57 protein-coding genes and 2 tRNA genes (2 of these 59 only partly in view) are annotated in these 55,630 nt (G+C 63.2%); 30 read left to right on the top strand and 29 right to left on the bottom strand.

Annotation, left to right across the window (positions count from 1 at the left end):
• Positions 1-471 carry the 5' portion of a RidA family protein gene (locus tag J4G32_RS08430; protein WP_210485747.1) on the bottom strand. The gene continues 78 nt to the left of window position 1, outside the view, so 471 of the gene's 549 nt are visible here — the first part of the coding sequence; it begins with the start codon at positions 469-471; its stop codon lies off the left edge, out of view.
• Positions 472-799: 328 nt separating this feature from the next.
• On the opposite strand from J4G32_RS08430, the gene J4G32_RS08425 reads away from it, so the two are divergent.
• The gene (locus tag J4G32_RS08425; RefSeq protein ID WP_210485746.1) at positions 800-1,252 is read left to right on the top strand and encodes a baeRF12 domain-containing protein; all 453 of its coding nucleotides are present in this window, start codon (positions 800-802) and stop codon (positions 1,250-1,252) included.
• A 90-nt stretch (positions 1,253-1,342) separates the two neighbouring features.
• Here the strand turns inward: J4G32_RS08425 and J4G32_RS08420 are convergent, their stop codons facing one another.
• Positions 1,343-1,801: a YeeE/YedE family protein gene (locus J4G32_RS08420; RefSeq protein WP_210485745.1), complete on the bottom strand. Its 459-nt coding sequence runs from the start codon at positions 1,799-1,801 to the stop codon at positions 1,343-1,345.
• 3 nt (positions 1,802-1,804) lie between these two features.
• On the bottom strand, positions 1,805-2,230 hold the full coding sequence (locus J4G32_RS08415) for a YeeE/YedE family protein (protein WP_210485744.1): 426 nt from the start codon (positions 2,228-2,230) through the stop codon (positions 1,805-1,807).
• A 290-nt stretch (positions 2,231-2,520) separates the two neighbouring features.
• Between J4G32_RS08415 and J4G32_RS08410 the strand changes: the two genes are divergently transcribed.
• From J4G32_RS08410 to J4G32_RS08325, 18 genes are all read left to right on the top strand, one after another.
• Positions 2,521-3,408, top strand: coding sequence for a PhzF family phenazine biosynthesis protein (locus J4G32_RS08410; RefSeq protein ID WP_210485743.1), 888 nt, complete (start codon positions 2,521-2,523; stop codon positions 3,406-3,408).
• Positions 3,409-3,526: 118 nt separating this feature from the next.
• Positions 3,527-3,724, top strand: a complete 198-nt coding sequence (locus tag J4G32_RS08405; protein WP_210485742.1) for a hypothetical protein — start codon at positions 3,527-3,529, stop codon at positions 3,722-3,724.
• A gap of 319 nt (positions 3,725-4,043) precedes the next feature.
• Positions 4,044-5,219, top strand: coding sequence for a CaiB/BaiF CoA transferase family protein (locus J4G32_RS08400; RefSeq protein WP_210485741.1), 1,176 nt, complete (start codon positions 4,044-4,046; stop codon positions 5,217-5,219).
• Between the two features lie 91 nt (positions 5,220-5,310).
• Positions 5,311-5,613: a DUF4387 domain-containing protein gene (locus J4G32_RS08395; RefSeq protein ID WP_210485740.1), complete on the top strand. Its 303-nt coding sequence runs from the start codon at positions 5,311-5,313 to the stop codon at positions 5,611-5,613.
• Positions 5,610-7,022 (top strand): acyclic terpene utilization AtuA family protein, encoded by a 1,413-nt coding sequence (locus J4G32_RS08390; protein ID WP_210485739.1) that lies wholly within the window; start codon positions 5,610-5,612, stop codon positions 7,020-7,022. Before J4G32_RS08395 ends, J4G32_RS08390 begins: the two co-directional genes overlap by 4 nt.
• A 16-nt stretch (positions 7,023-7,038) precedes the next feature.
• On the top strand, positions 7,039-7,950 hold the full coding sequence (locus tag J4G32_RS08385; RefSeq protein WP_210485738.1) for an isocitrate lyase/PEP mutase family protein: 912 nt from the start codon (positions 7,039-7,041) through the stop codon (positions 7,948-7,950).
• Positions 7,947-8,876, top strand: a complete 930-nt coding sequence (locus J4G32_RS08380; RefSeq protein ID WP_210485737.1) for an isocitrate lyase/PEP mutase family protein — start codon at positions 7,947-7,949, stop codon at positions 8,874-8,876. The genes J4G32_RS08385 and J4G32_RS08380 overlap by 4 nt, the downstream gene beginning before the upstream one ends.
• An 86-nt stretch (positions 8,877-8,962) precedes the next feature.
• Positions 8,963-9,718, top strand: coding sequence for a GntR family transcriptional regulator (locus J4G32_RS08375; RefSeq protein ID WP_281413540.1), 756 nt, complete (start codon positions 8,963-8,965; stop codon positions 9,716-9,718).
• A 113-nt stretch (positions 9,719-9,831) separates the two neighbouring features.
• Positions 9,832-10,503 carry a cysteine hydrolase family protein gene (locus J4G32_RS08370; protein WP_210485735.1) on the top strand — a complete coding sequence of 224 codons (672 nt, stop codon included), beginning with the start codon at positions 9,832-9,834 and terminating at the stop codon, positions 10,501-10,503.
• A gap of 35 nt (positions 10,504-10,538) precedes the next feature.
• Complete coding sequence (locus J4G32_RS08365) at positions 10,539-11,678, top strand: ABC transporter substrate-binding protein (protein ID WP_210485734.1); 1,140 nt, start codon at positions 10,539-10,541, stop codon at positions 11,676-11,678.
• A gap of 33 nt (positions 11,679-11,711) precedes the next feature.
• The gene (locus tag J4G32_RS08360) at positions 11,712-12,569 is read left to right on the top strand and encodes a branched-chain amino acid ABC transporter permease (RefSeq protein WP_210485733.1); all 858 of its coding nucleotides are present in this window, start codon (positions 11,712-11,714) and stop codon (positions 12,567-12,569) included.
• Between the two features lie 8 nt (positions 12,570-12,577).
• Positions 12,578-13,558, top strand: coding sequence for a branched-chain amino acid ABC transporter permease (locus tag J4G32_RS08355; RefSeq protein ID WP_210485732.1), 981 nt, complete (start codon positions 12,578-12,580; stop codon positions 13,556-13,558).
• On the top strand, positions 13,555-14,325 hold the full coding sequence (locus J4G32_RS08350; protein WP_210485731.1) for an ABC transporter ATP-binding protein: 771 nt from the start codon (positions 13,555-13,557) through the stop codon (positions 14,323-14,325). The genes J4G32_RS08355 and J4G32_RS08350 overlap by 4 nt, the downstream gene beginning before the upstream one ends.
• On the top strand, positions 14,315-15,079 hold the full coding sequence (locus tag J4G32_RS08345) for an ABC transporter ATP-binding protein (protein ID WP_246504921.1): 765 nt from the start codon (positions 14,315-14,317) through the stop codon (positions 15,077-15,079). Before J4G32_RS08350 ends, J4G32_RS08345 begins: the two co-directional genes overlap by 11 nt.
• The gene (locus J4G32_RS08340) at positions 15,069-15,965 is read left to right on the top strand and encodes a polysaccharide deacetylase family protein (RefSeq protein WP_210485729.1); all 897 of its coding nucleotides are present in this window, start codon (positions 15,069-15,071) and stop codon (positions 15,963-15,965) included. The genes J4G32_RS08345 and J4G32_RS08340 overlap by 11 nt, the downstream gene beginning before the upstream one ends.
• 1 nt (position 15,966) lies before the next feature.
• Entirely contained in the window at positions 15,967-16,878 is a 912-nt protein-coding gene (locus tag J4G32_RS08335) for a polysaccharide deacetylase family protein (protein ID WP_210485728.1), read from the top strand.
• A gap of 17 nt (positions 16,879-16,895) precedes the next feature.
• On the top strand, positions 16,896-17,720 hold the full coding sequence (locus J4G32_RS08330; protein WP_210485727.1) for a citryl-CoA lyase: 825 nt from the start codon (positions 16,896-16,898) through the stop codon (positions 17,718-17,720).
• Between the two features lie 11 nt (positions 17,721-17,731).
• On the top strand, positions 17,732-18,742 hold the full coding sequence (locus tag J4G32_RS08325; protein ID WP_246504920.1) for a zinc-dependent alcohol dehydrogenase family protein: 1,011 nt from the start codon (positions 17,732-17,734) through the stop codon (positions 18,740-18,742).
• A gap of 119 nt (positions 18,743-18,861) precedes the next feature.
• Here J4G32_RS08325 and J4G32_RS08320 read toward each other — a convergent pair whose 3' ends face one another.
• Complete coding sequence (locus J4G32_RS08320; RefSeq protein WP_210485726.1) at positions 18,862-19,467, bottom strand: BRCT domain-containing protein; 606 nt, start codon at positions 19,465-19,467, stop codon at positions 18,862-18,864.
• 382 nt (positions 19,468-19,849) lie between these two features.
• Here J4G32_RS08320 and J4G32_RS08315 point away from each other — a divergent pair, with 382 nt between their 5' ends.
• Genes J4G32_RS08315 through J4G32_RS08305 form a run of 3 tightly spaced genes read left to right on the top strand, consistent with a single transcriptional unit; the run spans position 19,850 to position 23,712 of the window.
• Positions 19,850-20,722, top strand: a complete 873-nt coding sequence (locus J4G32_RS08315) for a peptidyl-prolyl cis-trans isomerase (protein ID WP_210485725.1) — start codon at positions 19,850-19,852, stop codon at positions 20,720-20,722.
• On the top strand, positions 20,719-21,744 hold the full coding sequence (locus tag J4G32_RS08310; RefSeq protein WP_210485724.1) for a HupE/UreJ family protein: 1,026 nt from the start codon (positions 20,719-20,721) through the stop codon (positions 21,742-21,744). The genes J4G32_RS08315 and J4G32_RS08310 overlap by 4 nt, the downstream gene beginning before the upstream one ends.
• 18 nt (positions 21,745-21,762) lie before the next feature.
• Positions 21,763-23,712: a DUF3604 domain-containing protein gene (locus J4G32_RS08305; RefSeq protein WP_210485723.1), complete on the top strand. Its 1,950-nt coding sequence runs from the start codon at positions 21,763-21,765 to the stop codon at positions 23,710-23,712.
• 680 nt (positions 23,713-24,392) lie between these two features.
• Here the strand turns inward: J4G32_RS08305 and J4G32_RS08300 are convergent.
• Positions 24,393-24,483 (bottom strand) — tRNA-Ser (locus tag J4G32_RS08300).
• 481 nt (positions 24,484-24,964) lie between these two features.
• Between J4G32_RS08300 and J4G32_RS08295 the strand changes: the two genes are divergently transcribed.
• On the top strand, positions 24,965-25,318 hold the full coding sequence (locus tag J4G32_RS08295; protein ID WP_210485722.1) for a RidA family protein: 354 nt from the start codon (positions 24,965-24,967) through the stop codon (positions 25,316-25,318).
• Positions 25,319-25,327: 9 nt separating this feature from the next.
• Here J4G32_RS08295 and J4G32_RS08290 read toward each other — a convergent pair whose 3' ends face one another.
• From J4G32_RS08290 to J4G32_RS08280, 3 genes are all read right to left on the bottom strand, one after another.
• A complete protein-coding gene (locus tag J4G32_RS08290) occupies positions 25,328-26,119 on the bottom strand; it encodes a glycosyltransferase family 2 protein (protein WP_210485721.1) in 792 nt (263 codons plus the stop codon).
• 89 nt (positions 26,120-26,208) lie between these two features.
• Positions 26,209-26,823, bottom strand: coding sequence for a glutathione transferase GstA (gene gstA / locus J4G32_RS08285; protein ID WP_210485720.1), 615 nt, complete (start codon positions 26,821-26,823; stop codon positions 26,209-26,211).
• 110 nt (positions 26,824-26,933) lie between these two features.
• Entirely contained in the window at positions 26,934-27,656 is a 723-nt protein-coding gene (locus tag J4G32_RS08280) for a GDSL-type esterase/lipase family protein (RefSeq protein WP_210485719.1), read from the bottom strand.
• 189 nt (positions 27,657-27,845) lie between these two features.
• On the opposite strand from J4G32_RS08280, the gene J4G32_RS08275 reads away from it, so the two are divergent.
• A complete protein-coding gene (locus tag J4G32_RS08275; RefSeq protein ID WP_210485718.1) occupies positions 27,846-28,931 on the top strand; it encodes an acyltransferase family protein in 1,086 nt (361 codons plus the stop codon).
• Positions 28,932-28,940: 9 nt separating this feature from the next.
• On the opposite strand, the gene J4G32_RS08270 is transcribed toward J4G32_RS08275, so the two are convergent.
• Complete coding sequence (locus J4G32_RS08270; protein ID WP_210485717.1) at positions 28,941-29,756, bottom strand: endonuclease/exonuclease/phosphatase family protein; 816 nt, start codon at positions 29,754-29,756, stop codon at positions 28,941-28,943.
• An 871-nt stretch (positions 29,757-30,627) separates the two neighbouring features.
• Here J4G32_RS08270 and J4G32_RS08265 point away from each other — a divergent pair.
• Complete coding sequence (locus tag J4G32_RS08265) at positions 30,628-31,302, top strand: L,D-transpeptidase (RefSeq protein ID WP_246504970.1); 675 nt, start codon at positions 30,628-30,630, stop codon at positions 31,300-31,302.
• Between the two features lie 54 nt (positions 31,303-31,356).
• Here the strand turns inward: J4G32_RS08265 and J4G32_RS08260 are convergent, their stop codons facing one another.
• The 9 genes from J4G32_RS08260 to J4G32_RS08225 all read right to left on the bottom strand — a co-directional run bounded on the left by J4G32_RS08260 (position 31,357) and on the right by J4G32_RS08225 (position 39,135).
• Positions 31,357-32,070, bottom strand: coding sequence for an SDR family NAD(P)-dependent oxidoreductase (locus tag J4G32_RS08260; RefSeq protein ID WP_343232614.1), 714 nt, complete (start codon positions 32,068-32,070; stop codon positions 31,357-31,359).
• Between the two features lie 116 nt (positions 32,071-32,186).
• Positions 32,187-32,312: a hypothetical protein gene (locus J4G32_RS21945; RefSeq protein WP_281413538.1), complete on the bottom strand. Its 126-nt coding sequence runs from the start codon at positions 32,310-32,312 to the stop codon at positions 32,187-32,189.
• Positions 32,313-32,991: 679 nt separating this feature from the next.
• Positions 32,992-33,067 (bottom strand) — tRNA-Phe (locus tag J4G32_RS08255).
• A 106-nt stretch (positions 33,068-33,173) separates the two neighbouring features.
• Positions 33,174-33,386: a DNA gyrase inhibitor YacG gene (gene yacG / locus J4G32_RS08250; protein WP_210485714.1), complete on the bottom strand. Its 213-nt coding sequence runs from the start codon at positions 33,384-33,386 to the stop codon at positions 33,174-33,176.
• Positions 33,387-33,403: 17 nt separating this feature from the next.
• Positions 33,404-34,036 carry a Maf-like protein gene (locus J4G32_RS08245; RefSeq protein WP_210491030.1) on the bottom strand — a complete coding sequence of 211 codons (633 nt, stop codon included), beginning with the start codon at positions 34,034-34,036 and terminating at the stop codon, positions 33,404-33,406.
• Between the two features lie 92 nt (positions 34,037-34,128).
• Positions 34,129-34,962: a CDP-diacylglycerol--serine O-phosphatidyltransferase gene (gene pssA / locus J4G32_RS08240; RefSeq protein WP_210485713.1), complete on the bottom strand. Its 834-nt coding sequence runs from the start codon at positions 34,960-34,962 to the stop codon at positions 34,129-34,131.
• Positions 34,963-35,021: 59 nt separating this feature from the next.
• A complete protein-coding gene (locus J4G32_RS08235) occupies positions 35,022-35,723 on the bottom strand; it encodes a phosphatidylserine decarboxylase (protein WP_210485712.1) in 702 nt (233 codons plus the stop codon).
• A gap of 69 nt (positions 35,724-35,792) precedes the next feature.
• Positions 35,793-37,718 (bottom strand): ABCB family ABC transporter ATP-binding protein/permease, encoded by a 1,926-nt coding sequence (locus J4G32_RS08230; protein WP_210485711.1) that lies wholly within the window; start codon positions 37,716-37,718, stop codon positions 35,793-35,795.
• A gap of 79 nt (positions 37,719-37,797) precedes the next feature.
• Positions 37,798-39,135, bottom strand: coding sequence for a LysM peptidoglycan-binding domain-containing protein (locus J4G32_RS08225; RefSeq protein ID WP_210485710.1), 1,338 nt, complete (start codon positions 39,133-39,135; stop codon positions 37,798-37,800).
• A gap of 80 nt (positions 39,136-39,215) precedes the next feature.
• Between J4G32_RS08225 and J4G32_RS08220 the strand changes: the two genes are divergently transcribed.
• Positions 39,216-39,863, top strand: coding sequence for an LOG family protein (locus J4G32_RS08220; RefSeq protein ID WP_210485709.1), 648 nt, complete (start codon positions 39,216-39,218; stop codon positions 39,861-39,863).
• Between the two features lie 28 nt (positions 39,864-39,891).
• On the opposite strand, the gene cimA is transcribed toward J4G32_RS08220, so the two are convergent.
• Genes cimA through cysS form a run of 3 tightly spaced genes read right to left on the bottom strand, consistent with a single transcriptional unit; the run spans position 39,892 to position 43,491 of the window.
• Complete coding sequence (gene cimA / locus J4G32_RS08215) at positions 39,892-41,487, bottom strand: citramalate synthase (RefSeq protein WP_210485708.1); 1,596 nt, start codon at positions 41,485-41,487, stop codon at positions 39,892-39,894.
• Entirely contained in the window at positions 41,484-41,993 is a 510-nt protein-coding gene (locus J4G32_RS08210) for a GNAT family N-acetyltransferase (protein WP_210485707.1), read from the bottom strand. The genes cimA and J4G32_RS08210 overlap by 4 nt, the downstream gene beginning before the upstream one ends.
• Positions 41,994-42,021: 28 nt before the next feature.
• Complete coding sequence (gene cysS, locus J4G32_RS08205; protein ID WP_210485706.1) at positions 42,022-43,491, bottom strand: cysteine--tRNA ligase; 1,470 nt, start codon at positions 43,489-43,491, stop codon at positions 42,022-42,024.
• Between the two features lie 289 nt (positions 43,492-43,780).
• On the opposite strand from cysS, the gene J4G32_RS08200 reads away from it, so the two are divergent.
• Positions 43,781-44,104: a hypothetical protein gene (locus J4G32_RS08200; RefSeq protein WP_210485705.1), complete on the top strand. Its 324-nt coding sequence runs from the start codon at positions 43,781-43,783 to the stop codon at positions 44,102-44,104.
• A gap of 11 nt (positions 44,105-44,115) precedes the next feature.
• Here J4G32_RS08200 and J4G32_RS08195 read toward each other — a convergent pair whose 3' ends face one another.
• Positions 44,116-44,622: a CreA family protein gene (locus J4G32_RS08195; protein WP_210485704.1), complete on the bottom strand. Its 507-nt coding sequence runs from the start codon at positions 44,620-44,622 to the stop codon at positions 44,116-44,118.
• 263 nt (positions 44,623-44,885) lie between these two features.
• Between J4G32_RS08195 and J4G32_RS08190 the strand changes: the two genes are divergently transcribed.
• Positions 44,886-46,010, top strand: a complete 1,125-nt coding sequence (locus J4G32_RS08190; RefSeq protein ID WP_246504919.1) for a DUF2865 domain-containing protein — start codon at positions 44,886-44,888, stop codon at positions 46,008-46,010.
• Between the two features lie 19 nt (positions 46,011-46,029).
• Here the strand turns inward: J4G32_RS08190 and gltX are convergent, their stop codons facing one another.
• Complete coding sequence (gltX, locus tag J4G32_RS08185) at positions 46,030-47,370, bottom strand: glutamate--tRNA ligase (protein WP_210485703.1); 1,341 nt, start codon at positions 47,368-47,370, stop codon at positions 46,030-46,032.
• Between the two features lie 57 nt (positions 47,371-47,427).
• Positions 47,428-49,161, bottom strand: coding sequence for an NAD+ synthase (locus J4G32_RS08180; RefSeq protein WP_210485702.1), 1,734 nt, complete (start codon positions 49,159-49,161; stop codon positions 47,428-47,430).
• Positions 49,162-49,349: 188 nt separating this feature from the next.
• Here J4G32_RS08180 and J4G32_RS08175 point away from each other — a divergent pair, with 188 nt between their 5' ends.
• Positions 49,350-49,838: a hypothetical protein gene (locus tag J4G32_RS08175; protein ID WP_210485701.1), complete on the top strand. Its 489-nt coding sequence runs from the start codon at positions 49,350-49,352 to the stop codon at positions 49,836-49,838.
• Between the two features lie 266 nt (positions 49,839-50,104).
• Here J4G32_RS08175 and J4G32_RS08170 read toward each other — a convergent pair whose 3' ends face one another.
• The 5 genes from J4G32_RS08170 to J4G32_RS08150 form a co-directional block, all read right to left on the bottom strand.
• Complete coding sequence (locus J4G32_RS08170; RefSeq protein ID WP_210485700.1) at positions 50,105-51,490, bottom strand: class II 3-deoxy-7-phosphoheptulonate synthase; 1,386 nt, start codon at positions 51,488-51,490, stop codon at positions 50,105-50,107.
• Between the two features lie 123 nt (positions 51,491-51,613).
• Positions 51,614-51,790 (bottom strand): hypothetical protein, encoded by a 177-nt coding sequence (locus J4G32_RS08165; RefSeq protein WP_210485699.1) that lies wholly within the window; start codon positions 51,788-51,790, stop codon positions 51,614-51,616.
• 84 nt (positions 51,791-51,874) lie between these two features.
• Positions 51,875-52,447 carry a M48 family metallopeptidase gene (locus J4G32_RS08160; protein WP_210485698.1) on the bottom strand — a complete coding sequence of 191 codons (573 nt, stop codon included), beginning with the start codon at positions 52,445-52,447 and terminating at the stop codon, positions 51,875-51,877.
• Between the two features lie 101 nt (positions 52,448-52,548).
• Positions 52,549-53,934 (bottom strand): glutathione-disulfide reductase, encoded by a 1,386-nt coding sequence (gene gor / locus J4G32_RS08155; RefSeq protein ID WP_210485697.1) that lies wholly within the window; start codon positions 53,932-53,934, stop codon positions 52,549-52,551.
• Complete coding sequence (locus tag J4G32_RS08150) at positions 53,931-55,196, bottom strand: O-antigen ligase family protein (protein WP_210485696.1); 1,266 nt, start codon at positions 55,194-55,196, stop codon at positions 53,931-53,933. Before J4G32_RS08150 ends, gor begins: the two co-directional genes overlap by 4 nt.
• A 142-nt stretch (positions 55,197-55,338) precedes the next feature.
• On the opposite strand from J4G32_RS08150, the gene J4G32_RS08145 reads away from it, so the two are divergent.
• On the top strand, positions 55,339-55,630 hold the 5' end (the start) of the coding sequence (locus tag J4G32_RS08145) for a Bug family tripartite tricarboxylate transporter substrate binding protein (RefSeq protein ID WP_210485695.1). It continues 680 nt past the right edge of the window; the window shows 292 of its 972 coding nt (coding positions 1-292); it begins with the start codon at positions 55,339-55,341; the stop codon falls past the right edge of the window.

Raw genomic sequence — 55,630 nt, 5'->3', positions numbered from 1 at the left:
GAGCGAGCCAAAGCCCACAGCAGAGCGCGCATGCCGTCCGGCATCGCCAAACACATCCACGAACAGATCCGAACATCCGTCGATGACGGCGGGATGGTCGGCGAAATCCGGCGTGGCGTTGACCATGCCGAGGACCTTCACGATCCGTTTGACCCGCGCGAGATCGCCCAGGGCATCATGCATCACGGCAATCAGATTCAGGCCCGTGAGGCGCGCATCGGCATAGGCCTGCTCGACGGATACATCCGCACCAACCTTGCCGACGTGGAGCGTCCCGTCGCTCTCCCTCGGCCCCTGCCCCGACAGGAACAGCAGATTGCCCTCCCGCACAAAGGTCGTGAAATTTCCGATCGGTTCGGGCGCTTTCATCATCGCGACGCCCATGGCGGCGAGGCGATGATAGGGACCGTCGCCGCAATCGGTTGTTCTTTGTTTCGTCAATTCTTCCACGTCGCGTCCATGTCGCGCCATGCCCTAGAAGGCTCGGCTGCTGTCCCACATCTGATAGTCATTATTCCGTAATTAAAGAATAACGTTCCCAGCAGGAGAACATTAGGCGCGCAGATGACGTAATGTCAATAAACTGACGCTGGGATTTCAGCAGAAACAGCGCAGTTGTCCTCAAGGACACTGCCACGCTGGCGCGCACCGCCCGCGAATCATGTTCACAGCTTCGGCGCGATTGACCCTGGTCAATGTGAAATCACGGCATCGTGGCTTTGATGGCGCGGTGAGGCTGGGACGTGTTGCCGGGCAGAGCTGCCCGATCCATCATCTCGTCGCACGGAGGAGGCCGTCCTTGACCAAAACCTACAGGATTCCGCATGACGGACTCGTCGTGATCAGCGATGGACGCAAGGCCCTGTTTCTGAAGAACAAGGGAGATGAACTCTTCGTCAATCTCCAGGTCGACCGGGTCTTTCAGGCGCCTCCCAACCCGCCGACCCACCTTCAGGGCACCGACCGGCCCGGGCGAGCATCAATGTTCGATCAACGCAGCGCGATGGGACAGACCGATTGGCACCGACTGGCGGAGCAGACCTTTGCGGCCGACATTGCCGAGGCCGTCAACGCAGTCTGTGCGGCAGGAGCCGTCAAATCCATCGTCGTGGCCGCCCCTCCCCGCGCATTGGCCGAGTTGCGCAAGGGCTTCTCGGCGATGGCGCGGCGATGCGTGCAGGGCGAGATCAACAAGGACCTGACGAAACATCCGATCGACTCGATCGAGGATCATCTGGCAGGAAGCCTCTGAGCGCCAAGCGCCCTCCGGAATTCCATGTCGACCCAGGCCATCGCAATTCCTGCGCGGTGCGCGACACGCCGAAGCGGTCCTGACCCGAGCTCATCCATCCACTGAAGGAACCGCGCGAGACGGCGGCACGCTCGGCTTCCGTTGTGGCACGAACCGAACAAGTCCCATGCCCACCATCATGGCTGCCACGAAGACGAGGATTTGCCACGTCCCCGCAGCGATGTTGACGATGGCGGGGCCCGGACAGAGACCGACCAACCCCCAGCCAATCCCGAACAGGGAAGATCCGATCACGAGGCGCGCATCGAGGTCGCGACGGTTCGGAATATCGAGCTTGCGGGCAAAGAGCGGGATCCGAAGACGCTTCGCTGCCGCAAAGCCCAGCGCCGACACCGCAACGGCGCTCGCCATCACGAGAGCGAGGCTGGGATCCCAGCGGCCGAAGACGTCGAGGAAACCCAACACCTTCTGCGGATCGATCATCTGCGCAACAATGAGACCGAGTCCGAAGAGCAGGCCGGACGCGAAGGCTGACAACAGCACGGGCACGATCTAGCTCCCCCACACATGGCGCGTCAGAAAGACCGTCAGGATCGCGGTCGCCATGAAGATGCCGGTGGCCGCAAGCGAGCGCGGAGAGCCGCGGCCGATCCCGCAGACCCCGTGTCCGCTGGTGCAGCCCGCGCCAAGGCGAGAGCCGAACCCGACCAGCAATCCCCCAACGAGCACAACCGCGAACGGAGCGTCGATGGAGACAGAAGGCGCCCTGCTACCGCCAAACGTGTAGACGGCAGGCGCCAGGACGAGCCCGGCGAGAAAGGCGACGCGCCAGGCAGCGTCTTTGCGGCGCGGCGGGATCAATCCTCCCACAATGCCACTGATGCCCGCCACGCGTCCGATGAGCAGCAGGAGGAGCGCCGCCGCCGCACCAATCATGATGCCGCCGGTGACCGCTGACACGGGGGTGAATGCTTCCATTGAACTCTCCTGGCCAGCCGCCGCGGCACGCGTCGTGTCGGGTGGCTCGCAGGCATCATAACCGACGGGGAAGCCTGCGCGCACCCGTCCAACCGGCTTGCCCGGTGGTTATCAGGGTTTCAGAACGCGGGACTTGATCGGCATCAATCACCCAGAAACCGCCCGTCCAATCCACCGGTTTCATGGGATCGCACTGATGCAGATCTTGCCAGTCCCACCCTCCCCGTTTGCCCTTCGCTCTCCCGAATATTCATGGCACAACCGCCGACGATGTCATTGGAGTTTGGGCCATGCGCCGCGTTGCTTTCGAAACCGTCGATGTCTTCACGGAGCGCCGATTCGGCGGCAACCCGCTGGCCGTCTTCACGGACGCGCACGGCTTGGAGACAGCCGAGATGCAGGCCCTCGCGGCGGAAATGAACTTAAGCGAGACCACCTTCGTGCTACCGCCGGAGGATCCCGCCCACACGGCCCGCGTGCGCATCTTCAACCGGACCACGGAGATGCCGTTCGCCGGCCATCCGAGCATTGGCACCGCCTTCGTGATCGCCCGAGCGAGCAAGGTCGTCCGCGATGCCCTGATCCTCGAGGTGCCAGCGGGCCTGGTGGCCGTCGCGATCGAAAGAAATGCCGACGGTGAGGTTCTGGGCGGAAAAATCACGGCACCGCAGCCGCTCTCCCTGGGCGAGGAGGTGCCTGCCGAGACGATCGCCGCCTGCATCGGGATCGATCCGCAGGACATCGTCGTCGATGCCCATCGGCCGATCCTGGCCTCCGTCGGCAATCCCTACGTGATTGCGCAGATCACCGAGGCGGCTGTGTCACGCTGCGTGCCGGACATGAAGGCGTTTCGCCGCGCTGCCGACGAGCGGCCCCATCTGAACGGCCGCTTCTCGCTGCACGTCTATGCCCGCGACGGCAACCACCTTCACGCGCGCATGTTTGCCCCTCTCGCCGGCACGTTCGAAGACCCGGCGACGGGCAGTGCGAATGCACCGCTGGGCGCAATGTTGCTGCGACTGACCACGAATGCCGAAGCGCGTTACACGGTGAGGCAGGGGGAGGAGATGGGCCGGCCGAGCCTCCTGCACCTGACGGCAAGCCGCCGCGAGGATGCGATCATCGCCACGGTGGCCGGACGCTGCGTCCCGGTTCTGCAAGGCTATGCGCAGCTCTGAGGAAGCTCTCGGCAAGGTTGGCGCGATTCCCGCGCGTTCAAGGATTGCCCTGAGCAAGGATTGCCCTGAGAAAGAATGCGCGGCATTGTCTGCGCCCGCAAACGCTGCTGAGTACACCATGACCGATCCGATCGCTGCCATCGAAGCCCTTGGGATCGACCAGACCGTGAGCTTTGCCGAAAGCCTCATTCCACAGGAATTCTCCGATCGCGAGACGATGGAGAAAATTCTTGAGGGCATGGGCTGCGAGGTCAGAATCGATGGCCAGACGGTCTATGTCACGCGGACCGGGCCTGCCCATACCCCGTCCGCCTGATAGAGACCGGACCCCGGGGCGGCGCTTGTCTCGGCCCGGAAACAGCGGGCCAGCCCAATCATGGAGTGCCCCGGTGCCTCTCGCCGATCTGAGTGGCGGTCGGAGGCATCTCTTCTGGCCAGTCGATTTCGGGCAAGCTCTCGATCGGGTCGGTGGAGACCGTGGAATCTCGTGTTTTCTTCGGATTTTCGCCTGCCTTCACGTTTGAGACGCACATGCGACCAGCCCATCAAGATGATAATTCACTTGTCAGGTTGTCCGTATCTCTCTAATTCCATCGTTCTCCTTCGGGTTACGGAGTCATGGACGGAGCGATGGAATGAGTGTGCACGGCCCCTTCTCCGATCTCAAAATCGTCGAGTTCACGCACACGGTGATGGGTCCAGCGGCAGGCATGCTCTTTGCTGAGCTGGGCGCCGAGGTCATCAGGATCGAAACGCCGCCAAACGGGGACCGGACCCGGTATCTGGGCGGCTCGGGGGCAGGCTATTTCTCATTCTACAATCGTCACAAGAAGAGCGTGCTGCTCGATTTGAAGACCGATGCAGGTCGCGACGCAGCCCTCAAGATCATCGGCACGAGCGACGCTCTGGTCGAGAACTTCGCCCCCGGCACCATGGATCGCCTCGGGCTGGGCTACGAACAGGTCAAGCGCCTTTATCCCCGCGTCATCTATTGCGCCCTCAAAGGATTTCTCGCCGGCCCGTATGAGGACCGGCTCGCGCTCGACGAGGTGGTGCAGGTCATGTCAGGTCTGGCGTACATGACCGGCCCCCCCGGGCAGCCTCTTCGGGCCGGAGCCTCCGTCATCGACGTGATGGGGGGCCTGGCCGGCGCTTTCGCCATTCTCGCCGCGCTTCGGGAGCGCGACAAATCGGGTCAGGGCCAACTGGTACAGGGCGCGCTCTACGAAAGCGCCGTCTACCTGATGGGCCAGCACATGGTGCAATCGGCCCTGCAGGGAACGCCCGTCCAACCGATGTCCGTTCGGGACAGCGCCTGGGCGATCTACAGGATTTATGAGACGAAAGCCGGAGGGCCCGTTTTCGTCGGCATCACGACCGACGAAACCTGGACCAGGTTCTGCGGCGAATTCGGCCGACCCGACCTCGCCTCGCGCGACGATCTGGCGACGAATGCAGGACGACGTGCCCATCGTGCGGAATTGGACGTCGAAGTGGCGCGCATGTTCCTGGGAATGACGCGCGACGAATTGGTGGCGGCTTGCGAGCGGGCCCGCATGCCCTTCGGACCCGTCGGGCGGCCGGAAGATCTGTTCGAGGACCCTCACCTGCTGCAATCGGGACAACTGACGCAGACGACGCTGCTCGACGGCTCGACGATCGCGATTCCCACCATGCCCCTGAGAATGGAAACCTGGGATCCGCCTTCCGAAACCCGGATTTCGCTGCCGGGCGAGGACACGCGCGCCGTTCTCGCACAAGCGGGGCTGTCCGAGGCGGAGATCGACGCGCTCGCCCCGCATCCGAATTGACCTCGACCTCCTTTCATATAAGGATGTCCGTACAACTAGGATCGAGAATCCGTCCCGAGGCGCGTGCCGGAATGGAGTCAAAGGGGTTGCCATGAAACTGATCGAACTGGCCAAGGTTCTCAGAAGCAAGAACGCAGGTCCCCTCCAGGTGACCGTCGACCTGATGTTCGCCGACAGCAATGCTTTCGAGATCGCCCTGCAATCCGAAGCACTGACAGCGCCTCGTGTGGCCGAAGCCTATGGCGTTTCGCCCTCGACAGTGGTGGTCATTCCGTTCCGCGCGGCGCTTGCCATCAAGGTCGTCATCGACCGGCCGGTCATCGCCGGCTCGCCGGGCGATACCGACGTCTACGGGGCCCAGCAGCACAAACCCCTTCTGGAGATCGAGCTATGACGGCAATGGCGGCCCTGCTGAAGTCCGGATTGGGACCCGGCAAACCCATGCGTGTTCTCGCCGCTTCCGGCCAGCTCGGCTATGGGATTCCCGAAGCCGCTTTCCGGAAAGGTCTGGCGCAGAACCCTCACATCATCGGTTGCGACATGGGGTCTATCGATGTCGGGCCCTATTATCTCGGCTCAGGGAACCTCGCGACCGCCCCGTCGATCACCAAGCGCGACCTGCAGCTGGTGCTGCTGAGCGCGCTTGATGCGCGCATTCCCCTGGTGATCGGCACTGCGGGTACTGCCGGCGCCAAGCCGCATCTCGAACAGACGCTGGCGATGATCCGAACCATCGCCCGAGAGAACGGCCGCTCGTTTCGACTGGCATGGATTCCGGCCGACATCCCCCGCGACTTGCTGAAAAGCATGATTGCCGCTGGTCGGACTCAACCGATTGCGACCATGCCTGCATTGACGGAGATCGACGTCGAGCGCGCCAAGCACATCGTCGGGCAGATGGGCGTGGAGGCCTTCATTCGCGCCATGGAAATGGAACCGGACGTGATCGTGACCGGACGGGCCTGCGACACGGCGGTGTTCGCGGCTGCCCCCATCATGCTCGGCTATCCGATCGCCGCCTCTGTCCACATGGCCAAGATCATCGAGTGCACCTCCATCTGCTGCATCCCGGGCGGCCGCGACGCGATGCTCGGGACATTGGATGGCGACAGCTTTACCCTGGAGAGCATGAATCCGGCCCGTGCCGCGACACCGCTTTCAGTTGCGGCGCATTCTCTCTACGAACAGGCCGATCCGCTTTCGGTCTACGAACCGGAGGGCATGCTGAACGTGGGTGAAGCCAAGTTCGAAGCCATCGACGAGCGCCGCACGCGCGTCTCCGGCGCAACATGGCATCCGGCCGAGCAGTACACGGTCAAGATCGAGGCCTCCGAATGGGTGGGCGAGCGGGCGATTCTCTGCGCAGGGTCCTGCGATCCCCGGGTCATTGCCAATTCGGCCGAGATCGTCTCCGAGGTCCGCAAGATCGTCAATGAGATTGTGCCGCCCACGGGCGATGGGACCTACGACCTCTTCTTCCGCATCTACGGTGAGAACGCCGTCAGCCTGTTCCCCACCCAGCCAAAGGGCGACGCTGCGGAAGTGTTCTTTCTCGTTGAGTGCATCGCCAGCACGGCTGAACTCGCGCGGTCCGTCATCAGCGTGTCGAAGCAGTATCTGCTTCACCATGGCTTCGCAGGCCGCCTGTCGACGGGTGGCAATATCGCGTTTCCGTTCACCCCGCCGGAACTCCCGGCAGGCGCGGCCTATCGGTTCTCGGCCTATCACATCATGGACTGCGATTCCCTGCCGGATCTCTTCCCGGTGCACATCGAAACCGTAACGTCCGACAGCGCGGCCTGAAGGTTGGGAGAGTCATGTGAGAAACACCACGCGGCTGAAGGGTCTGATCGAGTCTGACACGATTCTCGTCATGCCCGGAGCCTATGATCCACTCAGCGCCAAGATCGTGGAGAGCGCCGGCTTCGACGCCGTTCAATGTACCGGTCTCGGTATCAGCGTGACGACCCTCGGTCTCCCCGATTACAGCCTGATCGGTCTCGGTGAAATGGTGGAGCGGACGGGCCGGATGGTGGACGCCGTGAACGTCCCCGTGATGGCCGATGCTGACACGGGATTCGGCAATGCGGTGAACGTCCACTACGCCGCGCGGGCCTTTGAGCGGGTCGGCGTTGCCGGTTTCAATCTGGAAGACCAGGTGGCACCCAAGCGGTGCGGCCATCTCGCCGGCAAGGAACTCATCGCATCAGAGGAAATGTGCCTGAAGATCCAGTCGGCCCGCGACGCGCTGAGCGATCCCGATTTTGTCATCAACGCACGAACCGATGCACTCGCTGTCGAGGGCGTGGAGGGCGTGATTGCCCGCGGCAACCAATATCTCGCCGCCGGCGCCACGATGGTCTACGTCGACGCCATCGAGACGCTCGAGCAGATCAGGGCCATTCGGGCCGGGCTGTCTGGTTCGCTGGGCGTCTCTCTCGTGGAGGGCGGTCGCACGTCGCGCGCACTCACGTTCGCGCAATTGCAGGAAGCCGGCGTCGCACGCGTCAGCCTCTCCCTGACTGTGCTGCTGGCAAGCGTCCATGCGATGCGCAGCGTGCTGGCAACAGTCAGGCAGAACGGCGGCATCGTCGGCTACGAGGATCGGATCGCCGACTTCAAGGAATTCCAGCAATTCATCGGTATGGATGACGTGCAGGCCCTCGAGCGCCGGTTTCTCTCACCCGATCAGCTGCGGCGGAAATTCAACGAAGGAACCGGGGAACCATGAGTGGAAGCGCCACATCCTACCCGCTCGGCTTGCGTATAGCGGCCGGACGAAATGCTAGTCTGCGCAATGCCGTCGCAAGCGGCAAGATCGTCGTTGCTCCCGGCGCCTTCGACTGCCTGACCGCACGGCTGGTAGAGAGAGCGGGCTTCGGCGCGCTCTACGTGACCGGTTCCGGCGTATCAATCTCGGCACTCGGCGCCCCGGATGTCGGGCTTATGTCTTTCGGCGAAATCCTGGATCGCGTGAAACGTATTGCCGACTCGGTCGCGATCCCGCTGATTGCCGACGCCGATACCGGCTATGGCGGTCCTCTGAACGTGATCCGCACCATACGCGAGTTCGAGCGCGCAGGCGTGAGCGCCATTCAGATCGAAGATCAGATGTGGCCGAAGAAATGCGGGCATGAGGCAGACAGGCAACTCGCGTCGGTTGACGAAATGGTCGGGCGGATCAAGGCGGCGGTGGATGCGCGGGTTGACGAAGATCTGATCATCGTGGCCCGAACCGATGCCCGCAGCGAGCAGGGATTGGACGCAGCAATCGAGCGCGCGCAGATCTACGCCGAGGCCGGTGCCGACGTGCTGTTCGTCGAATCGCCCGAGAGTGCGAGCGAACTCAAGCGGGTCGCAACCGAGATCAGCCGTCCGGTCCTTGCCAACATGGTCGAAGGGGGTCGCACACCGATCACGCCGGCAGCCGAACTTCAGGATTTCGGCTTCCGCATCGTGATTTATCCGAACGCGCTGACCCGAACGATCGCCCGCGCCGGAGCCGACATGCTGGCGGCTCTCTCCAGGGACGGAACCACCGCGTCGTGGAAGGACCGAATGGTCGATCACCGTGAGCTGTGGTCGCTGTTCGACTACGAGACCTGGACGGCGACCGAGAAGCGTTTCGCGGTGCCGCCAACAAGCCCTGGGAAGTGAAGACCGCGAGCAATCCGATCACGGCTCTGTAATTGATTTGATATAGCGATTAGCTTAAGCCTGCGTTTCAAAATTCGTCATGAGGGATGACATTGTCAGTAACGCTCGGCCCATCGAAGCAGCCTCGCTATGCGCGTGTCGCCGATTCTCTCATGCGCGACATCGCAGCCGGGACATACGCGGTCGGAGATCTGCTCCCCCCGGAAAGTATTCTGTGCGAACGCTTCAGCGTGAGTCGGGCAACCGTGCGCGAGGCGCTTCGCCAATTGAGCGAACTGGGCCTCGTCCACAAGGCGCACGGGATTGGGACGCGGGTCACTGCGGTTGAAACGCAGAGCAACTATCTCATGTCGCTCGATTCCGTATCGGGGCTGATGCATTACGGCACGGAGACCGTGCTTCGGCTCATCGACCGCGTGCACATCGTGGCCACCCCGGCGGATGTCAGGCTTCTCGGATGTGCGGCCGGCGATCGCTGGATTCGCTTGCGGGGCGTGCGATCGATCGTGGGCGCGGACAAGCGCCCTATCGCCTATTCCGAAATCTACATCGACGATCGGTTTACCGACATCGCCAACGAAACGCCGGCAGCCGCCACTTACTACGAGATGATCATCAACCGGCACGGGGAAGAGCTTCAATCGGTGGAGCAGGAGATCTCGGCCATCAACATCGTGCCCGAGATTGCGAGCATGCTGGCAGTAAAGCCCGATGCTGCGGGCTTGCAGATCGTGCGCCGCTATCGCTGCTCCCGGTCTCAACCGATTGAAGTGACGCTGAATTACCATCCGAAGGATCGCTTCACCTACCACCTGCGCCTGAATCGGCCCCCGACAAAATAAGCCAGTCGTCTCGTCATCTGCATTGACGGACCGCGCTCTTTGGTCGTACGGTTGTCCGTACAAGATTATCGGCCTGTTGGGCCGTGCTCTGCCATGAAGCGTAAGAGGGGCTGATGAAGATCATCAACGGCGTTTCGGTTCGTGACACCCTTTCCGAGTTGGTCGACCCGGCAACGACCGCCTTGGTCGTTGTCGATGTTCAGAACGACTTCTGCCATCCCGACGGTCATTTCGCGCGCCACAAAAAGGATCTCAGCAGCACGCAGGCCGTGCTCCCGGATCTCGTGTCGTTCGTCAACCGCGCCCAGGACATGGGCATCCGCACCGTGTTCATCCACCAGCTGACCCTGCCCGAAGGGAAGAGCGACAGCGCGGCGTGGCTCCGCTTCAAATGCCGCGACGGCAAAAGTCCGGACTACACGCTGAAGGGCAGTTGGGGCGCGCAGCTTGTCGACGGGCTGGCTCCGCGCGCCGGAGATCTGGTCATTGAAAAGTTCCGGCCCGATGCCTTCGTGCACACGAATCTCGATCAGCTCCTGCGTGCCAACGGCATCGAAACGCTGGTCGTTCTCGGAACGACAAGCGAGGGCTGCGTTGAATCCACCATCAGGGGCGGATCCTACCACGACTACTACATGGTGGTGGTCCACGATCTGATCACCAGCCCCAACAAGATCCTCCATGAAGGCACGATGCGGTTGTGCGAGGCCCGATATCCCATGGCGACCTCGAAAGAGCTGCTGGATATCTGGCAGCAGGGATCACTGAGCCGCGCCGCGGAATAAACACGCTTACCAATGACAACAAGGACGGGAACACGATGAAACGGCGTAATTTTCTCTCCTATCTGACGGCAGGTTTCGTAACGCTCGCATCGCTGCCTGCACTGGCTCAGGAGCCCGTGCGCATCGGTCTCGATGCGGTGCTGACAGGCCCCGGCGCCAATAACGGCGAGCGCATTCGCGAGGCAGCGCAGTGGGCGGTGGATCTCGTCAATCAAAAGGGCGGCGTTGCTCTGCCGGACGGCTCCAAGAGACCCCTCGAACTCGTGGTTGTCGACGATCAGGCAAAGCCTGACGTGGGGCTGAGCGCCATCAGGCGTCTCGTCGGCGACAAGTCGATCGTTGCCTTCATGGGACCGGACTGGTCCAGCGTGACCTACCCAACCCTGTTCGTCGGCGCAGAGGCAGGCATCCCGCAATTCACGTCATCGGTGGCGCAGCGCATCACGCAGGAGGGTCACAAGCACATCTTCCGTGCCCGCTCGACCGACACCGATTGGATGGGAGCGATGGCCGATTACCTGGTCAAGCAGGAAGGCAAGAAGAAGATCGGCGTCACCTATGCCAATAACGAGTTTGGCCGCAGCGGTCGCGACGTCTTCGTGAAAATTCTGAAAGAGACCCACGGCCTCGATCCGGCGGTGGAACTCTCCTATGCGGTAGGCGACAAGGACTTCACCTCGGTCGCCGGCCGATTGATCCAGTCTGGTGTCGACGTGGTGGTCAATCTCGGCAACCAGCCCGAAGGCGCGCTGCTCATCAAGGACCTCAACAATCTTGGCTATGGTGGCTTGTTCGCGTTCAACTCGGCAGACAGCATCTTCCTGGATCTTGCAAAATCGAATGCCGAAGGTGTCGTTGGGCCATTGAGCTGGGTCCACACCAAACCTGACGAGAAGTCCAAGGCTTTCAATGTCGAGTTCCAGAAGCGCTTCAACCGCGACCCGATCGGTCACTCGGTCATCTACTTTGACTCCGTCAACATGATCGTCGATGCCATTGGCAAAGTGGGTCCGACCCGCGAGGCCATCCTGAAATATCTGAAGTCGGTCGACACTTGGCAGGGCGTGCAGGGCACCTACCACCCGTCCGCGCCAACCGGCGACATGATCCACGCATCGGTGGTCATCCGCTACAACAAGGATCTCGTTCCCGAAGTCGTCTCGGTTCGCGAGTAGCCGCGGCCCAGCAGCGTCAGATACGGAAACCCCATGTTCTTTCAGCTTGCCACTTCGGGAATCGCGACGGGCTGTGCCTACGCTCTCATAGCGCTCGGCTTCGTCATGATCTGGAACACTGCCTCGGTCGTCAATTTCGCCCAGGGTGAGTTTGTGGTGATCGCCATGTTCGTGGCGCTGACATGCCACGTCACGCTGGGTTGGCCGCTCTGGATGGTTCTCCCGCTGGCGGTTCTGTTGCCGGCAATCGTGGGGTATGCAACGGAACGAGTCGTCATCCGCCCCGTCATCGGCGCGGCGGAGATGACGATCGTGACGGTCACGATCGGGCTGCAGATCGTGCTGTCGGACGCTGCCAAAATCATCTACGGCGGGCAGCCCTATTCCTTCCCGCCGTTGATCGCCGGCAAGCCCCTGTCGCTTGCAGGCATCGTGGTTCCACGCCAGTCGCTTGTCGTCATCGCCTCGATGATCGTGCTGGCGATCGGCCTCCATTTTCTGTCCCAGAAGACCTCTTTCGGCAAACGTCTTCGCGCTGTCTCCCAAGACCGGGAGACCGCCAAGCTGATGGGCATCGACGTCAACCGCACCATCGCCCAGGGATTTGCCCTGAGTGCGGCAATTGCAGGGTTTGCCGGCGTGCTTCTTGCGCCGATCATCTATGTGTCGGCAGGCCTCGGGCTGCCGCTGCTGATCAAATCCTTCATCGCGGCCATCATCGGCGGCTTCGGAAGCTATATCGGCGCGCTGATCGGCGGCCTTCTCATCGGCGTGCTCGACAATCTGGTGGGCTTCTACATTTCGTCGCATTACCGGGAGGTCTTCACATTTCTCGCGCTGATCCTCGTTCTGCTGTTTCGGCCGCAAGGCCTCTTCCCCCATCACCGATGAGATCGCGCATGGGCCGTCTCAATCCGCTCGGGCTTGCCGTTATAATCGCGGCGATCGTCATTCCCATCTTCCTGTCGGAATACGCGCTTCATCTCATGATCATGGTGGTGATCTTCGCCATCCTGACCCTCAGCCTCAACCTGATCAGCGGCTACGGCGGTTTGATTTCGCTCGGACATGCCGGGTTCTTTCTCATCGGTTCATACACGTCCGCCCTGTTGTCCGTGTACCAGGGCTGGCCCTTCTGGCTGTCGGCGCCGATGGCGATCCTCCTCACCGCCACATCGGGCTTGCTGCTTGGATTTCCGGCGTTGCGCTGGAGCGGCCATTTCCTGGCGGTGATCACCATCGCGTTCGGGTCCATCGCACAGCTTCTGTCGATCAACTGGGTTTTTCTCACCAACGGGATCGACGGCGTTGCGCCCATCCTCCGGCCTTATCTGCCGGGCATCGACCTGACGTCGAACCTGAACTATTATTATTTCGTGCTGATCTGCCTTGCCTTCATCGTCTATCTGATGATCCGGCTGGTGGCATCCGGCTTCGGACGGGCGCTCAAGGCCATCAAGGACGATGAGACTGCGGCCGCCTGCATGGGCATTGACGTCCGGATCACGAAAGTGTCGGCCTTCGTCATATCGGCAGCCCTGGCCGGATTTGCCGGAGCGCTTTACGCCCATTACATCCGCTTCCTCAATCCCGACAGCTTCTCGCTCGACGTCTCCATCCGCATCTTCATGATGATGATCATCGGCGGCACCGGAAGCATCGCGGGCTCGATCCTCGGCAGCTTCGTCGTCTACGTGCTGCCCGAAGTTCTCCGCCCTCTCCAAGACTATTACTATCTCATCTGGGGCGTCATCGTCATCGTAGTCATGCTCTTCCTGCCCGGCGGTCTTATCTCTCTCGGATCGGTGGTCCGCGCGAGACTCGCCGAGCGCAAAGACAGGGCCGACCAGAAAATCGTCTCGACGGAGGCGCAGCCATGACCGACAGCCTGCTGACTGTCTCCGGTCTCTGCAAGAACTTTGGTGGGCTCGCGGCCCTGGACGACGTTCGCATGTCCATCCGGCCAGGCACGATTCATGGCCTGATCGGCCCCAACGGTTCGGGCAAGTCGACCTTCATCAACGTCGTGACGGGCGTCATCCAGCCAAATGCCGGCAGCGTCAGTATCGGCGGCACAGATGTCGCGGGCCGACGGTCGAATGTCGTCAACGCCGCCGGGATTGCGCGCACTTTCCAGAACCTGCGCCTATTCCGCGCGATGACCGTGCTCGACAACGTCCTCATCGGCGAACACCGTCATCTTGGCTACGGCCTCGGCTCCGCGTTGCTGATGCGCAACGGGCCGGCCGAACGCCGCGCGAAGGAACAGGCGATGGGGCTCCTTTCCGATGTCGGCCTCTCCCATCGTGCCGAGACTATCGCGGGAAGTCTGCCCTACGGCGAGCAGCGTCTTCTCGAAATCGCCCGCGCGCTGGCCACAAAGCCGAAGCTCCTGATGCTTGACGAGCCGCTTGCCGGCATGAACCCGACCGAAATGGACCGGGTCGTCAGCATCCTTCGGGAAATCGTGTCGCGGGGCGTCACCATTCTGCTTGTCGAACACGCGGTGCGCGTCGTCATGTCCGTGTGCGACCATATCAGTGTGCTCAATTTTGGACGCAACATCGCGGAGGGAACGCCGCGCGAGATCCAGGGGAACGAGGATGTCATCGTCGCTTACCTCGGACGGAGGCGTCATGCAGCCTGAAGCGCCAGTGGCCGGCACCCCTCTCCTCGAGGTGCGTCAGCTCGCCGTGAATTTCGGCGGCATCCGCGCCCTGCGCGATGTGCATCTCGACGTGCGCGAGGGCGAGTTCGTTGCTCTCATCGGCGCAAACGGCGCCGGCAAGACGACGACGCTCAAAGCCATCCTGAATTCCGTCGAGATCGCCCGCGGGGAGATCCGTTTCCGCGGGCGCTCCACAGTGGGAATCGCCACGCATCATCTCGTGCGCATGGGGATCGGCGTCGTACCGGAGGGGCGCCGCGTCTTCCCCGCATCGTCTGTCATCGAGAATCTCGAACTGGGTGCGCTGGAGCGCACGCCCAAGGGCGAGGCTGGGGCCATCATGACCAATGTCTTCGACCTGTTTCCGGTCCTGAAGGATCGGCGCACCCAGATGGCGGGATCGCTGTCGGGCGGCGAGCAGCAGATGCTGGCCATGGGGCGTGCACTGATGGGCAAGCCCGATCTGCTTCTGCTCGACGAGCCTTCCATGGGCCTTGCGCCAAAATTCGTCGATCGGATCTTCGAGATCCTCGCCGGCCTGCGCAACACGAAGACCACAATCCTGCTGATCGAGCAGAATGCCCTGATGTCGCTTGAGATCGCCGACAGGGCGTTCGTGATCGATCAGGGGAAAACGATCATGAGCGGCAAGGCATCCGATCTCATCGACGATCCCAAGATCGCCGGCGCCTATCTCGGCCGCTCGGACGAGCAGATCAGCCATGCTGACTGACCCTGCTCGTTTTCTTGGCGGCCCGATCGTTTCGCGCGAGCGTTTCCGCTGGCCCAACGATGCACAGATCGCCGTGTGGGTCTGTCCCAATATCGAGCATTACGAATATCTGCCGGACCCCGTCCGTGTGCGCGATCCATGGCCGCGTACGCCCCATCCCGATGTGCTGGGATACGCCACCAAGGATTACGGCAATCGTGTCGGACTCTGGCGGATGTTCGAGGTCATGGATGCCCACGACATTCGCTGCACCGTCTCACTCAACCTCGCCAATTTCGAACATTATCCAGCGATCTTCGAGGCTTGTGAGCGCCGTGGCTGGGACTACATGTGCCACGGCATCTACAACACGCAATATCTCTGGGGTTACGAGGAAGACGAAGAGCGCGCGATGATCGCCGACTGCGTCGAGACCTACCGCCGTCTGACCGGGCGGCAGCTTGCCGGATGGTTCTCGCCCGCAGCCTCCCACACGCTCAACACGCCTGATCTCGTGGCCGAAGCCGGCATCAAATACTATTGCGACTTCTATCATGACGATCAGCCGACGCCCATCAGCGTGCGTCGCGGCAGGCTGCTCAGCCTGCCCTATCAGATGGACCTCAACGACTCGGTCATCTACGCCGGAGCGGGTGAAGGACCGGAATTCGAGCGCATGGCGCGTGATATGTTCGATACGCTCTACCGCGAGGGTGCGGTGCATCCGCGGATCATGAACCTCGCCGTTCATCCCTACATCATGGGCCGTCCGCACCGGCTGAAATATCTCGACAGGGCGCTTTCCCATATCCGCTCGCATGACCGGGTATGGATGGCGACGGGAGAAGAGATCGCCGACTGGTACCTGTCGCAAACCGCTGCGGCTTCTTCGCCGCAGGAGACGTGAGATGCCGACAGCACGTCGCCCCGGCATGGACCATGCGATCTATCCTTACTCGGCGGTGCCGGACCGGGCGCCGTTCAGGCTGGCGAGCGGCAAGCCGATTGCTCTCTACATCGTTCTGCAGATCGAGCATTACGAGCTGTTCACGCCAGACGGGGCCTATCGCGAGCCGCGCTTCAAAGGCGAGTTCGGGACGTTCACGCCCGATTACCGAACCTGGTCCTACCGCCAGTACGGCAACCGCGTCGGGCTCTACCGGGTGCTCGAGGTTCTCGACGACCTCGCCGTGCCGGTGACGGCTGCCATCGGGGCGGGCGCGATCGAGGCGCATCCGGAGATCGTTGGCGCGATCGCGTCGCGCGGCTACGAGATTGCGGCGCATGGCCTGACCGCCAACCGGATGATCACCAGCCATATGAGCGCAGAGGTGGAGCGCGATCACATTCTGCAGTCACGCGACGCCCTTCAGAGCGCCTTTGGTGTTCAGCCGCGCGGCTGGCTGTCGCAGGATTTCGGCAACACGCCGCGCACCTCCGCATTGCTGCGCGAGGCCGGCTTTTCCTACACGATGGATTGGGCGAACGACGAGCAGCCTTATCTGCAGCTCGACGCGCCGGGTCTGATCGCGCTCCCTGCCCCCAGCGAGTGGGACGACGTGCAAACGCTCGCGCTTCGCAGGGTCTCGGCCGAGCGCTTTCCAGGTCTCGTCGCCGACGCGATCGAAGGGCTTGCCGGGGCGCCAGCGGACAGCGCTCGTGCGCTCGCCATTGGCGTTCATCCTTGGGTCTTCGGAACGGCGCATCGGATCCGCTATCTTCGCGAAGTCCTTGAGCACGCACAGTCGCATCCGGCCGTCGACATCATGACCGCCGGAACATTGGCTGACACTTTCGCCCGCCAAGCCCGACAGATCTGACCCACAGGAGCCAGCCGATGGATCATACGCAAAATGCCGAGGTTGCCGATTGGTGGCGCACGTCGATCTGCGAGGTGAAGCCCAATTCCATCCGCATGCGCGGCTATGCCATTGAAGAGCTGATCGGCCGCATCGGCTTCATCGACATGCTCTGGCTTCTGGTGAGGGGCGATCTGCCGACCGCAGAACAAGCTCGCTTGCTGGAGGCCGCGATGCTGGGCGGGGTCGATCACGGGCCCCATGCGCCGAGCATCGCCATCGCCCGGATGGCCATTACCTGCGGGGTTTCCATGAACACGGCCGTCGCCGAAGGCGTTGGCGTTCTCGGCGACATCCATGGGGGCGCCATCGAGCAGTCGATGGAGCTCCTTCGCGGTCTTGTCGATGATGCAGTCGCAACCGACGATCCCGCAGCCCTCGGGCGCGAGGTGCTCGAGCGATCCAAGGTCTATGGTGGTTTCGTTCCGGGATACGGCCACCGCTTCCATCAGCGTGACCCGCGATCGCCCCGTGTCCTGGAACTCGCCGAAGAGGCCGTGCGCCGCGGCGACATCGACGGAAAGTATGTGCGCATGGCCCAGCAGGTCGAGGCGGCGATTGCGGCCGCCAAGGGCAAACCCATTCCGATGAACGTGGATGCGGCGGCAGGCGCTGTCTATCTCGAACTCGGATTCGATCCGCCCATGGGCCGCGCCCTTCTGGTCCTCTCGCGCAGTCTCGGCATCGTCGCGCATGCATGGGAGCAAAGCACACGGAAAGAGCGCATCAAGGGACCTGTGCCGAAATCGTCGCGCTACACCTACGAGGGCCCGGCTCCGCGCACGCTCTCAGAGCCGACTTAAGGGCTGTGACCATGCAAGCGATGGTTCTCGACGGCGGACGGAGTCTCGGCCATCTGCATGTGGTGGAGCGCGAAACGCCCAGCCCGCTTCCCCATCAGGTGATCATTCAGGTCAAGGCTGCGTCGATCAATTATCGCGATTACGAAATCGTCACGGGGATCTTCAGCCGCGCGTTTCCACTCCCCCTCGTGCCGCTATCCGACTGCGTCGGAATCGTTGTCGCCGCGGGTGCCGACGTCACGCGCGTGCGCGTCGGCGACAGGGTGTGCGGAACATTCTGGCAGGGCTGGCTGGGCGGACCGGCGGATCTCGCGGATCCCTCACGTCAACTCGGCGGCGCGCTCCAGGGCGTGCTCGCGGAGTTTGTCGCGCTCGATCAGGACGGCGTCGTGCGCGTACCGGATCACCTGACCGACGAAGAAGCCGCAACGCTTCCCTGTGCGGCCGTCACCGCCTGGCATGCGCTCGTCACCGAGGGCGGGTTGAAGGCCGGAGACGATGTGCTCGTCCAGGGAACAGGTGGCGTGGCGATTTTCGCGTTGCAGTTCGCCGTCATGTTCGGCGCGCGGGCGATTGTCCTCTCAGGCAGCGACGAGAAAGGCGAAAAGGCCATCGCCCTTGGCGCGTCGTGCTTCATCAATTATCGGCGCGAGCCGGAATGGTCTGCCAGCGTCCTGACGTTCACCGGCGGACGTGGCGTGGATCATGTGATCGAGGTCGGAGGGGCGCAGACCTTCACCCAATCCCTGCTGTCGCTCCGCCTCGCCGGCCAGATCAGCGCCATCGGCTATCTGGGCGGACAGCAGGGTACGGTCGACCCGCTGCTGATCTTCCGCAAACGGGCGCGCGTGCGCGGCATCTCGGTCGGATCGCGGCAATCCTTCGAGGATATGAACCGGGCGATTGCGTTCAATCACCTGAAGCCCGTCGTCGATTCAATCTACCCGTGGACAGCGCTTGGCGACGCCCTTCTGGCGCTGGAGCGCGGCCGGCATTTCGGAAAGATCGTTCTGACGTTTTGAGATTCGAGTGGCGGTGCGGTCATGCGGCGGCGCACAGGATAATGCTGCGATGGTCTGTCCGACACGAGAGGTCCGGTGATGGACGGCACTGAGTGGCTGTCGTTGAACAGCCCGTGGCTTCAAAGATGCCGCGTCCAGTGCTCCTCCGAGACGATGGCAACAGGCACGCCCCTCGCCCGCCATTCCGCGGCCTTCAAGATCTTGTGGCCGAACGAAGAGTGCTTCCACGACTCTGTCGCATAAACCCCGATGACGAGGTAGTTGATCGTCTGGTTCAGCGGACCGGCAATGCTCCCGCGGCTCGTCACCGCTTGCTCACAGTGTTTGCGTTGCCCGTAGCCGAACGTCCCTGTGAAACAAAATCGCTTATTTGCAAATGAGAGGACTGGCGCTGGGTCGCAAAGCGGGAGAGTTGTCGCCTTGAGGATTTCTCCGAGTTCAAAGTCTCGGCTCGAAAACCTATTGAGCGTGTCAAGCAACTCAGCCCGCTCGACCTCGTCTGCAAGGCCATCCGCAAGAATATCATTGACGCGCTGGTAGAGAGTCCGGATCAGCGGTTGATCGCTGATATGAATGTTTGCAGCAAGCCACTTCTGGAGAAACTCGACCTCTTCCTGATTGATTTTGTTGTCTGCCGCCAAGCCTCGTGCCACGCCGATCAATTCATCCATCTGGCGCGACGAGATGCGGTCGCCACCGACTTTGTTGTAAAATTCGCTACTCATGATTGCCCCCACACAGACAATACACGTAATAGCATTTCAAATCCGGAGCAAGTCTGTCGCAAGGATCAGCGAGGTTTCTGCTCTGTCGAAAGCCAGGGCCTGATGCGTGGGTCGGTGTGCGTGATCAGGAAGTCTGGGCGGGACTCGTCGATCGGAGAGGATGGGTGAGGCGCTGCGACCGCGTCGCTGGAGACCGCAACATCGACAGAGCGCGGTGTCTGTGTGCTTGCGCCTCGGTTGGGCGCTCTGCTCGCCGCGTCTCCTGCTGGCCGGCGTAAGCCCGGCGAAAGTTCTGCGGCGATTTCGTCGGCGACCTTCTTGCCAGTGAAGCGATCGGCAGGCAGATTAGCTGTGCCGTCGCCCATGACGGCAGAGGCCTGCCGTGAAACTGATCCGCGAGCCGCTTTTTCATTTCGTGATTGCGGGCGCCCTCCTGTTCGGCGTCCAAGAATGGTGGTCGCGCGGCAGCCAGAACGCGATGCCCGAGGCGTCTGTCAGAATTGGTCCGGGAGAGGTGCGTTGGCTGCGGGAGACCTTTGCAAGTCAGTGGCGTCGGGAGCCCACGAGCAGTGAGTTGACCGATCTCATGGCAACGCTCGTCAACGAAGAACTGCTTGCCCGCGAAGCCCGGGCGCTTGGCCTCGACCAGAACGACACGATCGTGCGACGCCGGCTGGCGCAGAAGCTCACCTTCCTCATCGAGGACACCACCAGCATTGCGGATCCCAGTGAGGATGAACTTCGGCGTTTCTTCGCCACCCGTGCAGAGCACCACAGGACGGAAGCACAGGTGTCGTTCAGGCACATTTTCTTTAGCCCCGGCCAGCGCCCGAACCCGTCTGCGGAGGCTGGCGCAGCGCTGTCGCTCATTGCGGCGAACGGGGACGCGAGGCCTCCCGAAGGCGACCCGCTGCCGCTTGAGGATGAATACGCCGGAGTTGACCTTCAGACGGTTTCAAGCCTGTTCGGCCCCGACTTTGCGCGGACGGTGTTCGCGCTGAAGCCGGGTTCATGGAGTGGCCCTGTCAAATCGGGCTACGGCGCACATCTTGTGCTGGTGCTCCGGAGGGAGCAAGGCGAGCCGCATCGGTTCGAGGATGTCCGCAAGACGGTCATGGACGACTGGCGCAGATGGAAAGCCAACGAGACGAACGAGGCGTTCCTCGCGAACCTGCGGAACAAGTATGGCGTGGTTGTCGACCCGGACGCAAAGCCGCTTCTTGAGCAGGAACCGAAAAGACAGGCGATACGATGAAGGTCGCCGGGCCGCTCTGGCGACTTGCGGTGCGTGTTTTGACGCTCACGGCTTTCGTCGGTGGCGTCATTGCATTGGCGACGTCGGCAGCTTTGGCGCACGAAGTCAGGCCGGCCTATCTTGAGATAACCGAGAAGGCTGCCGGCTCTTTCGACGTGCTCTTCAAGACCCCGATGATCGGTGATCGGCGACTGGCACTGAGCGTCGAATTCTCCGACCAGGTCAAAGCCGAAACGCCGGTCCTTTCTCGCACGACGGACGGCGCCATGGTTCAGACTTGGCGGGTGCATGCTCAGAACGGGCTTGGCGGCGAGGATGTGAACATCGTCGGGCTGCAAAATACCGTTTCGGACGCGCTTCTCCGCGTCGCGTTCGCCGATGGACGATCCTTCGTTCAGCGCCTGACACCCGCCGTGCCGCGGGCCACGATTCCGGCCGAGCAGAGCAGCTCCGGCGTTGCCGCGACCTACCTGTGGCTTGGGATCGAACATATCCTTCTGGGATACGACCATCTGGTGTTCGTGCTCGGCCTCATTCTGCTTTCCTCCAGCACGCGGCGGCTTGTGATGGCGATCACGGCCTTCACCGCCGCACACAGCATCACGCTGGCGGCGGCTGTCTTGGGCGTGGTTCATGTTCCGCCACGACCCGTGGAGGCGATGATCGCCCTGTCGATTGCGTTTGTCGCGCTGGAGATCATCCGTGCACGACAGGGCCACATCGGCATTGCCGCTCGCTTTCCTTGGGTCGTGGCGTTTGCATTCGGGCTTCTGCACGGCTTTGGCTTCGCGGGCGCGTTGAGCGAAATCGGGATTCCTGAAGGGCACATCCCGCTGGCGCTTTTGTTCTTCAATCTCGGCGTCGAGGCAGGCCAACTGCTGTTCGTCGCAGCAGTACTGGCCTCGTGGACGCTTCTTCGACGTCTCCGACTGCCCCTGCCGCGCTGGGCAGCGTTGGCGCCGCCCTATGCCATCGGCAGTTTGGCGATGTTCTGGATGATCCAGCGGGTTTCCACATTCTAGCAATCGAAGGGGAATGAGATGCAACGATCACTCATCGACAGTTTGCTGCTGGCCGCCATCGCCAGCCTCGCCCTCAACCTTCCCGCCATTGCGCAGGACACCGCAGCCAGCGATGTCGGAACTCTGGACCGGGCCGCCGCCGAGAAGCTCTTTAGGACGATGCGAGCCTACTCTCCCTATGCGGGTCGCAACTTTCCCACCCGGCCGCTTTTTGGTGACACCCACCTTCACACGTCGTTCTCCTTCGATGCAGGCGCGTTCGGCGCGCGGCTCGGGCCTTCCGATGCCTACCGCCTCGCCAAGGGAGAACAGGTCACCGCCTCGTCGGGACAGCCAGCAAAACTCTCCCGGCCTCTCGACTTCCTCGTGGTGGCTGATCACTCCGACAACATGGGGTTCTTCCCGGATTTGCTGGCTGGCAAACCCAACCTCATGGCCGATCCGACCGGAAGGCGATGGCACGACATGATCGTCGGGGGGAAAGGGGCAGATGCGGCGGTTGAAATCATCGTCGCCTTTTCCCAGGGCAAACTGCCGAAGCCGCTCGTCTATGGCCCGGACAGCAACGCCTATCGCTCGGCCTGGCAGGAAACCATCAAGGCGGCGGAGCAGGCGAACGATCCCGGCCGCTTTACGGCCTTTATTGGTTATGAGTGGACGTCGAATACGGGCGGCAACAACCTCCACCGCAATGTGGTTTTCCGGGACAACGGCGACAAGGCGAGCCGCGTTCTGCCCTACACGGTTCTGCCTCCCTTCGGCAGCGACAACCCGCGCGACCTTTGGAAATGGATGGCGGGCTACGAGGACAAGACCGGCGGGCGGGTGCTCGCGATTGCGCATAACGGCAATCTCTCGAATGGGCGCATGTTTCCGATCGTGGAACCCGGGACGGGCAAGCGGATCGATCGCGAATATGCCGAAGCCCGCATCAAGTGGGAGCGCCTGTATGAGGCAACTCAGATCAAGGGGGATGGCGAGACCCATCCTTATCTATCTCCCAATGACGAGTTCGCCAATTTCGAACGGTGGGACAAAGGCAATCTCGATCTCAGCGAATCTAAGACGCCGGACATGTTGCAATACGAATACGCGCGCAATGCCCTCAAACTCGGTCTGAAGCTGGAAGGAGAAGTCGGCGTCAACCCCTATAAATTTGGCATGATCGGCTCGACCGATTCCCATACGGGTCTCGCTGCTGTCGAGGAAGACAATTACTTCGGCAAGACCTCCGCCATGGAGCCGAGCGCCGAGCGGAGCAGCCGCGTCTTCGTCAAGGGGGAAAAGGGCACGATATACGAGTGGGAAACGTCGGCGTCGGGCTACGCCGCGGTTTGGGCTGCGGAGAATACGCGCGAGGCTCTCTTTGACGCGATGGAGCGCCGCGAGACCTATGCCACGACTGGCTCGCGCATGCTCGTGCGCTTCTTCGGCGGCTTTGATTTCGACGAAGCGGATGCCGTGACCCGCAGCCCCGCGGTGTCCGGTTACACGAAAGGGGTGCCCATGGGCGGCGACCTCGGCGCCGCTCCCGCCGGCAAGGTGCCAACCTTCCTCATCGCGGCGCTGAAAGACCCGATCGGCGCCAATCTCGACCGCTATCAGATCGTCAAGGGATGGGTCGATGCCAAGGGCGACATGCAGGAGAAGGTCTACGATGTCGCTTGGTCCGGCGAACGCAAGCCCGGCGCAGACGGAAAGCTGCCGCCTGTTGGAAATTCGGTCGATGTGGCCAACGCGAACTGGACCAATACGATCGGATCGCCGGAGTTGATTGCCGTGTGGAAGGACCCGGATTTCGATCCCGGACAACGGGCATTCTACTATGGACGTGTCTTGGAAATTCCCACGCCTCGCTGGACGGCGTATGACGCCAAGTACTACGGGGTGAAGCTTGCTCCCGAAGTGCCAACCTCGATCCAGGAACGCGCGTACACGTCGCCGATCTGGTACTCGCCGGCCAATTGATCGCCCGGGACGCGGTCCCGGACGCCGAAGCATGCGACCGCGTTATATCCTTGATTGGCCGGTCGCCTGCGGCGCTGATCCACTGACATCGCCAAACGACTGGCGGTGGTGACCCCGCCATACCTGTCCAGCATCTCAGAGATCATCAGCCGCTTCGTGTGCTGCAGACTGAACAATGCCACTTCGCCTGAGCGGTATGCTCCCTTGTCGCCTTTGAAGCGGCAAAGCCGTGTGAGCCGGCCCCCATTTGCGCCCACGCTTGTTCGACTAGCCCCGAGGCGGAAACAAGTGCGCGTTCATAGCCTCGCCAGAGATGCGGTCACAGAAATAGTCCGGCTGCGAACATTGCTGGCACAGGCGTGCGGATCTGATAATAACCTACATGACAAAGCTTGATGTGACGGTAAGTGCTCTCGGCGTCATCACTTCGTTCGGCGCCGGAGCGTTCTGGTTGTGGGCTTCGCTGATAACGGTTCCGAATAATCTGGACACCTTCATCGGCGAGCTTCAGAGAATCGGCAGGGTCAATGCGTACGGCGCGTGGTGTGCGTGCGCAGGCGCTATGTGCGCAGCTTACGGGTTCGCTCGATCTCTCAGCCTGATTTGAAGTGGAGCGATCTCAGTTCGATTTACACTTTAACCTCAAGTGTTAGCTAAGTTGATGATTTTATTGATTTTTTTGGCGGAGACGGAGGGATTCGAACCCTCGATACCTTTTTGGGGTATGCTCATTTAGCAAACGAGTGCCTTCAGCCGCTCGGCCACGTCTCCGGGCGCAAAAACAAGAATACCGTCGGAAAATCTCGCTTCGCACAGGAGGCGCAATAGACGCGAACAGGGGGGTGTCGTCAAGCGCGAAAGTGAGGGAACGGGACCTGTTTTTCTGCGGCCTCGCGGGGAGAATTTACGGCAATCAATCATTCTGATGAGATACTTAGTCCGCCGTATGGCGTTGGCAGCGCAGGTCGGGTCTCTTCTTTTGACTGTGAATAGACGATGAGCCACCGGGACCGAGGATCGGCCTCCTGCGCGGCGGGCGGGATCGCGCAGTCTCCATCCAACCGTTGCGAAACCTCGCCTGCTCGCCTCGCGATTGCGGCTTTGCGGTCCGCCATAAGCTTGTGCAACGGAATGCTGATCGTTCCGGGCACCGATGAACCAGGGTTTCTGGCCCCCATCGCCCCGCCGGCGAGTAGAGCCTGCGCGGGTGTCGTGCTATGCGGCCACGGTGAGGGCAAGGCAGGAGGGCCGGATGGGACAGATCAAGCGCGTGGGCGTCGCAACCCGCTACAGCGACATCGTCATTCTCGATGAGACGGCCTATTTTTCCGGTTACGTGCCCGAGAACAGTGCGGGCGAGTCCGTGGCGCGCCAGACGGCCGATATCCTCGCCCAGATCGACGAGTCGCTGGCTGAGATCGGCAGCGATCGGACGCGTCTTCTGCACGCCACGTTATGGCTTGCCGATATGGGCGATTACGACGCCGTCAACCTGGTGTGGGACGCCTGGGCCGAGCCCGGATCAGCGCCGGCGCGGGTCTGCGTGGAATCGAAGCTCGCCCATCCGGCCTATGCCCTCGAGATTCGGGTGACCGCGGCGCTCTGAAGGCGCTTGTCAGGATTTCGGGCTGTCCGCACGCTTCTCGAGAAACCGCCGCTCGAAATGCTTGGCGAGGCGAAGATGGCGCGAAATCGCGTAGTTCATGGCCGTCAGGAACCCATAGGTGCCGCGCAGCACGTGGCGGCGGCCGAAATAGGCCTTCAGGAAAGCCGCCGGCAACTCGAAGAAGACGCGCCAGGTCGGAATTTCGACACGCCTCGCAGCCAGATCGGCGGCCTGCTGGTCGGAGTAGCGATTGAGCTTGTCGAGCTGGTCACCGAGAGAGCGCACGGAGCGGTGGTGGACCGTGCCCTCGAGACGCATCACCTTTGCGTCAGGCTGAAGGTCGACCCGGTCATGGACAGGGGACGGCGAATAGCGGCCACGATCCCGCCGGTACAGCCGAACGGGGGACAGCGCATAGGCGAACCGGTGCGGAGCCGTCTCGCCCGGGAAAATCTCGGCGATGCGCAGACGATAGGCATCGGCTCCGGGCTCCCCGTTGCCGAACAGGGACTCGATTTCGGCCGCGAGGGTCGCCGGCACGACTTCGTCCGCATCCAGATTGAGCAGCCACACATGGCGGCATTGCTCCTCGGCGAACCGCTTCTGCGGGCCATATCCCGGCCAGGCGTTCTCGATGACCCGTGCGCCCAGGGAAGCCGCGATGTCGCGCGTCGCGTCCGTCGACCCGGAATCGACAACCACGAGATCATCGGTGAGGTGGCGCACGGCCCGGATCGTGTCGCCGATGCGGTCCGCCTCGTTCCTGGCGATGATGAAGACGGAGACAGGGAGCATGGACATGGGCCGCCGCGTTTCAGGCTGCCTAGCGGTCGGCGCACGGCATGGCAAGGGGGCGCACCCCCTTGCCAGCCTCGGTCGTAGGGTTTCGATCAGGCGGCTGGCAGTAGCCCCTCTTCGCGCAAGGCCGCATTCGCGCCCGGCCGCTCCGCGACCCGTGCCATGAAGGCAACGATATTCTTGTAATCGGACAGGTCGATCTGCATCGGCACCGTCCACCGCAGGACGGTGAACAGATAGGCGTCGGCCACGGTGAACCGATCGCCGGTCAGATAGTGGTGGCCGGCCAGCGCCTTGTCGAGGAGGCCGAAGCGGCGGTTAAGGTTCTTGACTGCGATCGTCTTGTAGGCCTCTGGGGTGTCGGGCTTGAAGAGCGGACTGAAGCCCTTGTGAATTTCCGTGCTGACGAAGCCGATCCATTCCAGCACCCGGTATCGCTCGAGGGAGCCGACGGCCGGCATGAGGCCGCTGTCCGGAGCTTTGTCGGCCAGGTACTGGATGATGGCCGAGACCTCTGTGAGAATCTCGCCGTTGTCGAGCTCGAGCACCGGCACGTAGCCCTTGGGATTGATCTGCGTGAAGTCGGCACCGCCCTGCGTCTTGTGGGACTTCAGGTCCACCTTGTCGTAAGTCAGGGAAAGCCCGGCCTCGCGCGCGACGATATGAGGAGCAAGCGAACAGGCCCCCGGGGAGTGAAAGAGTTTCATGGGGTGATCCTCCGAAAAAGGGTGAGCGATGGCGGGACGCTAGTTCGCCCACGCGAATTGCACAACGGCGGAATTGCACGGCAACGATGGCGGATTTGCATGTGGGATCGTCAGCGCGAGCAGGACGATCGCGGCAGGGTGTCAACGCGCGCGGCGAGCCTGTCCCGCCAGATGTGGTAGGCGGCGCCCGTCAGGTGCAGCCCGTCATAGGTGTGGGCCTGAGCAAGCGCGCCCGTGGGAGCAAGCAGCGGGTTGAGGTCGATCAGGGACAGTCCGCCTTTTCGGGCCACCTCCGCGAGGCGCTCGTTGAGATCGACAACCTGCCGGTTCAGGGCCGGCCGGTCGGTCAACAGCACCGCGTTGAGAAGGACGGCCGCACCCGCCTGCTGGAGAGCCTCGACGATGGCCGCGATGTCCTGCGCGACGGCTTCGGGGGCACGGCCCTGCTGGAGATCGTTGATGCCGATCATCACGGACACCCAAGCCGGCCTGCGGCTGATGACCTCCGGCACTCTCTGTCGGACGCCAGTGGCATTGTCCCAGCCGATCCCCCTGTTGAGGACCCTCCGATCGGGCAGCAACTCCTGCCATGGCCCAGCCTCAGTGATTGAATCGCCGAGCATGACCCCGTCGGCGCAGCCCGGCAGGGACGCGAAGAGATCGGCGCGCGCGCGCCGGTAGGGATCACTCGGGTCCCGTGGGGTAGCAGACGTCTTCGCGAGCACGAGCCTGATGGCGTCCGCGGGCGGCCAGCCGTAGCGACCGACGCCGATGCCGTAGACAAACGCCGCAAGGAGGAGAGCCAAGCCGGCAATGGCCGCAATGAACCGCATGAAACCCTGATCTGGCGGCCAAGTCCGGCCGTCCGAAGAGACGAGTGTCGCTGAGCGCACAGGCGCAGGCAACCGCCACGGTTCGGTTCGGGGGCCTCCCCTCTACCCTTTGGGGTAATTGCTTTCGCCGCGAAGTTGGCGGCCTACTCGACCGGTGCGCGAAGGAGCACCGAGCAAGGAAGAGTGAGCATGTCCAAGAGCCCCGCCGGGCGCGTATCCTATCTCGACGGCCTGCGCGGCGTGGCGATCCTGATGGTGCTGCTGTTCCACGCCTTTGCACGCTGGCCCGAGCTTGTTCCTTTCGGAGATGCTTTCAAGGACGTGGCATTGTTCCGCGTCGGCTATATCGGGGTCAATCTGTTCTTCATCATCTCCGGGTTCGTCATCCTGATGACCCTGGAAAAATGCGCGTCGTTTCGAATCTTCATCACCCGACGGTGGATGCGCCTTTTCCCCGCCATGCTCATTTGCTCGGCGATCATCTTCATCACCGCGCCCCTGTTTCCCGAGCGGCCGCTCGGCCTGCCCGTCCTGCGCGATCTCCTACCCGGCCTGTCCTTCGTCGAGCCGATGATCTGGGAGCGGGTTCTGGGCGGCCATCAGGGTGTGCTAGAGGGCGCGTTCTGGTCGCTCTACGTCGAGATGAAATTCTACGTGGTGTTCGGCCTGCTCTATTTCGCGCTCGGCCGCAGCGCTGCGATCGCGGCCATCGCCGGGCTGTTTGTCCTGACGCTGCTGCTCGCGTTCATCGGCACCCTCATGCCTTCGGCACTCGGCCTTGTGGGACCGGCCGGCAAAGTGCTCCTGCTGCTCGGTTCCGAATATTACGGATGGTTTGCGGCCGGCGCGCTCTTCTATCTTTACACGGTGGAGAAGCGTTCGTTCTGGCTGTGGACCGGGATGGCCATCGCTTTGATCGCCGCGGCGGCCATGGCGGGTCCGTCGGCAAAGATCGCCGCCGTTCTGGTGACGATGCTTTTTGCCGCCCCGCTCGTCAGCCGCGCCGCGCAGACGATCCTGAGCCAGCGCGCCCTGTTGTTTCTTGGTTTCGTCAGCTATCCGCTCTATCTCCTGCACGAAAACCTGATGATCGCCGGGATGGTGAAGCTAGGACGGGTCGTCCCGGCACTGCCTCCCCTGCTCTATCCGGTCCTGCCGATCGCGGCTCTGCTCGTCCTGGCGTGGGTGGTAGCGGTGTTTCTGGAGCCGCGGGTCAAGATGGCCCTGCAGGCTGGGTTTCGCCGCGTGCGAGGCCGCGCCGTCGCGGCGACGTAAATCGCCCCTCTACAGCAATTCGGCTTCTGGCACGTGCGCGTGGCCGGACCCGACGGCGCGCGCGCGACTGGGTACGCGCAATTCTGCCAGCAGCGGAAAGTGATCCGAGGCGATCCGGGACAGCGGTGTGCGAACCGGGGCCGCGGTCATGACGTCAACGGATGGCGTCACGAACATGTGATCAAGCCGGAGCACTGGCGCTCTCGTGTGGAACGTGGGCTGCGGCTCGCCGGTGGGATTGGACAATTGTGCATCGCGCAGGCGTTCCGCAAAAAGCCGATAGGATCGCGAATAGGGCGGTGCATTGAAATCGCCCAGCAGGATCGCCGGATCCGAGCAATCCGCATGACCCATCCACTCGCCGCCCAGAAGGGCCGCGGCCTGCGCGCGCCGTTCACGGGAGCGCAGGGACAGGTGGGCGTTGACGATGTGAACGTCGTGTCCGTCCACATCGACCGAAACCCACAGCGCACTGCGCTTTTCGAAAGCGGGACCCGGCGACAGACTCGGAAGACGTCCCGATTTCACGAGCTGCGACGGATGGCGACTCATGATGGCGATGCCATATTGCTCGCCAAGGATGCGGATGGTGGGCTGGAAATGAAGGTCCATTCCGAGCCTGTCGGCGACCATGGCGGCCTGATCCACCTTCCCTTTGTCGACCCTGCCGACGCGCACCTCCTGCAAGGCCACGATATCCGGTTCACAGGCGGCGATGACGTCACCAATGCGTTCGGGAGCGATCTTGCGATCCGTGCCAAGCCAGCGGTGTACGTTATAGGTCAGGATCCGCAGGACCCTGCCCTGCTTGTCGGTATGTTTCACGAGGGACTGCCGGGCGAGAGGGCGGAAGCGTCGATCATAGGGGGGCGGTGAGCACGCACACCAGAGCAAATGCGGTGGCGCGAACAAACCTGCACCGTCAATTCCTCAGATCGTTTGCTTGTTCCACTTGGCCCATCGCCGCACCCGCATGACACCAACGACAATTATTCTCTTCCTTAAAGGAAAATATACATCTTCAAATATAAATTTGGCCGACCGCAACTGATGATTGGCTTAAGGCCAAGTTTACTTTATACAAGTATAGAACCTCCAGCGTTACGAAAACCTACGGTGGCGAGTTGCGAATGGAAACTTCAGTAAGACGACGTCCCGGTGAAGATCGGATGGCCAAGGTCTTGGACTGGGTCGGCCTTGCCTTTGGTCTGGCAGTTCTCCTCACAGTCGCCAACTTCACGATCGCGTCCCTTTAAGTCGTCGCGTCCCCGGTAGGCCTTTATTCGGCTGTCCAGCGCTTGGGCACGAGTGCGCCCCTCCCTTTCAGAGCGGACACGAACAGGTCCGATGACTCCCCGCTGCCCCGCCGCGCAGCCTCTTCAACCACTCATCCCTTGACTTAATTCCCGCCCACGAAAGCGTGAGCGCAGCAGCCGGAACAATGTTCCGGCCTCGCGGTTTGAACTGCCACATGGCCGCCACAAACTGTGGCTTCGCCGCTACACGGAGTGAGCGCCACATTTCCGCCACCTCGCCCACACCGTCCGGCCATGCGGAGGCAATCAACCGGTTCCGGTCTACCAGTGAATGCCCCGCCCGATCGTCAAAACAAAGAAACCGCGAGTTCCCCACTATGTCAGCCGTCAGGTCTTCCCGAGCGTCCCTTCGTCACCTCTTTCGCGTTGCCGTTACGCTGATGCCGATCATGCTGGCAGCCTGCGTGTCCAGCTCTCAGGCACCGCCCGAAGGTCGGGCCCTTCAGCCAGATCCCGTGTTTGCCGCCATGTACGGCCCGCGCCCCGAGGAGCAGTTCTCCCTGCCGGCGACGGATCTCGTTGGGGTCGATCCGCAATTCCTCAGGCAGGAGGTTGCCTACCCGACCCGGGAGCAGCCTGGCACGCTCGTCGTGGACACCACCAACCGGTTCCTCTACGTGGTGCGCGAAAATGGCCGCGCCATGCGCTACGGGATCGGCGTCGGCAAGGAAGGCCTTGCCTGGAGCGGCCGCGCCACAGTGGGTCGCAAGGCCATGTGGCCGCGCTGGACGCCTACCGCCGACATGATCCGTCGCGAGCCGGACCGCAACAAGAAGTGGGCCGACGGCATGCCCGCAGGTCTTGAGAACCCGCTCGGGCCGCGCGCGCTCTATCTCTATGCCGACGGCCGCGACACGCTCTATCGCATCCACGGAACGTCGGAGCCGCAATCCATCGGAACGGCTGTGTCCAGCGGCTGCATTCGCATGTTCAATCAGGACATCATCGACCTGTTCAACCGCGTGCCCGTCGGCACGACCGTCGTGGTGTTGAATAACCAGATGCAGGACCCGATGCTGATGTCGTCCACGCAACCGGTGATGCAGGGCCTGTAAGCCCGCCTGCAGTCTCGGAAAGGGAGCGGCCGTGCAGGCGGCTCCCTTTTTTTGTCAGAACGCGATGCGGGTGCCGTCCCAGGCGAAAAATCCGCCGCTATCGGCCGCACGGAGATTGCTCAAGACGGCGAGAAGGTGATCGGCGGATTCTTCGGCTGTAAAAAGCTTTTCCGGCGCCACACCGCTGCGAAACGGCGCACTCAGCGCGGTCGCCACGGTGCCCGGATGAAGGGAGACGCAGAGAGCCTCCGGCTTTTGTCGCGCAAGCTCGATGGCGGCCGTCCGCACGAGTTGGTTGAGCGCGGCCTTGGACGCCCGATACCCGTACCATCCGCCCAGCCGGTTGTCGGCGATGCTGCCGACCCGCGCAGACAGAACCGCAAGGACGGCGCGCCCTTTCCTGGGAAGAAGCGGCAGGAAATGCTTGGCCACCAGAGCCGGACCGATCGCATTGATCCGGAATGATTTGGAAAGGCTGTCCGGATCAAGCTGCCGGTACGCCTTTTCGGGCATGTCCTCGCCGTCATGGAGGATCCCGGTCGCCAGAATGACGAGGCGAACCGGATCGCCGCCTTTGAAACCTGCCGCCGCTGCCGCGATGCTTTCCTCATCCTCCAGATCGAGATGAGACGCACCCGACGCCGAGCGAGACAGACCCGAGACGGCAACGCCGTCGTGGCGAAGGCGCTCCACGAGCGCCGCGCCGATGCCGCCGCTCGCCCCGATAACGACGGCGCGAAAGGGCTCGTCAGAGATTTGAAACGGCACTGGCAACGATAGGCTCCTGAACAGGTCCGCCCGGACGGATTGATCCTGCCAGTACCTAGAGCGCCTGCAGGAAAAGCGAGGGCCCTGGAGAAAGCGAAGGCCTTGGAGAAAGCCTACTAATTGCGCGGCTGGGTATCGCCGCAGAATTTCGGCGTGTTGAAGTTGGAGTTGCCGCATTTATCGCATGCCGTGGCGAGGAGCCCGACGCCGATGACGGCCATAATACGAAGCAGACGTGTCATGCGACTCTCCCTGGGCAACGCGAATGCCGCGATCTGTCTGGCCAAGACACGCGCCCACGCAGCACAGCTGCGACAAGGGCCTTCAACGCGCTCCGCGTGGGTCGGGATACGGGCCCGATCCTCGAAGATCAAGCGAAATGTCTGGCAACGTCAGTCGATCCTCCACGGACTTGCGCGGTCTCTGGACAGGGGTAAACGACGTCATGCTAACCGGTCAGCACCCGCGCGTTCGTGGTCCTGCCTGCGCTCTCGTCCTTGGCGGCCTCGGGCAAACAGACGGATCATCGCCCTCGCAGGCAATGATCTCGAGCTGTGGCGCGCCATGGCGGGCGGCCCATTCCGCCGCTACACCAGATACGGCGCGAGGAGCCAGGCGAACAGCGCCAATCCGCTGATCAGGACAAGCCATCCCACGACATTTGAAGCGTTTTTCGTCATTGTCCCTGATCCAGCTCGCAACCTATGTCGCCATTTATCCGCAATCGCTGTCAAGTCGCCGAGGCGCGGCAAGGGCATTCGCGCCGTCATGTTCCGCGCGACGGAGCGGCATTACGACTTTTAACCGCAAGCCGCCCACACCCTCAGCCCAAGGCCACCGGGCCCATCTGTCGCCGGGGTTGAAAGCGATTCACCCGGATCGGTAAGTCGCCGAAGACAGCCGCTTTTTTGGGAAAAGGTGTGGTGCCCAGGACTGGAATCGAACCAGTGACACTGCGATTTTCAGTCGCATGCTCTACCAACTGAGCTACCTGGGCGGACACGGACGGCGGTGAGCCGTGTGCGTTGGAGGCCGGTTGTATAGTCAGCGACGGGGCTTCTGTCCAGCGCTGTTCGGGGGCTGATGGTGGAAAAAGCTCAAGGCTATTCGTCGGCCGCGTCGTCGGCTTTTTCGCCGTCGCCCTCGACGGTCGGAATGGCGTAGCGGCCGGTGAGCCAGCGGTTGAGATCGACGTCGGCGCAGCGCTTCGAACAGAAGGGCCGGTACGCGATGGTGGCCGCCTGGCCACAGGTCGGGCAGGTTTCGGCCGGAATGACCGGGTCGTTCTGGTTGGCGGGCTTGGCGGGGGTTTTCATGGGCGCAGGCGCATCCTCTAGGCGGCGTTCAGCCAGCTGAACCGCACGGGGAAACCCTCGCCGTCGAGCAGGGCGACAGTCTCGTAGAGCGGCAGGCCGACGACATTGGAATAGGACCCGACGAGCTTGATCACAAAGGTGCCGGCAAGCCCCTGGATGGCATAGCCGCCAGCCTTGCCGCGCCATTCGCCGGAAGCGAGATAGCGCTCGAACTCTTCCTTCGACAGGCGCTTGAATCGCACCCGCGTCTCCACCAGTCGCTCGCGGATGACATCCTTGGGCGTGACGAGGCAGATGGCGGTGTAAACCCGGTGCGCCCGGCCGGAGAGAAGCCGCAGGCAGGCCGCTGCCTCATCCACCACCTCTGCCTTGGGCAGAATGCGCCCGCCGGCCACCACCACCGTGTCGGCGGACAGGATGAAGGCCTCGCGCAGATCGGGATCGTGCCGCGCGGCCTTCCGGGCAACCTCAGCCTTTTCCCGCGCCAGACGCTTGGCGAGCTGGCGGGGATTCTCGGATCTGTGCGGGGTCTCGTCCACATCGGCCGGCAACAGGGCATCAGGCTCGATGCCGCCCTGCTGCAGCAGGGCGAGGCGCCGTGGCGAGGCCGAGGCCAGCACGAGCTTCGGCCGCCAGCTCGTCGAAGCCATCTCAGAAGAGGACGCCACTAAAAGTCTCCAGATCTCGTCGTGTTGATCGTCTCACGGGACAATACGGCGTCCCGCGCCGTGCGTCACGGCCCTTACATATGGGGGGGCGGCACGACAGGCTCCGGCAGACGCGCTGCATGCTCGCGTTCGAGCCGGCGATATTTCATGACACCCAGGGGTATGGTGCCAAGGAAGATCAGCGTGATCCCGGTCAGCACCTCGAACGGGAAGCTGACGAGGAGCCCGAAGCCCGCCACCGACAGGACGAAGATTGGAAGAACCCAATGGCGCGGCACGGATTTGCCCAGAGTCTTGCCGGAATAGACCGGGATCGTCGAGACCATGAGGAAAGCAAGGCCCAGCAGGTAGACCAGCACCACGGGGGCTGCTGCGGCCTCCATGGGCACGCCGAGGAACGACAGGTAGAGCGGCAGCAGGGACGTGACCGCGCCAGCTGGCGCCGGCATGCCGGTGAAGAAGTTCTTCTGCCATTCCGGCCGGTTGGGATCGTCCAGCATCACGTTGAAGCGGGCAAGCCGGAGAACCATCGCGATGGCGAACACCAGAACCGCGATCCAGCCCAGCGCCTTCAGTTCATTGAGGATGAAGCTGTAGAGAATCAACGCCGGCGTGACACCGAAATTGACGAAGTCGGCGAGCGAATCGAGTTCGGCGCCAAAGCGCGATGTGCCCTTCAAAAGGCGCGCGATCCGCCCGTCCACCCCGTCGAGGACCGCTGCCGCCACGATCGCGATCACAGCCGGCTCGAACTTTCCCTCGAAAGCCAGCCGGATGGCGGTCAGACCCAGACAGAGCGCAATCAGCGTGATGATGTTGGGGACGATGACCCGAAACGGCACGGGCTTGAACAGCCGCTTGCGCGGCTCATCCGGATCGGGCGCGAAGGGAGGAAAAAGGTCACTCATGACAGGATTCTAGAGGTTGACCGTCCGACCGGCAAGGACGCCTCGACGCGGCCAACGCGCTAGCCCGCCCGGAACTGGCGGCCGGGCGCCTTCGCATCGAGGTCGGCCAGAACGGTTTCGCCCGCAATGGCCGTCTGCCCGAGGCCCACCAGCACCTGGGTGGACAGCGGCACATAGATGTCGAGACGGGAGCCGAACCGGATCAGGCCGAAGCGCTCGCCGGTCGTCAGCGCATCGCCGGTCTTGACGAAGGAGACGATGCGGCGGGCCACGAGGCCTGCGATCTGCACGACGCCGATCTTGACGCGGCCGGTATCGATCACGAGGGCGTTGCGCTCGTTGTCGTCGCTCGCCTTGTCCAGCTCCGCATTGAGGAACAGCCCGGGCGTATAGAGGATCTGGGTGATGCGGCCGGCGACCGGCGACCGGTTCACATGGCAATCGAACACGTTCATGAAGACGGAGATGCGCGTCATCGGTTCGGGCGGAAGATCGAGCTCGACCGGCGGAATGGCCGTGGTGATCAGGCTTACCCGGCCATCGGCCGGCGACACGACGAGGCCGTCCCGCACCGGCGTCACGCGTGGCGGATCGCGGAAGAAATAACACACCCAGACGGTGAGGATTCCGCCGATCCAGAAGAGCGGCGACCACAGGCTGCCCAGGAGGATCGTCGCCACCAACGCGATGACGATGAAGACGTAGCCCTCCTTGTGGATGGGAACCACGGTCTTGCGGATCGAGTCGAGAATGTCGCTCATGAAGTCGCTAAGCCTCTGTTGCGCTTGGGGGATGGCAGGGGCTGAGGCTCCCGTCAACCCGTGAGGCGGTCAGTTCGCCACCGCATTGGCCAGGAGGCTGCGTTCCTCCTCCTCCGTGCGCTTCAGTGTTTGGCGCGCTTCCTCGGCCTCCCGCTGACGGTTCCACATGCTGGCATAGACGCCGCCTGCGGCCAGAAGGCTCGTGTGGGTGCCGCGCTCCGAGATTTTGCCGTGATCGAGCACGATGATCTCATCTGCCCCGATAATCGTGGACAGCCGGTGGGCGATCACAAGGGTCGTCCGGCCTTCGCTGACGCGATCGAGCGCATCCTGGATTTCCTTCTCGGTGAAGGAATCAAGCGCGGAGGTGGCCTCGTCGAGCACCAGGATTGGCGGTCCCTTCAGGATGGTGCGGGCAATCGCCACGCGCTGTTTCTCGCCGCCGGACAGCTTGAGCCCACGTTCGCCGACAGCCGTCTCATAGCCCTCTGGCAGATAGGCGATGACCCGGTCGATCTGGGCAAGGCGCGAGGCTTCCCGCACCTCTTCGGCCGCCGCATCCCAGCGGCCGTACTGGACGTTGTAGCCAATCGTGTCGTTGAACAGCACCGTATCCTGCGGCACCATGCCGATGGCCCGCCTGAGCGAGGCCTGCTGGACCTGCGAGATGTCCTGGCCGTCGATGAGGATCCGCCCGCGCGAAGGCTCGTAGAACCGGAACAGCAGGCGCGAGATCGTCGACTTGCCGGCCCCGGAGGGACCCACGATCGCGATCGTATGACCGGCCGGAACTTCGAAACTCACGCCTTTGAGGATCTCGCGATCGGGGTTGTAGGAGAAATGCACGTCGTCGAACCGCACGATGCCCTGCGTGATCTGAAGCGGCTTGGCATTCGGCTTGTCCTGGATCTCGGGATTGCGCTCGAGGATTTCGAACATGTCGTCGATGTCGATCAGAGCCTGTTTGATCTCACGGTAGAGCATGCCCATCAGGTTGAGCGGGATGTAGAGCTGCACCAGCATAGCGTTGACGAGCACGAAGCTGCCGATCGACACCCGGCCGGCCATGATGTCGCGGGCGGCCAGCACCATCACGACGGTCATGCCGATGGAAAAAATGATCGCCTGACCGGCATTGAGGACGGCCAGCGACGTATAGGTTTCGGTGGAGGCCTTTTCGTAGCGCTCCATCGACTTGTCGTAGCGCATGGCCTCGCGGGCCTCGGCGCCGAAATACTTGACGGTCTCGTAGTTGAGCAGCGAGTCCACGGCCTTGGTGTTGGCATCCGTGTCCGAATCGTTCATGCGCCGGCGGATCGACATGCGCCAGCGCGTCGCCTGATAGGTATAGGCGAGGTAGACGATCACCATCGCCAGGACGACGGCCGAGTAGGTCCAGTCGAATTCCCACGCCAGGATGCCCATGACGAGGCAGAATTCGACGATCGTCGGAAGCAGGGTCAGCACGACGAGCCGGGACAATTCCTCGATGCCCTCGCGCCCCCGTTCCAGCACGCGCGTGAGGCCGCCGGTCTTTCGCTCGAGGTGGAAGCGCAGGGACAACCGGTGCATGTGCTCGAAGGTCTGCATCGCGAGCTTGCGCACCGCATGCATCGCCACCTTGGCAAACAACCCGTCCCGCACCTGCGTGAGGACCGCCATGATGATGCGGCTGATGCCATAGATCACGGTCAGCAGGATCGGCGCCTGCCAGATCCACGAGCCGCTGGTGACCGCCTGTTCAATCGTCGTGCCCGCGCGCAGGCCGGACGTTACCGCCACCAGGGCATCGGTCGTCCACTTGAAGGCGAACGGCGTCACCATGGTGACGCCCTTGGCGATCAGCAGCAGGCCAAAGGCCAGAAACACCCGCCTCTGAAGATCGGGACGTCCATGCGGCCACAGATAGGGCCACAATTTGGAGATCGTCGCAACGAGACTGGGTGTGGGTTTTGCGTCCGCGGGGTTCGCGGGCGCCGCCTTGGGCGGGGACATCAGCTTAGAATCCGATCAAAGTATCGGAGTGCATATAGGCGATTGTCCGGAGGAATTCACCCCGGCATTTGCAGTCCGCTCAGTTGGTGTTCTGCACCTGATCGCTGGGCAGGACAAAAATCTGTCCCGGATAGATCAGGTTCGGATTGCGGATCTGGGTCTGGTTGGCGCCGTAGATCACCGTATAGCGGTAGCCGCGTCCGTAGATCCGCTGGCTGATGCGCCAGAGACTGTCGCCGCGCGATACGATGGCCGTGTCGATATTGGGAATGACGACGGTGTTCGGCGGCAGATCCTGCGGGATGGCGGGTGCGGCCGCGACCCGGGCTGCGGCCCCAGGCGCGACCGGTTCGGAAGCGCCCGGCGCCGGCGTAGCCGGGGCGGGCGAGGCCTGGGCTACGAGGGCCGGAACGTTGTAGCCGACCTCGGCCCGGGACTTGACCTGTCCCGAGACAGGATCGACGTCGTCGAGGCGGACCCGGTATTCGCCGGGCTTCACGCCGCTGGCGATGGCGAAGGAGAGCCTGCCGTCGCCGCCTGCCCCGCCGGGCGCGATGAAGCTCTCGTTGAGGTAGAGGCGCACGGTAGCGCCGGGAGCGGCCTCGCCGGAGACGTAAAGTTTCCCCTCCTCCGATTCGACGCTCATGATCTTGATGTCCGCACGCGCACCCTGGCTCGCGGCAGAATTGCCATTGCCGGGGCCGTTGGCGCTCGCCTGCTGCTGCGGCCCGTTCTGGCCCGGCGTCGCCTCGGCGGCCTTGGCCGGCATCGGCTCGGGATTGGACAACAGAACAGTTGGCTTGTCGGGCGCAGTCAGGGCCACGAGCGGGCGTGTGGTTCCGTTGATCTCGACGGTCACGGATTCCTTGGAGCGCTGACGGTTGCCGTCGGGTGCGATGGATTGCAGCACGACCTTGTGGGAGCCGGTGGGCAGCGGCGGCGGCGTGAGGGCGAACAGGCCGGACCCGTCCGCGACCGTGCGCGCATGCACCTGATCGTTGCGCAGCAACTCGATGGTCGCGCCCGGCGTCGCCCGCCCGGCGATGACGCTTTCGCCATTCGGCTCGACCCGGACGATATCGAAACTGGGCGGGACCGCGTCAGCCGGCGCCTTCGGGGCCGCAGCGACGACCGCCGGGGGGGCCGGATCCTTGGCAGAAGCGGGGGCGGGGTTGGGCGCGGGGGTGGAAGCGGCGGTCCTGGCCGGAATGCCGGGGGCCGGTGGCGAGGCCGGGACGAGAGCGGCGGCGGGGCCTGTCGCAGGGGGCGGTTGCACGGTGGCGGGAGGCGCAGTATTTGACGTCTTCGGCCCCAGGAAGGTATCCCAGTTCAGGACGCCGAGAAGAACCACCACAACGGCAATTGCAGCCGCACCGATAATGACAACATTGCCCCCGACTGGTCTCTCGCTCGCCATGTCGCCTTTTCTCAATCTGGCACTTTCGTGCATTTAAACCGTTTATCTTTCAAAAGGCTACGGCCGTAAGGATAATAATAATGCCCCACGACTCCACGCGGGAATCACTCCGCACGAACCCTGATTTCGTGCCCGTCATCAAATCCGTTTGCGTGTATTGCGGATCGGGATTCGGGGATGATCCTGTTTTCGCCGAGAATGCGGCCGCATTAGGCCGGGATATGGCCGAATGCGGCATCAGTCTCGTGTACGGCGGCGGCAATGTGGGGTTGATGGGCACCGTCGCGCAGGCTGTGCTGGACCACGGCGGCCATGTCACCGGAATCATCCCGGATTTCCTCAAATCTCGCGAAAAGCTCCTCGACGACGTCCAGGAAACCATCATCGTGCAGGATATGCACACGCGCAAAAGGCTGATGTTCGAAAAAGCCGACGCCTTCGTGGCGATGCCGGGCGGAATTGGCACCCTCGAAGAGTTGGTGGAGCAGATGACCTGGGCGCAGCTGGGGCGGCACACCAAGCCCATCCTGCTGCTCAGCACGAACGGGTTCTGGAAGCCCCTTTTGACCCTGTTCGCCCATATGCGCGACCAGGGCTTCATTCGCCCCGGCCTCGAGCTCCACTACCTGGTGGCCGAGCGCGTCGAAGACGTGCTGCCGATGCTCGAGACCTCCGCCCGTCGCACCGGCGTGGTGGCCAACGAGGACGACATCGAGAAACGGTTCTAGAGGCTGCGCCGGGAGCGTTCCGACGGGCCTAGAGCGAGGCCCCGGAACGCAGCAGCTTGTAGACGATGGAATCCGTCAGCGCCTGAAATGACGCGTCGATGATGTTGGGCGAGACCCCGATGGTCGTCCAGCTGTCGCCATTGCCGTCCGTGAACTCTATCAGCACCCGCGTCACCGCATCCGATCCGCCCTGATAGATCCTGACCTTGTAATCCGTCAGTTCGAGATCCTGGATCAGATCCTGGTATTTGCCGAGGTCCTTTCGAAGCGCAACGTCGAGGGCGTTGACCGGCCCGTTGCCCTCGGCCGCTGAGATCAGGACCTCGTCGCCGACCCGAACCTTCACGATGGCCTCGGACGCCATGACAAGCGCGCCCACCGCATTGTAGCGCCGCTCCACATTGACCGAAAAGCGCTCGACCTGGAAGAACGCCGGCACTTCGCCGAGCACCCGCTTGACCAGCACGTAGAAGGACGCGTCGGCGCCCTCGAACGCGAAGCCTTCGGACTCCTTGCGCTTCACCTCCTCGAGCACCTTCGCGATGCGGACATCGCCCTTTTCGACCGTGAAGCCGAGGCGCTTCAACTCCGACAGGACATTGGACTGCCCGCCCTGGTCGGAGATCAGCACGCGGCGCACATTGCCCACCGTTTCGGGCTCCACATGCTCGTAGGTGTGCGGGTCCTTCAGGACGGCGGAGGCGTGAATGCCGGCTTTCGTCGCAAAGGCGCTGGCGCCGACGAACGGCGCGTGCCGGTTCGGCTGCCGATTGAGAATTTCGTCGACCTGCCGCGACAGATGCGTCAGCTGGCTCAGGGCCTCGTCGCTAACGCCGATCTCAAAGCGTTCGGCATATTGATCCTTCAGTTTCAGCGCGCCGATAAGCGTGACCAGATTGGCGTTGCCGCAGCGCTCGCCCAATCCGTTGAGCGTGCCCTGGATCTGCCGCGCGCCGGATTCGACCGCCGCCAGCGAATTGGCGACCGCACAGCCGCAATCGTCATGGGCATGGATGCCGAGATTCGAGCCCGGCACCACGCCGGCCACGTCGGCCACGATCGTCAGCACCTCGTGGGGCATCGTGCCGCCATTGGTGTCGCACAACACGATCCAACGAGCACCGGCCTCGTAGGCCGTCTTCACGCAGGTCAGCGCGTAATCGCGATCAGCCTTGTAGCCATCAAAAAAATGCTCGCAATCAAGCAGCACTTCGCGGCCCTTCTCGCGTGCCGCCTCAATGCTTTCGCGAATGCCCGCGAGGTTCTCCTCCGCGGTCGTCTCAAGTGCCACGCGGACATGGTAGTCGGACGCTTTCGCCACGAAGCAGATCGCATCGGCCTTCGCGTCGAGCAAGGCCGCAAGCCCCGGATCGTTCGAGGCCGAGCGCCCGGCCCGCTTGGTCATGCCGAAGGCGGCAAACCGCGCATGCGAGACGCGCTTTTCGGAAAAGAACCGGGTATCCAGGGGATTGGCGCCGGGATAGCCGCCCTCGACGTAATCCACTCCGACGGAATCGAGCAAGGTCGCGATGCTGCGCTTGTCGTCGAACGAGAAATCGACGCCGGTGGTCTGCGCGCCGTCGCGCAAGGTCGTGTCGTACAGGTAGACGCGTTCCCGGTTCATGACACGATCGCTCCGCTCTCAGGAACCGCCAGCACTTTGTCCATCGTGGTATTCGCAAGCCATTCGTCGCCGATGGTGAGCGTGTTCCGCCGCTGCGCCTGGAAGCCCCGTTTCTGGAAAAATGGCTGGGCGTTGTCACTGACTTCGGCTGTGAGCCGCGTAGCGGAGCGCGCGGTGGCAAGCGTCACGATCGCATCGAACAGCATCGTGCCGACGCCCTGCCCGGCGACGGCCGGATGCACGTAGAACAGATCGATCAGGGCGTTGTCCTTGAGCGTGATGAAGCCGAGCGGCGAGCCGTCCATGGTGGCAACGAGCGTCAGCGATTCCGCCAACCGCTTGCCGAAGGATTCCGCCTCTGCCATGGACGCCCAGGCGTCCTGCTGGGCCTCGCTGTAATCCTCGCCGGTGAGTTCCTCGATGCTCGCGCGGACGATGTTCGCCAGCACGGGCACATCGGCGGGGAGAAACGGCCGCAGGCCGGGTTTGGGAAGAGCCTGTCCCATCAGTCAAGATCCTTGCGAGAAGAACCGGTCATCGCGCCACCTCCCAGGTGGTGGTGCCGTCCTTGCTGTCCATCAGCACCACGCCCAGAGCCACGATCTCGTCGCGCAGGCGATCGGATTCAGCCCAGTTCTTTTCAGCGCGCGCCGCGACCCGTGCGGCGATCAACGCATCGACCTGCGCTGCATCAACCGCGATGGCCGGCTGACGCCGCTGTTTCCAGCCCTCCTGGCTGTCACTGAGAAATCCCAGTGCCCGCAGATTGGCCCCCAATTCCTCAAACGCCCCCTGCCCGTCCAGCACATGCAACTCGGCCAGCATCTTGGGCGTGTTGAGATCGTCGGCCAAAGCCTCAAGAACGGGCTGCGACAGGCCGACGGCCTTGCCCTCCCCCGCCAGGCCGTACCAGCGATCGAGAGTCTTCACGCTCTCCTCCAGCCCCCGCACCGTCCAGTCGATGGGCTGGCGGTAATGGGTGCGCAGCATGTTGAAACGCAAAGCTTCGCCCGGCCAGTCGCGCAACAGGTCCGCGATGGTGAAGAAGTTGCCGAGCGACTTCGACATCTTCTCGCTTTCCACCTGCAGGAAACCGTTATGCATCCACACATTGGCCATGCGCGGCGTGTCGAACGCGCAGCAGGTCTGGGCGATTTCGTTCTCATGGTGCGGAAACACCAGATCGATTCCCCCGCCATGGATGTCGAACATTTCGCGCGCAGCCGGATCCTCGCAGGACAGCCGCGTCTCGAAGGCGTCGACCAGGTGCTTCCAGGCCATGGCCGAGCACTCGATATGCCAGCCGGGCCGGCCGTCTGTCGCGATTCCGCCGGGCGACGGCCAGGCGGGGTCCTGCGGGCCGGACGGCTTCCAGAGCACGAAATCCATCGGGTCGCGCTTGTAGGGGGCCACATCGACCCGCGCGCCGGACAGAAGCTCATCCAGCGAGCGTTTCGAGAACGCGCCGTATTTCGGGACGTTCGGGAGACCCGCCATGGCAGCCACGCTGAACAGGACATGGTCCTCGGCCACATAGGCCGCGCCGCGGGCGATGAGGCGCTCAATGATCATGCGCATTTCGGCAATGTGATCGGTCGCGCGCGGCTCGATGAGGCGCGGCGGCTTGCCGGCCTCGTTGACCTCATCGGGCATCAGCACGCCAAGGGCGCGGATATCGGCGTGGAACTGCTTCTCGGTCTTGCGGGTGACGCGACGAATGGCGTCGTTATGCGGCAGCTCCGGGTAATCGCGGGCGGCGCGGGCGTTAATCTTGTCGTCCACATCCGTGATGTTGCGCACATACGTGACCGCATCGCGGCCATAGAGGTCGCGCAACAGCCGGAACAGGAGATCGAACACGATGATCGGCCGCGCGTTGCCGATATGGGCGAAATCGTACACGGTCGGGCCGCACACGTAGAGGCGCACATTGCCATCGTCGATGGGAACGAACACGTCTTTTGACCGCGTCAGAGTGTTGTGGAGCCGAACCGTGGCCGCCATGAATCCATACCTTTTCGGGCCGAGGGCCGGAGGATGGTTTCGATCTGTGAAATGAGAACGAGACGGCTCCAGCCAGCGGGTGCGCTAGCTGCAAATAATCCGGGAAATGAGGATCGTTGCCGTTTTCATTCGAGATCAATGCCTTTAAAGGCATGGGCCGTCAAGTTCCGCCGAGTCGGGCAGGTTTTTTTACCCTTCGGGCGAAACTGAGAATTCATTGCCACGTTTAAGCTTTATTCACGCCCACCGACGACAATCCCTGACGAGTTTCAAGACGATGAGGTCATTCATGCGCCGCGCATATGCCATGCTCGGGTTGGGCACTGCCGTGGTTGTGGGGGCTGCGTCCCTGACGCTGATCCCCAAGACCACCCAAGCCTCCGCGACGGAAGCGACCTTCCTCGTCCCGGCCCACGACGGCTATGGCGTCGCCGAATGCCTGGTCTCCGGTCATACCTGCGGGCAGGCCGTCGCAGACACCTGGTGCGAAACGCAGGGCTATTCCCATGCGGTCTCTTTCCGCCAGATTGCGCCTGATGAAATCACCGGGACGGTGGAGCGGGTCGCCGTCACCGAGACGGTTCCGCCCGTCTCGATCACCTGCGCCAACTGAACGGTCGGCCCCTACCCGGTCACCCACTCGCCGCACTTGGCCGGGGCCTCGCCCCCCCACGGCATGATCGGGACGCTGGATGTGGAATTCTTCGGCGAGCCCTCGATGGGGCGGTCCGAATAGACCATGTAGACCAATGAGTTACGCTTGGCGTCGCAGCCTCGCACAATATGCATGCGCTTGAAGATCAGCGACCGGCGCTCGCTGAACACCTCGTCGCCCTGCTCAAACTTCTCCTTGAACCGGATCGGCCCCGTCTGCCGGCACGAGAGCGAGATGTCCGAGACCTCCTCGGCCACGCCCAGCGTTCCCGAAATGCCGCCCCGCTCCGGGGTTGTGTAGTGACAGGCGATGCCCTCGATCTTCGGATCGTCGAGGCCATAGACCGCGAGCTTGTCGTTGGGGGTCAGCGCCCGCCATACGGTCGACTTCTTGAAAATCACATCCGGCTCCTGGGCCGCAGCACCGGTCGTGGCGGTGGCAAGGAGGCTGAAAACCAGAACAAGGCGCGCAAGCATTCGTCTCATCTCCAAAGATCGGGATCTATGTGGGGAGGCAGCGGGCCTTTGACGAGAGCCCCGCGGTCACGTCATTTGCTCCGACTGGCGGATCGCGGTAAACGCTTCCTTTCGGCCCTCTCGTGGGACGCGCATTCGACCGGCTGGAGGGCCACCTCCCGCCCGGAGCGGATCGCGATCACAATGGGGCCGCTTTCGAGACGTCAATTGACGACGCCCGCGGATCAGGTGGGCCGACCCCTTTTAATGCTGCGACAGGCCTTATGAAAAAACGTCACTTTTTCCGCACTCTCCTGGCAGTCACGGCCTTCCTGGCCGCCGGAGAGGCAGCCTTGGCGCAATCCGCCGAGTGCCAGCGCTTCCGCGCCGAGCTCGCCAATCTCAACGCCGGCGGCGGGCGGGCCCCTTCGGGTGCTGCGGAAGGCCTTCGGGTCGAGATCGGTCGCCTGGTGGGGTATTACCGGTCCATCGGGTGTGAGCGCGGGCCGCTCGGCTTCCTGTCCGGCTCCCCCCCGGCCGAATGCGGCGCCATTTCCCAGCGGATCCGTCAGCTCGAATCAAACTTCGCCCGCGCGTCCGCCCAATCACCGGATTCCGGCGAGATCGAACTGCGTCGGCGGCAGCTGATGAGTGCGGTCCAGCAGACCTGCGCCGTCGAGCAGCCGCGCGGCTTCTTCGAAACCCTGTTCGGTCCGCCGCGCGCCCAACAGCCCCAGCAACAGATCATGCCCGAAGGGCAGCCGATCATTTCCGAGGAAAACAACGCGCCGGCGACCGGTGGGCGGCGGCTTGTCTGTGTGCGCACCTGCGACGGCTCGTTCTTCCCACTCTCCGTCGCTCCCGGCGGCCGGCAGAATGCCGACGAAATGTGCCAGGCTCTTTGCCCCGGCACGGAAACCATCGCCTTCGGCACGCCGGGCGGGGACGACGCTCTCAACCGGGCGGTATCCATCTCCGGCCGCCCCTATACGTCGATCGCCAACGCGTTCCGCTTCCGCAAGGCTTTCGACAGCTCCTGCGCCTGCAAGAAGGACAACGAGAGTTGGGCCGTCGTTCTGCGGCGGGCCGAAAGCATGCTGGAACAGCGCAAGGGCGACATCATCGTGACGGCCGAGAAGGCCGAGGAGCTGTCGCGCCCCAAGGTCGTCCAGGCCCGCAAGGCGGCCGAGAAAAAGGTTCAGGAAGAGGCCAAGGAAGCCGCCGAAACCGCCGCTGCCGCCCCGACCGCCAGCCGCGAATCATCCGGCATCGGGCCGCAATCCATCGAGAGCAACCGCATCGTCAATCAGGGCGAAGGGGCCAAGAAGGATGTGGTGACGGCCACCGGGCAGAAGCGCACGGTGCGGGTGATCTCGCCGGACGTGATCCCGGTTCCCAACACCAACTGACAGCCGGACCAACCAGCCTTCAAGCCGTCTCCCCGGACAAGCGCGCCTTTGCCCGCTCCGGGCCGATGAGTGGCAACAGGGTCGCCAGTTCCGGCCCGTGCTCGAGGCTTGTGAGAGCAAGCCTCAGCGGCATGAACAGCGCCTTGCCCTTGAGGCCCGTCGCTGCCTTGACGGCTTCCGTCCACGTTTTCCACGTGGTCAGATCCCAGGGACCGGCCGGCAGCACATCGCGGGCGGCTTCGCAGAACACCCGGTCGACGATGACCGGCTCCAACGGCCCGAACGCCACCCTGTGCCAGGCCGGAGCATCGGCGACCTTGGCAAGGTTGCCCTTGACGGCCTCCCAGAACTCCTCTCCGCCATCCGCATCGAGAGCCGCCAGCCGGTCCTTCACCCTCTCGTAGGGCATGTCATGGACCAGCCGGGCATTGAGGCTTTCCAGCTCGCGCTCGTCGAACTTGGCGGCGGAGCGTGAGATATGGTCGAAGTCGATCAGCCGGGCCAAGTCGTCAAGGTCCGCAATCGGCCGGACCGACTCGGCCGATCCGACCAGCACCGCCAATGAGGCCACGGCCTGCGGCTCGAGCCCGGCTTCGCGCAGGCTCGTCAGCGATAGATGGCCCAGTCGCTTGGACAGGCCCTCTCCCGAGGCCGTGGTCAGCAGGTTGATGTGCCCGAAAATCGGCACATGCGGACCCAGCGCCTCGAAGATCTGGATCTGCACCGCCGTATTGGTGACGTGGTCCTCACCGCGGATCACATGGGTGATCGAAAGCGCGATGTCATCGACGACAGACGGCAGGGTGTAGAGGTAGGTGCCGTCCTCGCGCACCAGTATCGGATCGGACAGGGAGCTCGTGTCCACATGGGACGGGCCCCGCACCAGATCCTGCCAGACCTCGTTGCGATGCTCGAGGCGAAAACGCCAATGGGGACGGCGGCCTTCCGCTTCCAGTGCAATGCGATCCTCGGCCGACAGCTTGAGGGCCGCGCGGTCGTAGACCGGCGGCAGGCCGCGGGCCAACTGGCGCTTGCGGCGAAACTCAAGCTCCTCCGCGGTCTCGTAGCAGGCATAAAGCCTGCCCATGTCACGCAGGCGCGCTGACGCGTCGTCGTAGAGCGCGAACCGTTCCGACTGACGGACGACCACATCCGGTGGAATGCCAAGCCAGGCGAGATCGACTTCGATGGAATCCGCATATTCGCGCTTGGAGCGCCCGAGATCCGTGTCGTCGAAACGCAGGACGAACGTCCCGCCCTCGCGGCGGGCGAAAAGGGCGTTCATCAACGCCTGACGGGCGTTGCCGATATGGATGCGTCCCGTGGGGGACGGCGCGAAACGAACGACAGGTTTGCTCATGCAAAACCTATGGCAAAGGCGGAAGAATGTGGCAATGGCCGCACCCGGCGGCCAGGCTCACATGTCGATGGAGCCGACCTTGGGCACCCCGTTTGCGCGCATCAGCGCCCGATCAGGCGTTGAGGCCACCTCGCCCTGGTCGCGAAAGCGGTTGACGATCGGATAGCGGCGGTCGCGGCCGAAATTCTTGCGGGTGACCTTCACGCCGGGCGCCGATTGCCGGCGCTTGTATTCCGCGAGATAGAGCAACCGCTCGACCTTCTTGACGGTCTCGAGATCATGACCCCTGGCCACGATATCGGAGACGCGCAATTCCTCCTCCACCAGTCCCCGCAGGATATCGTCGAGCACGTCGTAGGGCGGAAGGGAATCCTGATCGGTCTGGTTCTCGCGCAATTCGGCAGTGGGCGCCTTCGCCAGAATGTTCTGCGGGATAACGACGCCGTCCGGCCCGAGCGCGCCGTCAGGCTTCCAATGATTGCGCAGGGCCGACAGGCGATAGACCTCCATCTTGTAGAGATCCTTGATCGGGTTGAAGCCGCCATTCATGTCGCCATAAAGGGTCGCGTAGCCGACCGACATCTCCGACTTGTTGCCGGTGGTCACGACCATGGAGCCGAACTTGTTGGAGATCGACATGAGGATCGTGCCGCGGGCGCGGCTCTGGAGGTTCTCTTCCGTGATGTCGCGCGGACGGCCGGCGAAAAGCGGCGCCAGCAGTTCCTCGAAGCCGTCGACCGCGGCAGCGATCGGCAGCGTATCGTAGCGAACACCCAGAGCCCTGGCGCAATCCTCGGCGTCTTTCAGGGACTCGCCCGAGGTGTAGCGATAGGGCAGCATCACGCAATGCACGCGCTCCGGCCCGAGGGCATCCACCGCCATGGCGGCGCAGATCGCCGAATCGATGCCGCCCGACAGGCCCAGCACCACGCCCGGGAACCGGTTCTTCTCCACGTAATCGCGCAGCCCGAGCACGCACGCGGCGTAATCCGCCTCGTCGCCCTCCTCGATCACCTCCATCGGCGCCGTGCCGCAGGTCCAGCCCTCCTCGCCCTTCGTCCAAACCGTCAGCGCGACGGCCTCGGCATTGGCGGGCAATTGGGCGACGAGGGCGCAATCCGCGTTCAGCGCGAAAGAGGCCCCGTCAAAGACCAGTTCATCCTGTCCGCCCACCGCGTTGAGATAGACCAGCGGCAGGCCGCTCTCGGTCACGCGCGCGGCCGCAATATTGAAACGCTCCTCGGTCTTGCCGCGCCAATAGGGCGACCCATTGGGGACCAGCAGCATCTCGGCACCGGTTTCGGCCAGGCATTCGACCACGTCGCCGGTCCAGATATCCTCACAGACCGGAATGCCGAGGCGGATGCCACGAAAATTCACCGGCCCCGGCAGCGGGCCGGGGGCGAAAATGCGCTTCTCGTCGAAAACCCCGTAATTGGGAAGATCGACCTTGAACCTCACCGTGATGGTGCCGCCGTCAAGCAGCGCATAGGCGTTGTAGACCTCGCCCTCGTCGCGCCACGGCAAGCCGATCAGCAGCCCCGGCCCGCCATCGGCCGTCTCGCGGGCAAGCCGCTCGCAGGCGTCGCGACAGACGTCCTGAAAGGCCGGCTTGAGAACCAGATCCTCGGCCGGGTAGCCGGCGAGAAACAGCTCCGGAAACATCACGAGATCTGCGCCCAGACGGGCAGCTTCAGCGCGCGCCTGGCGCGCCTTGGCCTCATTGCCGGCGACATCGCCGACGACCGGGTTGAGTTGTGCAAGCGCGAGTCGCAATTGGTTCTGAGCCATGGTTCTGCGATTTAGCGCGTCGGCCGCCGGGCAGCAATCCACACGCCGCGCATTCCTTAAGGTAAGGATCGGTCCGGCGAGCCGGCGGCCTGCAAAAAATGCCGGTTTCCCCTGCCAGCCCCGTATCGCGCGGCCAAGCCTTACCCTAGGAGATGCAGGCGCCGCGATGGGCGGCCTGGACCCGATCGATGAAAAAGCGTCTCTTGAGTTTCGCCGTGTTGTGCCTGCTCGCCACCCCGCTTTCGGCCAAGAACTTCGCCGTTCCGGACAAGGACCCGGCTGCCACCATCACCGTCCCAGACACCTGGCTTATCGAGGAGATCGAATACGGCTTCTCCGCCCGCTCGCCCGACAAGGACGTGTTCTTTTCCATGGAATATGCGAGCGCCAAGAAGCTCGATGCCATGATGGCGACGAACGAGGAGTGGATGCGGGACAACGAAATCGATTTCAGCATGAAGCCGGAAAACCGGGAGATGGATTTCAACGGTATCTCGGGTTCGGTGCTCCACTACGAAACCACCGATGGCAACGGCCCGACCAAGGTTGATTTTGTCCTTCTTCCGGCCGGCAAGAGCCGGGTCATCATGCTGACCCTGTGGGGCTCCACCGAGGAGCGGGCCAAACACGCAACCGCCATTCAGTCGATCATGAACAGCGTGAAACCGATCAACTGAACCGAAACGGGACGCTGACGTTGCGGCGGAATTTGGTGGAACTAGCCAAAGGCTTCTTCGTTATCGAACCACGAAGGCAACAGGAGACGGAAATGTTTAAAGGCGGACTACTTTGGCTCATCGGACTCCCGCTACCGATCATTCTTATTCTGTTCTTTATGGGCTATTTGGGCTGATCTTCTTTGCCGACCTTTCGAGACCCCTTAACTAAAAGGGCGCTTCATCAGCGCCCTCTTTTTTTGTTTCGATGATGAGAGCGAGACAGCCTATTCGGCCGCTTCCACCGCAGGGCGCCCGCGCGACACGCGCTCGCGCTTGATCATCTCAGAGGTCAGGAACGCGATTTCCAGCGCCTGCTCGGCATTGAGCCGCGGGTCGCAATAGGTGTGGTAGCGGTCCGACAGGTCCGCATCGGTGAGCGCGCGGGCGCCGCCGGTGCATTCTGTCACGTTCTTGCCGGTCATCTCCAGGTGAATGCCGCCCGCATGGGTGCCTTCCGCCTGATGGACCGAGAAGAAGTCCTGCACCTCGCTCATGATCATCTCGAACGGCCGGGTCTTGTAGCCCGACGCCGCCTTGATGGTGTTGCCGTGCATGGGATCGCACGACCACACGACGGTCCGCCCTTCCCGCTTCACCGCCCGCACCAGGGCCGGCAGGTTGTCAAACACCTTGCCGGCGCCAAAGCGGCAGATCAGCGTGAGGCGGCCCGCTTCGTCGTCCGGATTGAGCCGGTCGATGAGGTTCAAGAGGTCGTCGGCCTTCAGCGTCGGCCCGCATTTCAACCCGATCGGGTTCTTGATGCCGCGCATGTATTCCACATGGGCGTGGTCGAGCTGGCGGGTCCGGTCGCCGATCCACAGCATGTGGCCGGAGGTCGCGTACCAGTCGCCCGAGGTGGAATCGACCCGGGTCATGGCCTGTTCGTAGCCGAGGAGGAGCGCCTCGTGGCTGGTGTAAAAATCGGTGGAGCGCATTTCCGGATGCGTCTCGGGATTGACCCCGATGGCGCGCATGAAATCGATGCTCTCGGTGATCCGTTCCGCGATCTCGCGGTATCGCGACGATTGCGGCGAATCCTTCACGAATCCCAACATCCAGCGATGCGCGTTCTCCAGATTGGCGTAGCCACCGGTCGCGAAGGCGCGGAGGAGGTTGAGGGTCGCGGCGGATTGGCGGAACGCGGAGATCTGGCGCGCCGGATCGGGAATGCGGGCTTCCGGCGTGAACGCGATATCGTTGACGATGTCGCCCCGGTAGCTCGGCAGTTCGACGCCGTTGACGGTCTCGGTGTCGGAGGAGCGCGGCTTGGCGAATTGTCCCGCCGAGCGGCCGACCTTCACCACCGGCGACGACCCGGCAAAGGTGAGCACGACAGCCATCTGCAGGAACAGGCGGAAGAAATCGCGGATGTTGTCGGCCGAATGTTCGGCGAAACTCTCGGCGCAATCGCCGCCCTGCAACAGAAATGCCTCGCCCTTGGCGACGCTACCCAACGCCCGCTTGAGCTTGCGCGCCTCGCCTGCAAAAACGAGCGGTGGATAGGCCGCGAGCTCGCGCTCGACAGCTCCAAGGGCCTCGCGGTCCGGATAGTGCGGAACCTGCTGGATCGGCTTGCTTCTCCAGCTATCGGGCGTCCAACGCTCAGTCATGACACTCCACTCCGTGTCGTTTCAAGAAACCTCATCGATAACCGCGCATTGCGGCACGAAGGCGCTTCTATACACGAGGGGGACGAAAAGGCGAGCGTGGAGGCGCGAGGCTCCGTCAGACCATCACGCGGCCTGCTGTTCCGCAGCGGGCGAGACCGCGCCGGCCTGCGCTTGTCCGAGCCATTGGCCCACCGCCTCCACCCGCCGGGTGTGCCGGGGATGGCTGGCGAAGAGCTTGACGAAGAACCCGGCGACGGGCGGTACCATGGCGTCCTGCGCCCCGAAGGCTGTCGGGTTCATCTCCCGGTTGAGCTTCGCGCTGCCGCAGGCAAGGAGTTGGAGGGCCGAGCGGGCTGTCGTCGGGTTCGAGGCCGCAACAACTGCTCAGATCCGGTCGCAGGTCAGTTCGCGGGCACGCGAATAAGCGGGTCCGAGAGCGGGGATCAGGAAGCCGGCGAGCCTGACCACATGGGGCAAGGCATCGAGGTGGCCAGCGACGTGATGGCCGAGCTCGTGCCCGATGACGAACCGCAATTGCTCGTCTGTGTCGGCATCGATCAGCGCCGAGGCGATCCACACATAACGCTGCTTGCCGATCAGGCGCAGGGCGAAGGCATTCATGACGCCTTGGGAATTGTACACGAAGGTCATCGGCGCTTCTGCAAGACCGAGTCGCCGCGCCCCCTCCTCCACCATGGCGTGGATATGCGGAAACTGATCGGGGCCGACAAGCACATGGTGCCCGAACATGTGGGCGCGGATCAGGACCCGGGCGATCGTCAAGACCAGCCAGATGACGACGAGATAGATCGCTGCCGGCAGAATCGCGATCCGAAACGCCTGGCTGAGCACCGCGCCTGCAGCCACGGCCAACCAGACGAGCGCGCCGATCCAGAGCATGAGAGCGCCGTAGATCCGCTCTTTCGGGTGGCGCAAAGCGTTGACGTCGAATGCCATGGGACTCTCCTTTTGCCCCGCATCCTATCTGTAACCCTCACCGAATGTTACTTTATATCGTTAATATAAAACCCCCATCCACAACAGCCTTCCGCGCGCGGTCACACCACGTCCACCGGCTTCTTCACGACGTGCGGCACGCGCATCGTCACCAGCTCCTCGGACGCGGTCGGGTGGACAGCCACCGTGCGGTCGAAATCGGCCTTGGTGGCCCCCATGGTGACGGCGATGCCCGCGAGCTGGATCATCTCGCCGGCGTCGTGGCCGACGATGTGGAGGCCCACGACCCGGTCGCTGGCCCGGTCGACGATGAGCTTCATCAGCACCCGGTCCTGGCTCCCCGACAGGGTCGCGCGCATGGGACGGAACGCCGTCTTGTAGATGTCGATCTCGCCGTAAAGCGCGCGGGCCGCGTGCTCGCCGCAGCCGATGACGCCGATTTCGGGGGTCGAGAACACGGCGGTGGGAATCAGGCTGTGGTCGACGGCGGTCGGCTTGTTGCCGAAGACGGTGTCGGCGAAGGCGTGGCCTTCCCGGATGGCGATAGGCGTGAGGTTGGCGCGGTTCGTCACGTCGCCGATGGCATAGATCGACGGCACCACGGTTTGCGAATAGTCGTCCACCGGAATGGCCCCGACCGGGTCGAGCGCGATGCCGACGCGGTCGAGCCCGAGGCCGCTGGTGTTGGGCCTCCGGCCGGTGGCGACCAGGACCTGGTCCACTTCCCGCACCGATCCGTCCGAGAGGGTCGCCCGGATGCCGTCGGACACGCGTTCCAGGTGCGACACGGTCGCGCCAAGGGTCAGGTCGATGCCACGCTGGCGATAGGCAGCGCCCAGCGCGTCGCGCACGTCGTCATCGAAGCCGCGGAGCAGCTTGTCGCCCCGGTGCAGCAGCGTCACCGCGCTGCCGAGACCGGCGAACACACCGGCAAACTCCACCGCGATGTAGCCGCCGCCCACCACCATGATGCGCCGGGGCTGGGTTTTGAGATCGAACACGTCGTTCGACGTGATGGCCAGTTCCGCGCCGGGGATGCGGGGCTCCATGGTCGGATGGGCGCCGACCGCGACGAGGATGACCTTGGCGCGGATCACCGTCCCGCTCGTTGCCATGCGGACGCTGTGCGGCCCCTCGATCACGGCGCGCTCGTTGAGAATGGTCACGCCGGAGCGCTCGAGATTGGTCCGGTAGATCCCCTCCAGCCGGTCGATCTCGCGATCCTTGTTGGCGATCAGGGTCGACCAGTCGAAGCTGGGCTCGGGCACGGACCAGCCGAAGCCTGCCGCATCGTGAAACTCGTCGTGGAAGCGGCTGGCATAGACCAGCAGCTTCTTCGGCACGCAGCCGCGAATGACACAGGTTCCGCCGACACGAAACTCCTCGGCCACCATCACGCGGGCGCCGTAGCCGGCAGCGATCCGACCCGCGCGCACGCCACCGGACCCGGCCCCGATGACAAACAGGTCAACGTCGAAATCGCTCATCGTGTCGTCTCCACTCGTGTTCGGGGGGCGGTGTCGCGCAGGGCCAGCAACCAGACGATCGCCGCGCCGAGAGAGGCAGCCCACCAACCCTGCCAGGCCCCGTGCCCGACCAGCGCGACGCTTGCAGCCCCTGCCATGAGGGCGAGGGATGCGGCGGCGATCGGTCGTGATTGTCGGGAAGCAAGGCGCAGGATCTGCAGAATGATCATCAAGGTAAGCACGGCTCCCACGATCCCAAGCTCCGCCCAGACCTGAATCGCAGCATTGTGAGGATGTCCCACCCCCAGCAGGACGCGGTGCTCGGGGGCGACGCGATCGGCCACGGAGGTCTTGTCCATCACCGGACTGACCCCGAACCCACCGCCGAGCACGGGATCCTGCCGGATCGCGTCGTTGAAACTCAGCCAGATGTCGACCCGGTCGCGGGAATGATCGTCGGCCAGCCGGCGGTGGACGCTGTCGGGGATGGCGCGGTCGCCGATCGTGCCCATGACCGGTGCAAGCACAAGCGCCAGCGAAAACGCGAAGGCTCCCACAAGCGCCACCAGACGGGGGCCCAGGCAGGCGGCTGCGAACGTGAAGGCCGCCACGACCAGGCCCAGCACCGCGGCGCCGCTGTCGGACTGGAACACCGCGACGGCCACGAGAGAAGCCGCCCCTGCCGCTGCGGCAGCGCCAAAGCCCTTCTGCCGCCACAACCAGAGGGCAACCGCCGGCAGCAGCAGGGTGAGGGTGAGAACGGGCCGGTTGAAGATGAAGCTGTTCGCCCGCACGTCGAGCATGCGGCGCAGCACCATGCCGGTTCGCAGTTCGACCACCACGATCGCCGCAGCAATACAGCAGGACAGGGCGAGGAGTCCGAATGCCTGACGGGTCATCCGCTCAGGAAGGGTCACGGCCAGCACCCAGGCGAAAGCAACCGACAGCCAGAATTCGCCGAAAGCCAACAGCGAGACCGCGGGAAACTCACTCCAGCCGATGGAGGCAAGGCCCCAGGCGAAGAAGGCCGCGACGGATATCCCGAGCGGCGTTGCCAGTTGGGCGATCGCAGCGCGGGCAAAGGACCTCCCCTGTCCGTCGAGAAGTACCGCCGCCACCGCCGCAACGGCAGCGAGTCCGAGAAAAAGCGGGCTCGAGCGATGGGCCACCGCCATGCCGACCGGCAGAACAGCCAGCGCACCCATCGCCACGCGCCACAGCGCGGCGGACAGGCCAGCGGCCCGGGCCAGGTGGCCACGGTCGCTTCTGTCGACGACGCTCATGCGGTGATCCTCATGCGAAGGCTCTTACGCGAAGGTTTAACCGCAATAAAGAACCAAGCGCTTGCCGCCCCCCATTTCCACCTTTACCGTCCGGGGCAGGACGCGCCTGGTTGAATGGCAGCGCCATATGAGGAAACCAACAATGATTCACACTCGAAAAGCACTCTGGCGCGGCGCCATCGCGGTCGCGGCAGTCGCAGGCTTCGTGACCTCCGCCGCAGCGCAGATGGAGCTTAAGATCATGGCGCCGGCGGCTCCCGGCGGCGGCTGGGACCAGACCGCCCGCTCGATGCAGCAGGCCCTGACCCAATCCGGCCTCGCCAAGAGCGCCCAGGTGACAAACGTCCCGGGTGCCGGCGGCTCGGTGGGCATTGCGCAGTTCGTCAATAACGGCAAGGGCGACGGCAACCAGCTCATGGTGATGGGCTACGTGA

The organism is Microvirga antarctica (genome assembly GCF_017921815.1).
GTDB classification, from domain to species: Bacteria; Pseudomonadota; Alphaproteobacteria; order Rhizobiales; family Beijerinckiaceae; genus Microvirga; species Microvirga antarctica.
This window is presented reverse-complemented; position numbering and strand designations above follow the sequence as displayed.

Bases quoted from the DNA above. Each gene is read 5' to 3' on its own strand.
- J4G32_RS08415 (WP_210485744.1), bottom strand. From the start codon at position 2,230: ATGGAAGCATTCACCCCCGTGTCAGCGGTCACCGGCGGCATCATGATT.
- J4G32_RS08410 (WP_210485743.1), top strand. From the start codon at position 2,521: ATGCGCCGCGTTGCTTTCGAAACCGTCGATGTCTTCACGGAGCGCCGA.
- J4G32_RS08405 (WP_210485742.1), top strand. From the start codon at position 3,527: ATGACCGATCCGATCGCTGCCATCGAAGCCCTTGGGATCGACCAGACC.
- J4G32_RS08400 (WP_210485741.1), top strand. From the start codon at position 4,044: ATGAGTGTGCACGGCCCCTTCTCCGATCTCAAAATCGTCGAGTTCACG.
- J4G32_RS08395 (WP_210485740.1), top strand. From the start codon at position 5,311: ATGAAACTGATCGAACTGGCCAAGGTTCTCAGAAGCAAGAACGCAGGT.
- J4G32_RS08390 (WP_210485739.1), top strand. From the start codon at position 5,610: ATGACGGCAATGGCGGCCCTGCTGAAGTCCGGATTGGGACCCGGCAAA.
- J4G32_RS08380 (WP_210485737.1), top strand. From the start codon at position 7,947: ATGAGTGGAAGCGCCACATCCTACCCGCTCGGCTTGCGTATAGCGGCC.
- J4G32_RS08375 (WP_281413540.1), top strand. From the start codon at position 8,963: ATGACATTGTCAGTAACGCTCGGCCCATCGAAGCAGCCTCGCTATGCG.
- J4G32_RS08370 (WP_210485735.1), top strand. From the start codon at position 9,832: ATGAAGATCATCAACGGCGTTTCGGTTCGTGACACCCTTTCCGAGTTG.
- J4G32_RS08365 (WP_210485734.1), top strand. From the start codon at position 10,539: ATGAAACGGCGTAATTTTCTCTCCTATCTGACGGCAGGTTTCGTAACG.
- J4G32_RS08360 (WP_210485733.1), top strand. From the start codon at position 11,712: ATGTTCTTTCAGCTTGCCACTTCGGGAATCGCGACGGGCTGTGCCTAC.
- J4G32_RS08355 (WP_210485732.1), top strand. From the start codon at position 12,578: ATGGGCCGTCTCAATCCGCTCGGGCTTGCCGTTATAATCGCGGCGATC.
- J4G32_RS08350 (WP_210485731.1), top strand. From the start codon at position 13,555: ATGACCGACAGCCTGCTGACTGTCTCCGGTCTCTGCAAGAACTTTGGT.
- J4G32_RS08345 (WP_246504921.1), top strand. From the start codon at position 14,315: ATGCAGCCTGAAGCGCCAGTGGCCGGCACCCCTCTCCTCGAGGTGCGT.
- J4G32_RS08340 (WP_210485729.1), top strand. From the start codon at position 15,069: ATGCTGACTGACCCTGCTCGTTTTCTTGGCGGCCCGATCGTTTCGCGC.
- J4G32_RS08335 (WP_210485728.1), top strand. From the start codon at position 15,967: ATGCCGACAGCACGTCGCCCCGGCATGGACCATGCGATCTATCCTTAC.
- J4G32_RS08330 (WP_210485727.1), top strand. From the start codon at position 16,896: ATGGATCATACGCAAAATGCCGAGGTTGCCGATTGGTGGCGCACGTCG.
- J4G32_RS08325 (WP_246504920.1), top strand. From the start codon at position 17,732: ATGCAAGCGATGGTTCTCGACGGCGGACGGAGTCTCGGCCATCTGCAT.
- J4G32_RS08320 (WP_210485726.1), bottom strand. From the start codon at position 19,467: ATGAGTAGCGAATTTTACAACAAAGTCGGTGGCGACCGCATCTCGTCG.
- J4G32_RS08310 (WP_210485724.1), top strand. From the start codon at position 20,719: ATGAAGGTCGCCGGGCCGCTCTGGCGACTTGCGGTGCGTGTTTTGACG.
- J4G32_RS08305 (WP_210485723.1), top strand. From the start codon at position 21,763: ATGCAACGATCACTCATCGACAGTTTGCTGCTGGCCGCCATCGCCAGC.
- J4G32_RS08295 (WP_210485722.1), top strand. From the start codon at position 24,965: ATGGGACAGATCAAGCGCGTGGGCGTCGCAACCCGCTACAGCGACATC.
- J4G32_RS08290 (WP_210485721.1), bottom strand. From the start codon at position 26,119: ATGTCCATGCTCCCTGTCTCCGTCTTCATCATCGCCAGGAACGAGGCG.
- gstA (WP_210485720.1), bottom strand. From the start codon at position 26,823: ATGAAACTCTTTCACTCCCCGGGGGCCTGTTCGCTTGCTCCTCATATC.
- J4G32_RS08280 (WP_210485719.1), bottom strand. From the start codon at position 27,656: ATGCGGTTCATTGCGGCCATTGCCGGCTTGGCTCTCCTCCTTGCGGCG.
- J4G32_RS08275 (WP_210485718.1), top strand. From the start codon at position 27,846: ATGTCCAAGAGCCCCGCCGGGCGCGTATCCTATCTCGACGGCCTGCGC.
- J4G32_RS08265 (WP_246504970.1), top strand. From the start codon at position 30,628: ATGCCGATCATGCTGGCAGCCTGCGTGTCCAGCTCTCAGGCACCGCCC.
- J4G32_RS21945 (WP_281413538.1), bottom strand. From the start codon at position 32,312: ATGACACGTCTGCTTCGTATTATGGCCGTCATCGGCGTCGGGCTCCTC.
- yacG (WP_210485714.1), bottom strand. From the start codon at position 33,386: ATGAAAACCCCCGCCAAGCCCGCCAACCAGAACGACCCGGTCATTCCG.
- J4G32_RS08245 (WP_210491030.1), bottom strand. From the start codon at position 34,036: ATGGCTTCGACGAGCTGGCGGCCGAAGCTCGTGCTGGCCTCGGCCTCG.
- pssA (WP_210485713.1), bottom strand. From the start codon at position 34,962: ATGAGTGACCTTTTTCCTCCCTTCGCGCCCGATCCGGATGAGCCGCGC.
- J4G32_RS08235 (WP_210485712.1), bottom strand. From the start codon at position 35,723: ATGAGCGACATTCTCGACTCGATCCGCAAGACCGTGGTTCCCATCCAC.
- J4G32_RS08230 (WP_210485711.1), bottom strand. From the start codon at position 37,718: ATGTCCCCGCCCAAGGCGGCGCCCGCGAACCCCGCGGACGCAAAACCC.
- J4G32_RS08225 (WP_210485710.1), bottom strand. From the start codon at position 39,135: ATGGCGAGCGAGAGACCAGTCGGGGGCAATGTTGTCATTATCGGTGCG.
- J4G32_RS08220 (WP_210485709.1), top strand. From the start codon at position 39,216: ATGCCCCACGACTCCACGCGGGAATCACTCCGCACGAACCCTGATTTC.
- cimA (WP_210485708.1), bottom strand. From the start codon at position 41,487: ATGAACCGGGAACGCGTCTACCTGTACGACACGACCTTGCGCGACGGC.
- J4G32_RS08210 (WP_210485707.1), bottom strand. From the start codon at position 41,993: ATGGGACAGGCTCTTCCCAAACCCGGCCTGCGGCCGTTTCTCCCCGCC.
- cysS (WP_210485706.1), bottom strand. From the start codon at position 43,491: ATGGCGGCCACGGTTCGGCTCCACAACACTCTGACGCGGTCAAAAGAC.
- J4G32_RS08200 (WP_210485705.1), top strand. From the start codon at position 43,781: ATGCGCCGCGCATATGCCATGCTCGGGTTGGGCACTGCCGTGGTTGTG.
- J4G32_RS08195 (WP_210485704.1), bottom strand. From the start codon at position 44,622: ATGCTTGCGCGCCTTGTTCTGGTTTTCAGCCTCCTTGCCACCGCCACG.
- J4G32_RS08190 (WP_246504919.1), top strand. From the start codon at position 44,886: ATGAAAAAACGTCACTTTTTCCGCACTCTCCTGGCAGTCACGGCCTTC.
- gltX (WP_210485703.1), bottom strand. From the start codon at position 47,370: ATGAGCAAACCTGTCGTTCGTTTCGCGCCGTCCCCCACGGGACGCATC.
- J4G32_RS08180 (WP_210485702.1), bottom strand. From the start codon at position 49,161: ATGGCTCAGAACCAATTGCGACTCGCGCTTGCACAACTCAACCCGGTC.
- J4G32_RS08175 (WP_210485701.1), top strand. From the start codon at position 49,350: ATGAAAAAGCGTCTCTTGAGTTTCGCCGTGTTGTGCCTGCTCGCCACC.
- J4G32_RS08170 (WP_210485700.1), bottom strand. From the start codon at position 51,490: ATGACTGAGCGTTGGACGCCCGATAGCTGGAGAAGCAAGCCGATCCAG.
- J4G32_RS08165 (WP_210485699.1), bottom strand. From the start codon at position 51,790: ATGAACCCGACAGCCTTCGGGGCGCAGGACGCCATGGTACCGCCCGTC.
- J4G32_RS08160 (WP_210485698.1), bottom strand. From the start codon at position 52,447: ATGGCATTCGACGTCAACGCTTTGCGCCACCCGAAAGAGCGGATCTAC.
- gor (WP_210485697.1), bottom strand. From the start codon at position 53,934: ATGAGCGATTTCGACGTTGACCTGTTTGTCATCGGGGCCGGGTCCGGT.
- J4G32_RS08150 (WP_210485696.1), bottom strand. From the start codon at position 55,196: ATGAGCGTCGTCGACAGAAGCGACCGTGGCCACCTGGCCCGGGCCGCT.